This window comes from Bradyrhizobium sp. UFLA05-108, from assembly GCF_059803455.1.
On sequence record NZ_JBANAZ010000029.1, the window covers coordinates 1 to 57,671 of the forward strand.

At 63.9% G+C, this 57,671-nt stretch carries 49 protein-coding genes and 1 pseudogene (1 of these 50 running past the window's edge); 30 read left to right on the forward strand and 20 right to left on the reverse strand.

Features of this window, described 5'->3' with window-relative positions; translation table 11 throughout:
• Positions 1-72 precede the first annotated feature (72 nt).
• Together SO140_RS21590 and SO140_RS21595 are read right to left on the reverse strand one after the other, a co-directional pair.
• Positions 73-1,590 carry an acetyl-CoA acetyltransferase gene (locus SO140_RS21590; RefSeq protein WP_449379627.1) on the reverse strand — a complete coding sequence of 506 codons (1,518 nt, stop codon included), beginning with the start codon at positions 1,588-1,590 and terminating at the stop codon, positions 73-75.
• A 126-nt stretch (positions 1,591-1,716) separates the two neighbouring features.
• Positions 1,717-1,848 (reverse strand): annotated as a pseudogene (locus SO140_RS21595) (nitronate monooxygenase); the annotation flags it as partial.
• A gap of 246 nt (positions 1,849-2,094) precedes the next feature.
• Between SO140_RS21595 and yghU the strand changes: the two are divergent.
• A complete protein-coding gene (gene yghU / locus SO140_RS21600; RefSeq protein WP_449379626.1) occupies positions 2,095-2,976 on the forward strand; it encodes a glutathione-dependent disulfide-bond oxidoreductase in 882 nt (293 codons plus the stop codon).
• A gap of 128 nt (positions 2,977-3,104) precedes the next feature.
• Here yghU and SO140_RS21605 read toward each other — a convergent pair whose 3' ends face one another.
• From SO140_RS21605 to SO140_RS21615, 3 genes are all read right to left on the reverse strand, one after another.
• Positions 3,105-4,379, reverse strand: coding sequence for an acyl-CoA dehydrogenase family protein (locus SO140_RS21605; RefSeq protein WP_498543083.1), 1,275 nt, complete (start codon positions 4,377-4,379; stop codon positions 3,105-3,107).
• Between the two features lie 265 nt (positions 4,380-4,644).
• Positions 4,645-5,022, reverse strand: coding sequence for a VOC family protein (locus SO140_RS21610; RefSeq protein ID WP_449379624.1), 378 nt, complete (start codon positions 5,020-5,022; stop codon positions 4,645-4,647).
• 126 nt (positions 5,023-5,148) lie between these two features.
• The gene (locus SO140_RS21615) at positions 5,149-5,928 is read right to left on the reverse strand and encodes an SDR family NAD(P)-dependent oxidoreductase (protein ID WP_449379623.1); all 780 of its coding nucleotides are present in this window, start codon (positions 5,926-5,928) and stop codon (positions 5,149-5,151) included.
• Between the two features lie 171 nt (positions 5,929-6,099).
• Between SO140_RS21615 and SO140_RS21620 the strand changes: the two genes are divergently transcribed.
• The 3 genes from SO140_RS21620 to SO140_RS21630 are packed head-to-tail and all read left to right on the forward strand — an operon-like array spanning position 6,100 to position 8,265.
• Complete coding sequence (locus tag SO140_RS21620) at positions 6,100-6,888, forward strand: enoyl-CoA hydratase/isomerase (RefSeq protein WP_449379622.1); 789 nt, start codon at positions 6,100-6,102, stop codon at positions 6,886-6,888.
• A gap of 10 nt (positions 6,889-6,898) precedes the next feature.
• Positions 6,899-7,885 (forward strand): phosphotransferase family protein, encoded by a 987-nt coding sequence (locus SO140_RS21625; RefSeq protein ID WP_449379621.1) that lies wholly within the window; start codon positions 6,899-6,901, stop codon positions 7,883-7,885.
• A gap of 2 nt (positions 7,886-7,887) precedes the next feature.
• Positions 7,888-8,265, forward strand: coding sequence for a DUF6285 domain-containing protein (locus tag SO140_RS21630; RefSeq protein WP_449379620.1), 378 nt, complete (start codon positions 7,888-7,890; stop codon positions 8,263-8,265).
• A gap of 164 nt (positions 8,266-8,429) precedes the next feature.
• Here SO140_RS21630 and SO140_RS21635 read toward each other — a convergent pair whose 3' ends face one another.
• Positions 8,430-9,209 carry an enoyl-CoA hydratase-related protein gene (locus SO140_RS21635; RefSeq protein ID WP_449379619.1) on the reverse strand — a complete coding sequence of 260 codons (780 nt, stop codon included), beginning with the start codon at positions 9,207-9,209 and terminating at the stop codon, positions 8,430-8,432.
• 212 nt (positions 9,210-9,421) lie between these two features.
• Here SO140_RS21635 and SO140_RS21640 point away from each other — a divergent pair, with 212 nt between their 5' ends.
• Positions 9,422-10,696, forward strand: a complete 1,275-nt coding sequence (locus SO140_RS21640; RefSeq protein WP_449379618.1) for an acyl-CoA dehydrogenase family protein — start codon at positions 9,422-9,424, stop codon at positions 10,694-10,696.
• A 170-nt stretch (positions 10,697-10,866) separates the two neighbouring features.
• Here the strand turns inward: SO140_RS21640 and SO140_RS21645 are convergent, their stop codons facing one another.
• Both SO140_RS21645 and SO140_RS21650 read right to left on the reverse strand, forming a co-directional pair.
• Positions 10,867-12,447, reverse strand: coding sequence for a fatty acid--CoA ligase (locus tag SO140_RS21645; protein WP_449379617.1), 1,581 nt, complete (start codon positions 12,445-12,447; stop codon positions 10,867-10,869).
• A gap of 259 nt (positions 12,448-12,706) precedes the next feature.
• On the reverse strand, positions 12,707-13,579 hold the full coding sequence (locus SO140_RS21650) for an SDR family oxidoreductase (protein WP_449379616.1): 873 nt from the start codon (positions 13,577-13,579) through the stop codon (positions 12,707-12,709).
• Positions 13,580-13,684: 105 nt separating this feature from the next.
• On the opposite strand from SO140_RS21650, the gene SO140_RS21655 reads away from it, so the two are divergent.
• The 3 genes from SO140_RS21655 to SO140_RS21665 are packed head-to-tail and all read left to right on the forward strand — an operon-like array spanning position 13,685 to position 16,183.
• Positions 13,685-14,494: a crotonase/enoyl-CoA hydratase family protein gene (locus SO140_RS21655; protein WP_449379615.1), complete on the forward strand. Its 810-nt coding sequence runs from the start codon at positions 13,685-13,687 to the stop codon at positions 14,492-14,494.
• A gap of 13 nt (positions 14,495-14,507) precedes the next feature.
• On the forward strand, positions 14,508-14,639 hold the full coding sequence (locus tag SO140_RS21660; RefSeq protein WP_449379614.1) for a hypothetical protein: 132 nt from the start codon (positions 14,508-14,510) through the stop codon (positions 14,637-14,639).
• The gene (locus SO140_RS21665) at positions 14,636-16,183 is read left to right on the forward strand and encodes an acyl-CoA synthetase (RefSeq protein WP_449379613.1); all 1,548 of its coding nucleotides are present in this window, start codon (positions 14,636-14,638) and stop codon (positions 16,181-16,183) included. The genes SO140_RS21660 and SO140_RS21665 overlap by 4 nt, the downstream gene beginning before the upstream one ends.
• Positions 16,184-16,396: 213 nt before the next feature.
• On the opposite strand, the gene SO140_RS21670 is transcribed toward SO140_RS21665, so the two are convergent.
• Positions 16,397-17,575, reverse strand: a complete 1,179-nt coding sequence (locus SO140_RS21670; RefSeq protein ID WP_449379612.1) for an OpgC domain-containing protein — start codon at positions 17,573-17,575, stop codon at positions 16,397-16,399.
• A gap of 340 nt (positions 17,576-17,915) precedes the next feature.
• Complete coding sequence (locus tag SO140_RS21675) at positions 17,916-19,319, reverse strand: invasion associated locus B family protein (RefSeq protein WP_449379611.1); 1,404 nt, start codon at positions 19,317-19,319, stop codon at positions 17,916-17,918.
• Positions 19,320-19,778: 459 nt separating this feature from the next.
• Between SO140_RS21675 and SO140_RS21680 the strand changes: the two genes are divergently transcribed.
• Both SO140_RS21680 and ppc read left to right on the forward strand, forming a co-directional pair.
• A complete protein-coding gene (locus SO140_RS21680) occupies positions 19,779-20,183 on the forward strand; it encodes a YccF domain-containing protein (RefSeq protein WP_449379610.1) in 405 nt (134 codons plus the stop codon).
• 240 nt (positions 20,184-20,423) lie between these two features.
• Positions 20,424-23,234, forward strand: a complete 2,811-nt coding sequence (gene ppc, locus SO140_RS21685) for a phosphoenolpyruvate carboxylase (protein WP_449379609.1) — start codon at positions 20,424-20,426, stop codon at positions 23,232-23,234.
• A 132-nt stretch (positions 23,235-23,366) separates the two neighbouring features.
• Here the strand turns inward: ppc and SO140_RS21690 are convergent, their stop codons facing one another.
• The 3 genes from SO140_RS21690 to SO140_RS21700 form a co-directional block, all read right to left on the reverse strand.
• Complete coding sequence (locus SO140_RS21690; protein ID WP_449379608.1) at positions 23,367-24,281, reverse strand: SDR family NAD(P)-dependent oxidoreductase; 915 nt, start codon at positions 24,279-24,281, stop codon at positions 23,367-23,369.
• Between the two features lie 134 nt (positions 24,282-24,415).
• Positions 24,416-25,555, reverse strand: a complete 1,140-nt coding sequence (locus tag SO140_RS21695) for a thiolase C-terminal domain-containing protein (protein WP_449379607.1) — start codon at positions 25,553-25,555, stop codon at positions 24,416-24,418.
• Positions 25,556-25,558: 3 nt separating this feature from the next.
• Positions 25,559-25,972, reverse strand: coding sequence for a Zn-ribbon domain-containing OB-fold protein (locus SO140_RS21700; RefSeq protein WP_449379606.1), 414 nt, complete (start codon positions 25,970-25,972; stop codon positions 25,559-25,561).
• 201 nt (positions 25,973-26,173) lie between these two features.
• Between SO140_RS21700 and SO140_RS21705 the strand changes: the two genes are divergently transcribed.
• From SO140_RS21705 to alkB, 4 genes are all read left to right on the forward strand, one after another.
• Positions 26,174-27,526 carry an amidase gene (locus tag SO140_RS21705; RefSeq protein ID WP_449379605.1) on the forward strand — a complete coding sequence of 451 codons (1,353 nt, stop codon included), beginning with the start codon at positions 26,174-26,176 and terminating at the stop codon, positions 27,524-27,526.
• Positions 27,519-28,205, forward strand: a complete 687-nt coding sequence (locus tag SO140_RS21710) for a DUF2848 domain-containing protein (protein ID WP_449379604.1) — start codon at positions 27,519-27,521, stop codon at positions 28,203-28,205. The genes SO140_RS21705 and SO140_RS21710 overlap by 8 nt, the downstream gene beginning before the upstream one ends.
• A gap of 185 nt (positions 28,206-28,390) precedes the next feature.
• Positions 28,391-29,137 carry a 2OG-Fe(II) oxygenase gene (locus SO140_RS21715; RefSeq protein WP_449379603.1) on the forward strand — a complete coding sequence of 249 codons (747 nt, stop codon included), beginning with the start codon at positions 28,391-28,393 and terminating at the stop codon, positions 29,135-29,137.
• A gap of 9 nt (positions 29,138-29,146) precedes the next feature.
• The gene (gene alkB, locus SO140_RS21720) at positions 29,147-29,800 is read left to right on the forward strand and encodes a DNA oxidative demethylase AlkB (protein ID WP_449379602.1); all 654 of its coding nucleotides are present in this window, start codon (positions 29,147-29,149) and stop codon (positions 29,798-29,800) included.
• 9 nt (positions 29,801-29,809) lie between these two features.
• On the opposite strand, the gene SO140_RS21725 is transcribed toward alkB, so the two are convergent.
• The 6 genes from SO140_RS21725 to hpaH all read right to left on the reverse strand — a co-directional run bounded on the left by SO140_RS21725 (position 29,810) and on the right by hpaH (position 36,212).
• Positions 29,810-31,435: a thiamine pyrophosphate-dependent enzyme gene (locus SO140_RS21725; protein WP_449379601.1), complete on the reverse strand. Its 1,626-nt coding sequence runs from the start codon at positions 31,433-31,435 to the stop codon at positions 29,810-29,812.
• 21 nt (positions 31,436-31,456) lie between these two features.
• The gene (locus tag SO140_RS21730) at positions 31,457-32,326 is read right to left on the reverse strand and encodes a fumarylacetoacetate hydrolase family protein (RefSeq protein ID WP_449379600.1); all 870 of its coding nucleotides are present in this window, start codon (positions 32,324-32,326) and stop codon (positions 31,457-31,459) included.
• A gap of 3 nt (positions 32,327-32,329) precedes the next feature.
• Entirely contained in the window at positions 32,330-33,313 is a 984-nt protein-coding gene (hpaD, locus tag SO140_RS21735; protein WP_449379599.1) for a 3,4-dihydroxyphenylacetate 2,3-dioxygenase, read from the reverse strand.
• Positions 33,314-33,445: 132 nt separating this feature from the next.
• Positions 33,446-34,984 (reverse strand): 5-carboxymethyl-2-hydroxymuconate semialdehyde dehydrogenase, encoded by a 1,539-nt coding sequence (hpaE, locus tag SO140_RS21740; RefSeq protein ID WP_449379633.1) that lies wholly within the window; start codon positions 34,982-34,984, stop codon positions 33,446-33,448.
• Entirely contained in the window at positions 34,977-35,375 is a 399-nt protein-coding gene (locus SO140_RS21745) for a 5-carboxymethyl-2-hydroxymuconate Delta-isomerase (RefSeq protein ID WP_449379598.1), read from the reverse strand. Before SO140_RS21745 ends, hpaE begins: the two co-directional genes overlap by 8 nt.
• 30 nt (positions 35,376-35,405) lie before the next feature.
• Positions 35,406-36,212 carry a 2-oxo-hept-4-ene-1,7-dioate hydratase gene (hpaH, locus tag SO140_RS21750; protein WP_449379597.1) on the reverse strand — a complete coding sequence of 269 codons (807 nt, stop codon included), beginning with the start codon at positions 36,210-36,212 and terminating at the stop codon, positions 35,406-35,408.
• 116 nt (positions 36,213-36,328) lie between these two features.
• Between hpaH and hpaR the strand changes: the two genes are divergently transcribed.
• From hpaR to SO140_RS21825, 15 genes are all read left to right on the forward strand, one after another.
• On the forward strand, positions 36,329-36,847 hold the full coding sequence (hpaR, locus tag SO140_RS21755) for a homoprotocatechuate degradation operon regulator HpaR (RefSeq protein ID WP_449379596.1): 519 nt from the start codon (positions 36,329-36,331) through the stop codon (positions 36,845-36,847).
• Positions 36,848-37,017: 170 nt separating this feature from the next.
• Positions 37,018-38,103 (forward strand): malate/lactate/ureidoglycolate dehydrogenase, encoded by a 1,086-nt coding sequence (locus SO140_RS21760; RefSeq protein WP_449379595.1) that lies wholly within the window; start codon positions 37,018-37,020, stop codon positions 38,101-38,103.
• A gap of 157 nt (positions 38,104-38,260) precedes the next feature.
• The gene (locus SO140_RS21765) at positions 38,261-39,037 is read left to right on the forward strand and encodes an HpcH/HpaI aldolase family protein (RefSeq protein WP_449379594.1); all 777 of its coding nucleotides are present in this window, start codon (positions 38,261-38,263) and stop codon (positions 39,035-39,037) included.
• Positions 39,038-39,136: 99 nt separating this feature from the next.
• Positions 39,137-40,660 carry a UxaA family hydrolase gene (locus tag SO140_RS21770; protein WP_449379593.1) on the forward strand — a complete coding sequence of 508 codons (1,524 nt, stop codon included), beginning with the start codon at positions 39,137-39,139 and terminating at the stop codon, positions 40,658-40,660.
• A 151-nt stretch (positions 40,661-40,811) separates the two neighbouring features.
• Positions 40,812-44,081, forward strand: coding sequence for a transglutaminase family protein (locus SO140_RS21775; protein ID WP_449379592.1), 3,270 nt, complete (start codon positions 40,812-40,814; stop codon positions 44,079-44,081).
• A gap of 27 nt (positions 44,082-44,108) precedes the next feature.
• Positions 44,109-46,628, forward strand: coding sequence for a circularly permuted type 2 ATP-grasp protein (locus SO140_RS21780; protein ID WP_449379591.1), 2,520 nt, complete (start codon positions 44,109-44,111; stop codon positions 46,626-46,628).
• Positions 46,625-47,503 (forward strand): transglutaminase family protein, encoded by an 879-nt coding sequence (locus tag SO140_RS21785; RefSeq protein WP_449379590.1) that lies wholly within the window; start codon positions 46,625-46,627, stop codon positions 47,501-47,503. The genes SO140_RS21780 and SO140_RS21785 overlap by 4 nt, the downstream gene beginning before the upstream one ends.
• A 288-nt stretch (positions 47,504-47,791) precedes the next feature.
• Positions 47,792-48,472, forward strand: coding sequence for a formyltransferase family protein (locus SO140_RS21790; RefSeq protein ID WP_449379589.1), 681 nt, complete (start codon positions 47,792-47,794; stop codon positions 48,470-48,472).
• The gene (locus SO140_RS21795) at positions 48,469-50,103 is read left to right on the forward strand and encodes a tetratricopeptide repeat protein (protein WP_449379588.1); all 1,635 of its coding nucleotides are present in this window, start codon (positions 48,469-48,471) and stop codon (positions 50,101-50,103) included. The genes SO140_RS21790 and SO140_RS21795 overlap by 4 nt, the downstream gene beginning before the upstream one ends.
• A gap of 245 nt (positions 50,104-50,348) precedes the next feature.
• Complete coding sequence (locus SO140_RS21800; protein ID WP_449379587.1) at positions 50,349-51,176, forward strand: metal-dependent phosphohydrolase; 828 nt, start codon at positions 50,349-50,351, stop codon at positions 51,174-51,176.
• A gap of 120 nt (positions 51,177-51,296) precedes the next feature.
• On the forward strand, positions 51,297-52,190 hold the full coding sequence (locus SO140_RS21805; RefSeq protein WP_449379586.1) for an alpha/beta fold hydrolase: 894 nt from the start codon (positions 51,297-51,299) through the stop codon (positions 52,188-52,190).
• Positions 52,191-52,306: 116 nt separating this feature from the next.
• Complete coding sequence (gene folE / locus SO140_RS21810; RefSeq protein WP_449379585.1) at positions 52,307-52,933, forward strand: GTP cyclohydrolase I FolE; 627 nt, start codon at positions 52,307-52,309, stop codon at positions 52,931-52,933.
• Positions 52,934-52,958: 25 nt separating this feature from the next.
• The gene (locus SO140_RS21815) at positions 52,959-54,482 is read left to right on the forward strand and encodes an FAD-dependent oxidoreductase (RefSeq protein ID WP_449379584.1); all 1,524 of its coding nucleotides are present in this window, start codon (positions 52,959-52,961) and stop codon (positions 54,480-54,482) included.
• 130 nt (positions 54,483-54,612) lie between these two features.
• Positions 54,613-55,188, forward strand: a complete 576-nt coding sequence (locus tag SO140_RS21820) for an HdeD family acid-resistance protein (RefSeq protein ID WP_449379583.1) — start codon at positions 54,613-54,615, stop codon at positions 55,186-55,188.
• 74 nt (positions 55,189-55,262) lie between these two features.
• The gene (locus SO140_RS21825) at positions 55,263-55,487 is read left to right on the forward strand and encodes a LapA family protein (protein WP_449379582.1); all 225 of its coding nucleotides are present in this window, start codon (positions 55,263-55,265) and stop codon (positions 55,485-55,487) included.
• A gap of 9 nt (positions 55,488-55,496) precedes the next feature.
• Here the strand turns inward: SO140_RS21825 and SO140_RS21830 are convergent, their stop codons facing one another.
• Positions 55,497-57,236, reverse strand: a complete 1,740-nt coding sequence (locus tag SO140_RS21830; protein ID WP_449379581.1) for a methyl-accepting chemotaxis protein — start codon at positions 57,234-57,236, stop codon at positions 55,497-55,499.
• A gap of 304 nt (positions 57,237-57,540) precedes the next feature.
• Here SO140_RS21830 and SO140_RS21835 point away from each other — a divergent pair, with 304 nt between their 5' ends.
• On the forward strand, positions 57,541-57,671 hold the start of the coding sequence (locus SO140_RS21835) for an ethanolamine ammonia-lyase subunit EutB (RefSeq protein WP_449379632.1). It continues 1,252 nt past the right edge of the window; the window shows 131 of its 1,383 coding nt (coding positions 1-131); the start codon lies at positions 57,541-57,543; the stop codon falls past the right edge of the window.

Below are 57,671 nucleotides of genomic sequence, written 5' to 3' on the forward strand. Positions count from 1 at the left end.
GATGCCTTCACCCCCGAGGAATGCGCCAACTACCTCAAAAATTCAGGCTATCGAACTTAATGCCATCACGCTTTAGCTCACCTTCCACTCGGGCACGCCGTCTTCCGCCATCGCGATCCCGCCGAGCGATCCTACGGGCGTGCGGTCCATGTTCAGCAGATGCGCCAGTGTCGCGTTGTCGCTTGCCGGAATGCGCGCCAATGTTCGCCGGTCGTCCTCCGTGCGCAGCATGACGACGCCGTGCTCGACGTTGCCATTGCGGCCGTAGAGTACCGTAAAGCTCTCGACTTTGCCCGGGCCTGAGGCCTCGGTCACGAACTCCGGCACCGCGCGCTTGTTGCGGTCGGCATCAAGCTGCACACTCGAGGCCTGCGCCAGCGCCGCGCGCGGCGGCGTTTTCGAGAGCACGAGCCCGTGGTGCTTGGTGACGAAACCGCCCTGGCCGTAGAGCAGGCCGAGTTTCGCGCCACCGCGCAATTTGCGCACCATCGCGCAGGCCGCGTGGGTCATGTAGTTATTGAGCGGTGCGCCGAAGAAGGTAAGGCCGCCGGTCACGGTCGGCTGCACATCGGGCCCGAGCCCCAGCGTCCGCCGCGCCATCTTCGGCACGCAAGGAAAGCAGCTATACAGCTCGATTGCGTCGAACTGCGTGCCGTCACCGCCGGCGAGATCCATCACCGCCTTCAGCACCGCATTCTGCGGATGGCTCTCATAGAACTGATCGCGCGGGAGATAGTCGCGCGGCTCCTCGGCCGAGGCGCCACCGAGCGGATAGACCAGCCGGTCCTCGGCAATGCCGGCCGCGCGCGCCTTCGCAAGGCTGGTGAGCAGCAGCGCGCCGCCCATGTTGACCATTGGGTTGGCGACCATGAGTTTCGTGCAGGGCCACGCGATCAGGCGGTTGTCCGCGGTCGGCGTCGTGATCTCGGCCGGCGCAAAGCGCCGCTTCAACCAGGCGTTCGGATTTTGCGCGGCGGCCTCCGAATAGCGCGACCACAGCGTGCCTGATTCCGCCATCGCCTCGCGCGGCGTCTGCCCCCAATGCGCGGAGGATGCGGCCTCGTAGAAGGGATAGACCGTGACGGGACGAAACACGCCGAGCTTCACGGCGAGCGGCTTCTGGAACGCTGCGCCGCGCTTCGGCTCTTCGACGTCATGCGCAAACGGCGTCCATGGCAGTTTTGCTCCGGCGCGTTCCGCCTTGGTCGCGGTCGATTGCGCCTCCGCGCCGCAGACGGCGGCCACACTGCATTCGCCGCGCGCGATGCGCTGCGCCGCCTCATGCAGATAGCGGATCGGGCTCTCGCCGCCGACCGGCCCGTAGTAGCAATGCGAAGGTTGAACAGCGAGCCGCCGCGCCAGCAGCTTTTCGGGATCGCGATAGCGCCAGCTCAGGAAGTTGACGACGTCGAGCGATTGCACCTCGCCAAGCAGCCTTGCGCCAGCATCTTCTTCGGCCCGCCGGAGCGCCTGTTCGAGAAGATCGAGCGGCTCGAGGCCCGCGGTGATCTCCTTGGGACGATCGACGATCTCGCCGATGCCGACGATGACGGGAACGCGGTCTGGGGGGATGCTGGTCTTGCCTGTCATGACTTCCAATTCACGGTGTCGGTTATTTCGTCATTGCGAGCGAAGCGAAGCAATCCAGGCTGTCTCCGCGGAAAGATTCTGGACGAAGTAGCGTGCCCGCGCATTGCCCGCGGCGGCCGCGCGGGCCGGCGTGTGCACGGTGGCGCCCAGCACGCCAAAATCGCCGGCGCGGCTCACGGCGGCCACGACGTCGCGGCAATGGCTGAAGGCGAACAGGAGGAACTTGATTCCCCGCATCTCGCAGATAGGCGATTTCATCTGTCTCTCCCCGGCGGCCGCCTTCGCGTTGCTCTTGCTTTGGCGAAAACGCTGGCTTGGCCTCGCCACCATGCAAAGCCGCTTCGCCATGGGCTTCTTGCGTGTAGGCGCCGGACGGACGGAGCACCCCGGCCATGACGAAACGGGGAGGGCGCCCATCCGCCAATGCAACCCGGCGCTCTTGCCAATCTCGCCGGTATCGCTAGCTAACAGCCCACGCGCCCTTCCGCGCTGGAGCTCTTTTTCATGACCGACGCACCCGCCTATGAGCCGCCCAAAGTCTGGACCTGGAATAAGCCGAGCGGCGGGCAGTTTGCCAGCATCAACCGGCCGATCGCAGGCCCGACGCATGACAAGGAGCTGCCGGTCGGCCGGCATCCGTTCCAGCTCTATTCGCTGGCCACGCCGAATGGCGTCAAGGTGACCGTGATGCTGGAGGAGCTGCTTGCGCTCGGCCACAAGGGCGCGGAATACGACGCCTGGCTGATCAATATCGGCAAGGGCGATCAGTTCGGCAGCGGCTTCGTCGCCATCAATCCGAACTCGAAAATCCCCGCGCTGCTGGACCGCTCCGGTCCCGAGCCGATCCGCGTGTTCGAGTCCGGCTCGATCCTGGTCTACCTTGCCGAAAAGTTCGGTGCTTTCCTGCCGAAAGATATCAAGACGCGTACCGAAGCGATGTCCTGGCTGTTCTGGCAGATGGGCAGCGCACCCTATCTCGGCGGCGGCTTCGGTCATTTCTACGCCTATGCGCCGACCAAGATCGAATACGCCATCGATCGCTTCGCGATGGAAACCAAGCGCCAGCTCGACGTCCTCGACCGGCGGCTTGCGGAGAGCGAGTACCTGGCGGGCGGTGACTACACGATCGCCGACATCGCGGTCTGGCCGTGGTATGGCGCGCTCGCCAAGGGGCTCGTCTATGGCGCTGGCGAATTCCTGTCCGTGCAGGACTACAAGAACGTGCAGCGCTGGACCGATCAGATCGCCAAGCGCCCGGCGGTGAAGCGCGGCCGCATGGTCAACCGCGTCTCCGGCGACCCCGCAAGCCAATTGCACGAGCGTCACGACGCTTCCGACTTCGAGACCAAGACGCAGGACAAGCTTCAGACGGCGGCTGCGTCGTAAGCCCCTCCACGAGTTGTAGTCGTAGGGTGGGCAAAGCGAAGCGTGCCCACCGCTCATGTCAACCAATGCGGAAGGATGGTGGGCATGGCGCGCGAAGAGCGCGCCCTTGCCCACCGACAGCAACAGGCTTACGGCATGCTCAGCTCATGCCGTCCCACCACCATCCAGTGCACCTCGTCCGGGCCATCTGCAAAGCGCAGGTGGCGAACGTCCTGGTACATCTCGGCGAGCGGCGTCCATTGCGAGATGCCGGTGGCGCCGTGCATCTGGATCGCCTGGTCGATGATGGTGCAGGCGCGCTCCGGCACCATGGCCTTGACCATGGAGACCCAGACGCGCGCCTCCTTGTTGCCGAGCACGTCCATGGCCTTTGCCGCCTTCAGCACCATCAGCCGCATCGCCTCGATCTCGCAGCGCGCCCTCGCGATGATCTGAAGGTTGCCACCGAGATGGGCGATCTTCTTGCCGAAGGCCTCGCGCGTGAGGCCGCGCTGCACCATCATGTCGAGCGCCTTCTCGGCCTTGCCGATGGTGCGCATGCAGTGATGGATACGCCCGGGTCCAAGGCGGAGCTGCGAGATCTCGAAGCCGCGGCCTTCGCCGAGCAGGATGTTGTCTCTGGGCACGCGCACATTGTTGAAGCGCATATGCATGTGTCCGCGCGGCGCGTGGTCCTGGCCGAACACGTGCATCGGTCCCAGGATTTCGACGCCGGGCGTGTCCTTCGGCACCAGGATCTGCGACTGCTGCTTGCTCGGCGGCGCATCGGGATTGGTCTTGACCATCACGATCATGATCTTGCAGCGGGGATCGCCGAGACCCGAGATGTAATACTTCTCGCCGTTGATCACCCATTCGTCGCCGACCAGCTTTGCAGTGGTCGAGATGTTCTTGGCATCGGATGAAGCGACGTTCGGCTCCGTCATCGCGTAGGCCGAGCGGATCTCGCCGTTCAAAAGCGGCTTCAGCCACGTCTCCTTCTGCGCCTTGGTGCCGACGCGCTCCAGCACCTCCATGTTGCCGGTGTCGGGCGCCGAGCAGTTCATGGTTTCCGAAGCCAGCGGGCTCTTGCCGAGCTCGACGGCGATATAGGCGTAGTCGAGGTTCTTCAGGCCCTGGCCGGTGTCGTCATCGGGCAGGAAGAAGTTCCAGAGGCCTTCCTCCTTGGCCTTGTTCTTGGCCTTCTCCAGCACCTCGAGCTGACCCGGCGTAAAGCTCCAGCGGTCGTCCTTCTTCTCGCCATGCTTGATGAACTCCACCGCCATCGGCTCGACGGTCTCGCGGATGAACTTCTTCACGTGGTCATAGAGCGGCCGGACCTGGTCAGACATTCTGAGATCATTGAGCTCGTCGCCGGGATTGAGCGTGTAGTTGGTGGTGCGGGGCACATAGGCGTGTTTCATTCTTGTTCCTCCCGATTGAGTGGGCCGCGATTGCCGCGACAATAGACGCGGCGAGGTCAAAGCGCGAGCGTGGTTTTTTGAATCGATGTAGATCAAACAGCGTTTGAAACGCCATGCCCGCCGCAGTCCCCGGCGTCATCGCCCGACTTGATCGGGCGATCCAGTACTCCGTGAGATCAGTGAGTCCAACGAGAGGCCGCGGCGTACTGGATTCCCCGCCTTCGCGGGGAATGACAGCTTCGATTGGGCGGGAGCGATTGCCCGCTCACACCATCCGGTGCATCGCGCAGATCTTGTTGCCGTCGGGATCGCGCAAGTAGGCGAGGTAAGCCTTGCCCGCCGCGCCCTCACGAATGCCGGGAGGATTCTCGCAGGTCTTCCCGCCGGCCGCGATGCCGGCCGCGTGCCAGGCCTCGACCTGTTCGGGCGAATTGCAGGCAAAGCCGATGGTGCCGCCATTGGCGTGCGTCGCAGGCTCGCCATTGATCGGCTTGCTCACCGAGAACACGCCGGCCCTGGTGACGTAGAAGATGCGATGGCCGTCGACCCGCGCCGGCCGCACCTCGAGTGTCGCCAGCAGCTTGTCGTAGAACGCCTTGGCCTTGTCCAGATCGTTGGTGCCGATCATCACGTGCGAGAACATTGCTCTTTTCCCCCTGTTGTTGTGACTCAGTTTGTAGGGTGGGTTAGCGAAGCGTAACCCACCAATCTCTTTCACGCGGATAATTCCATGGTGGGTTACGCCTTCGGCTAACCCACCCTACAAATCTCAAAACGCGGTATAGCCGCCGTCGATCACGAATGTATCCGCCGTGTGATAGGATGATGCCTTGCTCATCAGGTACACCGCGATGCCGCCGAAATCGGATGGCTCGCCGAAGCGCCGCTGCGGAATCCGTGGCATCACGTTGGCGACGAATTTCTCGTTGGCCATGATCCCGGCGGTCATGTCGCTCCTGATCCAGCCCGGCAGGATCGCGTTCGCGGTGACGCCGTAGCGCGCCAGCTCGACGCCGAGCGCGCGCACCAGCGCGTTGATCGCGGCCTTGGTCGCGGCGTAATGCTCGTTACGCGCGGTGCCGAAGATCGAGGCGAGGCTCGAGGTTGCAACCAGCCGGCCGAAGGGATCGCCGGCATTGGCGCGGTCGGTCATGTGCCTGGCCGCGGCCTGGAAGGCGTGGAACACGCCGTCGAGATTGGTCGCAAACATCGAGCTCCATTCTTCCTCGGTGCGTTCGATGAAGGAGCGCCGTCCGCCGCCGCCGATGCCGGCATTGGCGAAGCAGCCGTCGACCCGGCCGAACGTGTCGAGCGTCGCCTTCATCGCCGCATTCACTGACGCAGGATCGGTGACGTCGCAGACGCGGGCATCGACCTTGCCGGGCGAGCCGGCCATGCTGGCGACGGCAGCCTTGTTCTTCTCGGCGTTGCGGCCCCAGATCGAGACGTTGCAGCCTTGTGCGGCCAGCGCCTGCGCGATGCCGAGCCCGATACCGCCATTGCCGCCGGTGATCACGGCGACGCGGCCGGTGAGATCGAAAATGGTCATGGGTGTTTCCCCGCTGTTTCTTGGCATGACGCGCATCAGCCTGTGCGCACAAGATTGTCCGCTATGTCCCGATCACCATGGACAAGCCGCCGACAAAAATCAAATATGCGCTCCGACGAAAAGCAATTCCGGTCTGCGGAACATCGCGGCCGCAACGGGGGTGAGGAAACCATGCAGTTCAAACACGTCGCGCTCGATTTCGACGGGCCGGTCGCCATTCTGAAGCTCAATCACCAGGAGGTCATGAACGCCGTGTCGGTGGACATGCTGGGCGGGCTCACGGAGGCGCTCGACGAGATCGAGGAACGGAAGAGCGAGGTCCGCTGCGTGGTGCTGACCGGCGCGGGGCGCGCGTTCTGCACCGGCGCGAACTTGCAGGGCCGCAACAATCAGTCGAAGAAGACCAAGGCCGGCCTGACACTCGAGACCGGCTTTCACCCGTTCCTGCGGCGGATCCGCAATCTGCACTGTCCAATCGTTACGGCGGTCAACGGTCCGGCTGCCGGCGCCGGCATGAGCTTTGCGCTGCTCGGCGACATGATCCTATGCGCGCGATCGGCCTATTTCCTGCAAGCCTTCCGCCGCATCGGCCTCGTGCCCGATTGCGGCTCGACCTGGTTGTTGCCGCGCCTCGTCGGCAAGGCGCGGTCGATCGAGCTGTCGCTGATGGGCGAGCGGCTGCCGGCGGAAAAGGCGCTGGAATGGGGCCTCGTCAACCGCGTCCATGACGACGGCGCGCTGATGGAGGAGGCGATGAAGCTCGCGCATGAGCTTGCCAACGGGCCGACGGTGGCGCTGTCGCTGATCCGCAAGCTCTATTGGGACAGCCCGGAAAATTCCTTCGAGGAGCAGCTCAATCTCGAATTCCAGTGCCAGCTTCGTGCGGGTGACACCGAGGATTTCCGCGAGGGCGTCGGCGCCTTCCTCGAGAAGCGTCCGGCCAAATTCAGAGGTAAATGATCAGAGGCAAATGATCGAGGCGGAGCTTTCGCGTAGCGTCGCGCGCTGGTGTCCTGGGGCAACCGGCGTCACGGGGGCTGCAAAACTGTCCGGCGGTGCCAACCAGGAAAGCTGGCGCTTCGACATTCTGCATCCCAATGGGAACGTTGGCGCGATCCTGCGTCGTGCGTCGAGGGACTATCGCGTGGCGCCGTCGCGAGCGGCAGGCTTCGTCGCCGAGGCCAGGCTGATGCAGCTTGCATACGAGGCGGGAGTGCCGTCGCCGCGCGTGCTGCATGTCCTGACGGCGGAGGACGATCTCGGCACCGGGTTCATCATGCAGCGGGTTGAGGGTGAGACGATTGCCCGCAAGATCTTGCGGGACGATGAGTTCGCCGCGGCACGCCCGCTGCTGGCGCGCCAGATCGGCGGCATCCTCGCCGGCCTGCATAAGCTGCCGCAAGCCGAGCTGCCGGAGCTTCGCCGCATGACCGCGAGAAAGGAGCTCGACGAGTTGGAGCGCGACTATCGCAACTTCAACTGGCCGAAACCGGTGTTCGAACTTGCGCTGCGCTGGCTGCGTGACCACGATCCCGGTCCGTCCGACGAGGTGACGTTGGTCCACGGCGATTTCCGCAACGGCAACCTCATCATTGGGGCGGATGGCGTGCGCGCGGTGCTGGATTGGGAGCTCGCTCATCTTGGCGATCCCATGGAGGATCTCGGCTGGATCTGCGTCAACTCCTGGCGATTCGGCGAGATCGACAAGCCGGTCGGCGGTTTCGGCCCACGCGAGGAAATGTTTGCCGGCTACGAGGCTGCTGGCCGCAGGGTCGATGCGGCGCGGGTGAAGTTCTGGGAAGTGATGGGCACGCTGCGCTGGGGATTGATGTGCGGCGCCATGATGCAGCGGTTTCGCGCTGGCCCCGATCATTCCATGGAGCGCGCCATGATCGGCCGCCGCGCCTCAGAGACCGAAATCGACCTGTTGCGCCTGCTGGCGCCGCGAGGGAGCTGAGCATGCAGGACGAGCCGAGCCCGATCGAGCTGACCCATGCGGTCGCCGATTTCCTCCGCAGTGAGATCGTGCCGCTGATCTCCGGCCACCAGGCATTCAAGCTGCGCGTCGCCATCAACGCCCTCGACCTCGTTGTGCGGCAGTTGACTCTGGAGGAGGGGAGTGATGGGCGCGAGATGACGCGGCTGCGCGTGCTGCTCGGCATGGACGGCGCGTTGACCGAGCTCAATCGCGCGCTCGCCGAGCGCATCGCGAAAGGCGAGCTGGACCTTGCGACGCCGGGGCTCGCCGAACATCTCTGGCAGACCACGATGGACAAGCTCGCCGTCGATCAGCCGAATTACGCATCGTACAAGCGGGAGTTGTCGAGGGGTGGATGATCCAGCCCCATTCGCAGCCGTCATCGCCCGGCTTGACCGGGCGATCCAGTACGCCGCGGCAGTTGTTATGAATATCGCTGCCTCTGGAATACTGGATGCCCTCGCTTTCGCGGGGCATGACACCGGTGATGTGAAAGGGCCCTCGCCATGACAGGCGCAGAGCCCTACCGTCCCAGCCACTTCGGCGGCCGCTTCTCGGAAAACGCCTTCGGCCCCTCGATGTAATCCTGCGAGGCCACCATCGCCTTCACCGCCGGGTACTCCCGCTGCTCCTCGATCGCCTGTTCCAACGACACGGCGAGCCCCTTCTGGATGGTCTGCTTCGACGCGCGGATCGACATTGGCGAGTTCTTGGTGATCATCTCCGCCCAGCGCAACGCTGACGCGAGCGCTTCGCCCTGCGGCACCACCTCGTTAACGAAACCGAGCTCAAGGCCCTCCTTGGCGCTGACGTGGCGCGCGGTGAGGATCATGCCCATGGCGCGCTTCAATCCGATCTGCCGCGGCAGACGATGCAGGCCGCCGGCAAGCGCGGCGAGGCCGACGCGTGGCTCGGGCAGCGCGAAGGTCGCATTCTCCGAGGCGATGATCAGGTCGCAGGCGAGCGCGATCTCGAAGCCGCCGCCCATCGCGACGCCATTGACGGCGGCGATGATCGGCTTGTCGCAGTCGAAGCGCGAGGTGAGGCCGGCAAAGCCGCCCTTGTCCCAGCCGCGTTTTCCTCCCGCCGCCTGCCATTTCAGGTCGTTGCCGGCGCAGAACGCCTTGTCGCCGGCTCCCGTAACGATCGCAACCCACTGCGCAGGGTCTGCCGAGAAATCGTCGAACACCTTGTTGAGCTCGAAATGCGCATCGATATGCAGCGCGTTGTAGACCTCGGGCCGCGACAGCGTGACGATGGTGAGCGGACCCTTGCGTTCCACCTTGGAAAATTTCAGCTCCATGATCGCTCCCGCATTTTCTGTTGGAAGGAATTGATCGCCATACTAACGCGCGGCCGGACCTCAGCACCATCCAATTGCGCAAGCGCGCATTGCGTAACCGGCGCCTCTCGGCTTGCTTGACTTGCCAGCGCTCTTCTCACCTTATTCGAGGCAAGCAAAAAGCGCGTAGCGCCTTAACGCAAAACAACAAGATAGCTCCGGGAGAGACTGCCGTGGATTTCTCATTGCCTGCCGATCTCGTCGCCTACCTCGGAGAGCTCGACCGTTTCATCGAACGCGAGATCAGGCCGATGGAGGAGGCCGACGACAACATCCGCTTCTTCGATCATCGCCGCGAATGGGCGCGCACCGATTTCGAGAATGGCGGCCTGCCGCGGCATGAATGGGAGGCGTTGCTGCGCAGGGCGAAGGATTGCGCGGATGCCGCCGGCCATCTGCGCTTCGCGGTGTCCCGGCAATATGGCGGCAAGGACGGTTCCAACCTCTGGATGGCCGTCATTCGCGAACATTTCGCCGCAAAGGGTCTCGGCCTGCACAACGATCTTCAGAACGAGCATTCCATCGTCGGCAATTTCCCGGTCGTGACCATGCTGGACCGCTACGGTCGCGACGACCAGAAGGCGATGATCGACGGCTCGATCAAAGGCAAGTATCGCATCACCTTCGGCCTGACCGAGCCGCATCACGGCTCGGATGCCACCCACATGGAGACGCGTGCCGTTGCTGCGACGCGCGACAACGTCAAGGGCTGGATCATCAATGGCCAGAAGATGTGGACGACCGGCATGCACGTCGCGACCCATTGCGCGCTGTTCGCGCGCACGTCAGGCAATGATGGCGATGCGCGCGGCATCACCTGCTTCCTGGTGCCGGCGACCAGCCATGGTGTGAAGGTCGAGGAGTACATGTGGACCTTCAACATGCCGACGGACCATCCCCGTGTCAGTTTTACGGACGTGTTCGTGCCCGGGGACGCGCTCTTCGGCGAGGTCGGCCGCGGCCTGTCGCTCGCGCAGTGCTTCGTGCACCAGAACCGCATCCGTCAGGCCGCAAGCTCGCTCGGCGCTGCGGTCTATTGCATCAACGAAAGTGTCAAATACGCGCGCGAGCGAAAGCCCTTCGGCAAGGCGCTCGCGGAGAACCAGGCGATCCAGTTCCCGCTGGTCGAACTCGCCACCCAAGCCGAGATGCTGCGCCTGTTGATCCGCAAGACCGCGTGGGAAATGGATGGGCTCACCGAGGAGCAGATCGAGCGAACGCTCTCCGACCGCGTCTCGATGTGCAACTACTGGGCAAACCGCCTTTGCTGCGAAGCCGCCGACCGCGCCATGCAGGTCCATGGCGGCATGGGCTATTCACGCCATAAGCCCTTCGAGCATATCTACCGGCATCACAGACGCTACCGCATCACGGAGGGGAGCGAGGAGATCCAGATGCGGAAGGTGGCGGGATTTTTGTTCGGGTATATGGGCCCGGGGAAGCATTGAGGCGCGAAGTCGTAGGGTGGGCAAAGCGACTCATCCGCCGTAGCTCGAAGGGCGAAGGCGGAAGCGTGCCCACCACTTCTGCCGAAGACGCGGTGGGATGGTGGGCACGACGCTTCGCGCCTTTGCCCACCCTACGGAATCTGCGCGCGCCCCGAGACGACGAGCGAGAATCAATTCACCCTTCGATCCTTGCCCGCCCAATACGGCTCGCGCAACTGTCGCCGCAAAATCTTGCCTGACGGATTACGCGGCAGCGCGGGGATGAACTCCACGCTCTTCGGGGTCTTGAAACCGGCGATCCGTTCGCGGGTGAAATTGATGATGTCGGTGGCGCTGGCCTCCTTACCGGGCTTCATCACCACGATCGCCTTCACCGCCTCGCCCCATTTGTCGTCGGGCACGCCGATCACGGCGGCTTCTGCCACATCGGGGTGGTCGCACAGCGCGCTCTCGACCTCGGCCGGATAGATGTTCTCGCCGCCGGAGATGATCATGTCCTTGATGCGGTCATGGATGTAGAGGTAGCCGTCCTCGTCCTGGTAGCCGGCATCACCGGTGCGCAGCCAGCCGTCGGCGCGAAGCGTCGCGGCGGTTGCCTCCGGCAAGTTCCAGTAGCCCGCCATGTTGGAGCCCGAGCGTGTCGCGATCTCGCCGACCTGGCGCGGCGGCAGCGGCTTGCCATTGGCATCAAGGATCGCGATCTCGACGCCCGGCAGCGCCTTGCCGGCGGAGCGCATCCGCTCCAGCCCCTCGACATGATCCTCCGGCGGCAGCGCGACGATCGTGCCCGTCGTCTCGGTCATGCCGTACATCTGCACGAATCCGCACTTGAAGACCTCGATGCATTCCTTCAGCAGCGCCGCCGGGATCGGTGAGGCGCCATAGAGCATGTATTTCAGGCGCGAGAAATCGACCGTTTTTGCGCGCGGCTGGCGCACCACGAACTGCATTGCCGCCGGCACCATGAAGAGTTTCGTGATGCCCGACAGCTCGAAGAAGTCGAGCACCTTTGTCGGATCGAACTCGCGCGCGATCACGCCGCGGGCGCCATGATAGAGTCCCATCACACCCCAGCCTGAGCCGCCGATGTGGAAGATCGGCATCGCGACCAGCGACACGTCGTCGGTCGACCACCTGTTCCACTCAGGCTTGTCCTGGGCATTTCCGGTCTGAACGAGATTGAGGAAGTTCGCATGCGACAGCATCGCGCCCTTCGGCTTGCCGGTGGTGCCGGACGTATAGAGCTGGATCGCAATGTCCTTCGCGTTGATCGGTACGTTCGGGTCGTTGCCTTCTTGCGCATCGCGCCAGGCGGTGAAATCGGGCCATTCCGGCGCGCCGCCTTCGGTGGTGATCACGCTGCGCACGTTCGGCAGCTTGTCCCTGATCTGGCGCGCCAGCGCGATGAACTCAGGCCCGACGAACAACACCGGCGCCTTGCAGTCCTCCACGATGAACGTAACTTCCGGCCCCGCGAGCCGCCAGTTCACCGGCGCCATCACCACGCCGGCTTTCATCGCACCCATCAAAAGCTCGAAGTAGACGTCGCTGTTCTTGCCGAGATAGGCGATGCGGTCGCCATGCCTGACGCCCATCGCGAGAAGCGCATTGGCGACCTTGTTCGTCTTGACGTCGAATTCGGTAAAGCTGGTGAGGCGTCCCTCGAACTCATAGGCGGTGGCGTTGCCGCGGCTCTTCGCGCGCTCGCGCACCATCTCGGCGAGGTTCGCCAATGGCTGTGATGTGGACATGTCTCTCCCGTGGCGTCTTGTTTTTATGCCGCGGAGTGTGGCGTCATCCGCAGGTAAAGACAATACGGGGGAGGGGAGCTTCGGTTTCGTGTCCCGGACGCGCTGCAGCGCTCTCCCGGCGAAGCGAAGCTTCGTCCGATGCGCTGCTGCGCAGAGCCGGGACCCACACTTTCGCGCACGTGCGAGCAGGCTGGGCCCCGGCTCTGCAACGCATCACGCCGCAAGCGCCCCGCGCTGCGTTGCGTCCGGGGCACGAGACCTAGCCCCTCGCAGCCCGGTCCTTCTCGTTCTGCGCCATGATGGACTCCCGCGCCGCTTTCCAGTCGTCGTCGCTCCAGTCGCGGAGCTGGTAGAAATTGCCGCCCATGGCCAGCGCCTGCCCGCCGTCCATGGCGATGGTCTCGCCGTTGATCCAGTCGCAGCCGCCGGAGATCAGGAACACGGCGAGATTCTGCAATTCCTCCATGCTGCCGACGCGGCCCATCGGGTTCATCGCTTTGGTGCGCGCGCCGGCCTCGTCGCCCGGCTTGATGCGCTTGCTCATGCCTTCGGTTGGAATTTCGCCCGGCGCAATCGTGTTCAGCCGGATGCCGTGGCGGCCCCATTCGGTCGCAAGCGACATCGTCATGGCGTGGATCGCGGACTTGCTCATCGCTGACGGCACCACGTAGGGCGAGCCGTTGCGCACCCAGGTCACGGTGATCGACACCACGTTGCCCGGCTGCTTCGCGGCGATCCAGCGCTTGCCGACGGCATGCGTCACGTAGAACGTGCCGTGCATGACGATGTTGGCGACTGCGTCGAAGCCGCGCGGCGAGAGCTCTTCCGTGCGCGAGATGAAATTTCCGGCGGCGTTGTTGATGAGGTCGGTCAGCGCGCCCTCGCGAAAGATGTTCTCGATCATCTCCTCGACCGCGAGCGCGTTGCGGATGTCGACGCCATGGCTGGTGACGCGGCCGCCGTAGAGGTCCATCAGCTCAGTCGCGGTCTCGTCGCACACGATCTTGCGCCGGCCGCAGATGTGCACCTCGGCGCCGAGCTGGAGAAAGCGCGCCGCCATCGACTTGCCGAGACCGGTGCCGCCACCGGTCACAAGGATGCGCCGGCCGGCCAGAAGATTTTCCTTGAACATGGCGTTTCCCCTCGATGGATTTTGAGTTAATTGGTCGATTGACTAAATCTGGCCGCCGCCCTCCTGTAAAGCCGCGACCGATCAAGAACAGGGGAGAATCCGTCGATGGAAGAGCGCGTGTCGATCTCGGTTTCGGAAGGCGTCGCCGACGTTCGCCTGGTGCGGGCGGACAAGATGAATGCGCTCGATCAGGCGATGTTTCAGGCATTGGTCGACGCAACCGACCGGCTTTCCAAGGAAAAAGGCGTGCGCGTCGTCGTGCTGTCCGGCGAGGGGCGGGCGTTCTGCGCCGGCCTCGACATGGGTCGTTTTGCCGCGATGAAGGAGAAGGGCGGCAATGGAATTCCGGGTGGCGAAAATCGTGATCTCACCGTGCGCACGCACGGCAAGGCGAATTTTGCGCAGCAGGCGGTGTGGGGCTGGCGTCAACTTGCGGTGCCCGTGATCGCCGCCGTGCACGGCGTCGCCTTCGGTGGCGGCTTCCAGCTCGCGCTCGGCGCCGACATGCGCTTCGTCGCACCCGATGCGCGGATGTCGATCATGGAGATCAAATGGGGCCTCGTGCCCGACATGGCGGGCACGCCGATCCTGGCAAGCCTCGTGCGCGACGACATCCTGCGCGAGCTCACCTATACGGGCCGCATCTTCTCGGCGCAGGAGGCGATGTCCTACGGCCTCGCGACGCGTATCTGCGATGACCCACGTGCTGTCGCGCTCGAGGTGGCGCGCGAGATCGCCGGCAAGAGCCCCGATGCGATCCGCGCCGCAAAGCGCATGCTGAACAATCTCTCGGTCGATCCGGCTCCCGCGCTGCTTGCCGAATCCGTCGAGCAGCAAAAGCTGATCGGTAGTGCGAACCAGACCGAAGCCGTTCGCGCCAACATGGAAAAGCGCGCGCCGAAGTTCGCGGATTGATGAACTCTTCGTCATGGCCGGGCTTGTCCCGGCCATCCACGTTGTTGGTCGAAGGCGACGAAGCAAGGTCGTGGATCACCGGGACAAGCCCGGTGATGACGAAATAACCGACCTGTCGCCGGTCAACGAAGAAAAGCAAAAATGAGCGAAACGTCCCAACTCTTCCTCGGCCTCGCCTCCGGCGAACGCCACCGCAGCCATGCGGAAGTCGCCGACCGTGCCGATCGCATCGCAAGCGGGCTCGCCGGGATCGGCGTCAGACAAGGCGATTGCGTCTGCATGCTCATGCGCAACGACATCGCCTTCCTGGAAGCTGCCTACGCCGCGATGCGGCTAGGTGCCTACGGCGTGCCGATCAACTGGCACTTCAAGCCGGACGAGATCAACTACATCCTGCAAGACTCCGGCACGCGCGTTTTGATCGCGCATGCCGACATGCTGCACGCCTTGCACGATGCTATTCCTGAAGGCATCACCGTGCTCAGCGTGCCGACGCCGCCGGAAATCCTGAAGACCTACAAGATCGATCCCGGTCATCTGGCAATACCGGACTCCGCCATCGATTTCGATTTGTGGCTCGCACAATTTCAGCCCTATGACGGCCCCGTCGTGCCGCAGCCGATGAACATGATCTACACCTCGGGCACGACGGGCCATCCCAAGGGCGTGCGGCGCAGTGCGCCTACACCGGAACAGATGGCTGCGGGCGATCGCATGCGCGCGATGATCTATGGCCTGAAACCCGGTTCGCGCGCGCTTTTGCCGGGACCGCTCTATCATTCCGCGCCGAACTCGTTCGGCATCCGCGCAGGAAGGCTCGGCGGTGCTCTTGTGCTGATGCCGCGCTTCGAGCCGCAAGAGTTTCTGGCACTGATCGAACGTTATCGCATCGACACCATCTTCATGGTGCCGACCATGTTCATCCGCCTGATGAAGCTGCCGGTCGAGGTACGCCAAAAGTACGACATCTCCTCGCTGCGCCACGTGATCCACGCCGCCGCGCCCTGTCCGCCCGACGTCAAACGCGCGATGATCGAGTGGTGGGGGCCGGTGATCTACGAATTCTACGGCTCGACCGAATCCGGCGCCGTGACCTTCGCGACGTCAGATGACGCGCTGAGGAAACCCGGCACGGTCGGCAAAATCTCGCCTGGCGCCGAGCTGCGCTTCCTGGGCGAAGACGGCCGCGTGCTTGATGTGGGCGAGATCGGAGAAATCTATTCGCGCATGCGCGAGACGGCGGATTTCACCTATCACAACAAGCCCGAGAAGCGCACGGAGATCGATCGCGACGGCTTCATCACCTCGGGTGACGTCGGCTATATCGACGCGGACGGCTACGTCTTCATCTGCGACCGCAAGCGCGACATGGTGATCTCGGGCGGCGTCAACATCTATCCGGCCGAGATCGAGTCCGTGCTGCACGCTGTTCCCGGCGTGCACGATTGCGCCGTGTTTGGCATCCCCGACGCCGAATTCGGTGAGGCGCTGATGGCGGTGGTCGAGCCGCAAGCCGGCATCACGCTCGATGAGGGCTCTATCCGCACCCGGCTCAAGGCCCAGCTCGCCGACTACAAGGTGCCGAAGCACATCGAGATCCGCACGGAGCTGCCGCGCGAAGATTCCGGAAAGATCTTCAAGCGCCGTCTGCGCGATCCCTATTGGGACGAGGCGGGACGGAGGATCTGAGGTCGTGCAGTAGCCCGGATGGAGCGAAGCGCAATCCGGGATCGGCTCCGCGTATCCACGCGCATCCGCGATGATCTCCGGGCGGCCGCGTTCGAGGTTGCGCGTGAGATCGCTGGCAGACTGAGCAATCTATCACGATTTTGCTCCCGATGTCCGCTTGAGAAGTTGCTTCAGGCTCGGTGTGCACACGCGGCATAGAACCGACGGTTACGTTCAAACCACCATTCTCGCACCCGACTTGGCCGCGATGGGTGCTTCCTTGCGTGGCCGCTTGATGATCTTGTCGACCTTTTTCGACCAGTCGCCGTAGTACGCCAGGGCGCATAGAATTCCGATCCCAACGACGCTTATCAGAATTTGAGCAAGTAACGTTCCTGAGCTAGTCGTCAGCACGAAAAAGCCGAGGAACGAGAGAAATATGCCGACGCAGAACACCCGCAGGGACTGTTGGCCGCATTTGATGAGCGGATCGCAAATGGGGCTCTTCAGCCCCTTCCAATCCATTGGCATGAAGCGGATCACGAGCAATGCGATCACAACGAAATGCACGGCTCGGTAAGGCGCAAGATTTGTCTTGTCGTTCGGATTGAAGGCATCAAACATCCAGTCTGGAACGATCTGCCTGATGCTTTCGACGGAAGCCGCCAGCGTTAGGATGAGGGCAAAAACCAGATAGCCGATGCCCAAACTCACGACCCACCGTGAAATGAGGAAAGGTCGGATTTCTGTGCCTCCACCGAGTGCAGTCCACGCGCCCAGACAGAACAGGAACTGCCAGCAGAGGGGATTGAAGAACCAATGGCCTTCGGGATAGGCGGCAAGGTTCCAGCCGAAATGACGGGCCGCGAGATAGAGCAAGAACGACGCTAGTAGCGTGAGACCAGGGCGTCGCAGCATGATCCATAGCACCAACGGAAACAGCGCCATCAATACGATGTAGAGAGGTAGGACGTCGAGGTTGACCGGCTTGAACCGCAACAGGAGGCCTTGTATCAGCATCGCGAAAGGTCTGTCGCCCAGTCTTGCCACATTGAATTGATGGACAAGGGTGTCAAATTGAAAGCGATAAGCGACATATCCGACCGTCGCGACGTAGAGCACAAACACCATGACATGCGCGACGTAGAGTTGCCAAACCCGCCTCCATAGCCGCGTCGCACCGACGACAAACCCATGGTCTCGCATCATGCGGCCAAAGACTAGCGCTGCCGTGTATCCTGATATGAACACGAATAGATCGGCCCCATCGCTGAAGCCGTAGTTGCGCGTGGTGATCCAGTTGACCACGTTATTCGGCATGTGATTGAGAAAAATCGCCCAATTTGCCACTCCTCGCAGCAAATCAAGACGCAGGTCGCGGCCCTGAGAAGGAAAGACGGCTGTAATCTTCATCTTGGCTCGCGAGCCTCAATCGGACGCAACACCGGGCGTTCGACTGCAAATCATACCTTCCGTCTCTTTTGGAAGATTGATTCAGGTCAACCGTCTGCGCGAGCCCGCCACTAACAATGCTCGTATCTGACTGGAGCCGATCCGATGCCGAACCGTGCTTTTAATAGGCCCCACGAGGGACGGGGTACATCAAGAACCAAGGTAACCGTATCCCGTCGCATGGCTTGCTTGGAACGTCATCGCGGTTGCGCTGTTGCCCGCCTATGTCGCGGGCTGACGCGAACCGACGACACTGCGCATGGCGGGCTCTAACGCTTTCTTTGAAACACCGGAAAACGGCTCATTCCTGATCCATGCCGAAGTCAAATGTCTCCGCGGGTGCTCCCTTCCGAACGGTGCCAAATTGATCAAGCGATAGCGTCAACGCGATGGATGAGGAGTTCAGGTCCGCAAGTTCGAGCTTCAGTTGCTTTCCGGAGTCGAGCTTCGCGATGAGATTAGAGTTAACGGGGGCGGCTGCAATGCAGATGTTAGTCAGGCACCAATTGAAAGGAAACTGAGTCGGGGGTCCCTGATCCACGCTGACTTTGACGCCCTTTTGCAGGTTCGCCCCTTGTGGAACGAAAAGTTGCATGCGAGCAGCGCCGTCAGCGCGCCGGATCAGATCGACTCTGGCCACGACCTGACCAAGATCGTCGGTGCCGGTCGATGTCGTACGGCAGATCGCAGTCCCATCACTGGAATTGAAACAGAGCTTTCTCCAAGCCAAGTATTGAATCGTTTGAGGTAGGCGCACCCTGGGAGCTTTTGCTTGTAACTCCGCACCAGAACGGGAGCCGCCCATTTGTTGCTGCGCGCTGCTGGTTGCTGAATGCTTCTCAAGAAATTGGCTTACCAGCGGAGACCAGATGGGTACTGCGTCGGGGGAATCGATCATGAAGTGGCCGTCGCCTCCGAATGCTGGCAGCACATGATATTCGGCGTTTCCTCCCGCCGCTACGAAAGCATCATGCATCCGCTTCGTCAGCTCTGGCCCGAAATAGGTGTCGTTCTCCGTGTATATCCATAGCATCGGTACTCGCGCCGACTGACCGAACTCGCTCGTCGTTGCGACGAGTTCGTCGGGAGCACAGTTGTTGTTCGGTTTGCCATCTACTCTGCCTCCGCGTCCTGCCGCAAAGGTAATGACAGCTTGAACTGACGATGGGTTGAGGCTCGCGAGAGCCATCGACCCCCATCCACCGCCAGACTGACCCACGACGACAACCTTGCCGGGCTGAATGAATTTCTTCTTGCTCATGTAGTCGATGACCCACTCATTCATGGTGGCGATGGCAAGTCCCGGGCCTTTGAAGTTAGGGTTGTTGCAGGTGCCAACGTGCGCAAAGACCGCTCCATAGAGCCCCTGATCTTTGTCATCCAGGCTACTGGCTCCGTATCTCACCGGTGATATGACAAAATAGCCGCGGCTCGCGAACCACCGCGCAGCCGCGCGGTACTCGATAGTCGGGAACATAGTCCGTTCCTGAAGGCCGAGCGCAATTCCGTGATTCATGATCACAAGAGGAAATGGGCCATCGCCGATCGGCCTTACCACGAAGGCAAGCATAGGAAGTGGGAAGGGGAGCGCCCAGATTTCCTCTTGGATTGTTGGCGATGCTGCAACGTCTTCCGCTACCGCCTGGGAATGAAGAGCCGGTGGAGATGCTAGCAAGGCCAGAGCAATCAGAAGGCGCTTCAGCATCTTCTTACTCCGTTCTTGGGAAAAATGCTTCAGATACTATTGGAAGGCTAAGTGGCCGAGACTCGAGCCCTTTGACGTAGATCAAGCCCCGAAGTCTGAAAAATCCTCTGACCTGCGGCCACTCGTGTTGGACTGCCGCCGTGCTCGGGAATCTTGCGCATCCGCTTGTTCCGAATTCTGCCCTCTTCGTCCTGAACAACGAAACGTGTCCTAGGTTGCGCCTTGATAGGTGGGGCGGAAGTTCGGAGGTCTATCGCTGTTTCATAAATCGGATAAGCGAAGCGACATCCGGGACTTTGACGGTACCGACCCGCATTCCGCTTCGCTTCATGCGGGCTACAAGCTCTTAACCAACGCGAAGGCCAATTCCCGGCATTGCCTGGAGCGAATTTCGGAGCTGTCTTCGCAGCAACAGCTTTCGAGCTTATACAAGCGGGGTCATTGACGGCGGATTATCTCATGGCTCCGGTTTCGATCCTGCTCAACTTGCTCTGGATTCTCATCGGCGGTGCCTGGATGGCGTTCGGCTGGCTGGTGGCTTCCATCATCATGGCCATCACCATCATCGGCCTGCCCTGGGCGAGGGCGGCGTTCAACATCGCCGTCTACACGCTCCTGCCGTTCGGCTCAAAAGCGGTGCGGCGCGACGAGGTCACCGGAGAGAGCGATATCGGCACTGGCCCGCTCGGCGTGCTCGGTAATATCGTCTGGTTCCTGCTCGCCGGCTGGTGGCTGGCGCTCGGCCACGTCATTACCGCCGTGATCCTGGCGATCACCATCATCGGCATTCCCTTCGCCTGGGCTCACCTGAAGCTCGCGGGCATCGCGCTCTGGCCGATCGGCAAGGTGATCGTGCCGGCCTAGCCCCAACCATCCCATCTACAACATCTTGTGTTTCTGGTTCGATGCGTCGGGCAAGCCCTACTTTGCATGGGGTTGATTTCGAGGAAAATGACATCGCGCGCGCCGTTAGGGCAAGTCGTCTGAACGACGTTGCCCTTCGCCCTCCAGTGTGCGCCGCCCCCAAGTTTATCTTGCACCGCGGCAAAAAACTTGCACACTCGCCGAGCCGGGCAGCCAAGGGACTTCGAAGGGAATTTAGCCATGTCCCTCCAGACCGTACCATCTGACACAGCGATCGATCGTTCCAACCGCGCCGAGGAGGCCCAGGCGCTGGAGGCCGATGTCCGGCTGCGGGACGATATTCGCCTGCTCGGGCGCATCCTGGGCGACACGGTGCGTGACCAGGAGGGCGCCGACGTGTTCGACCTGGTCGAGCGGATCCGCCAGACCTCGATCCGGTTCCACCGCGACGAGGACCGGCTCGCTCGCCGCGAGCTCGAGCAGATCCTCGACAGCATGTCGATCCCCGATACTTTGCGCATCGTCCGCGCCTTCAGCTATTTCTCCCACCTCGCCAACATCGCCGAGGACCAGAACAACATCCGCCAGATGCGCGCCCGGAGCGCCGCCAAGGAAACCGGATCACGCGGCGGATCGGGCGTGCTGGCGGAGACGCTGGCGCATGCGAAGAGCGCGGGCGTGAGCGCCGACGCGTTGCGCGGCTTCTTCAAGGAGGCCCTCGTCAGTCCGGTGCTGACGGCGCATCCGACCGAGGTCCGCCGCAAGAGCACCATGGACCGCGAGATGGAGATCGCGGCGCTGCTGGACAGCCGCGAGCGCCTTGCCATGACGGCGGACGAGGCCGCGGCCAGCGACGAGCAGTTGCGGCGCGAGGTGCTGACGCTGTGGCAGACCAATCTGCTCCGCCGGACCAAGCTCACCGTGCTCGACGAGGTCGCCAACGGCCTGTCGTTCTACGATTACACCTTCCTTCGCGAGGTTCCGCGCCTCATCAACGCGCTGGAGGATCGGCTGGAAGAGGGCGGCGAGCAGGCGGCAGCCGAGCTCGCCTCGTTCCTGCGCATGGGAAGCTGGATTGGCGGCGATCGTGACGGCAATCCCTTTGTCACCGCCGACGTCATGCGGGGCACGCTACGGCTGCAATCGAGCCGGGTGATGCAGTTCTATCTCAACGAGCTGCACGTGCTCGGCTCGGAATTGTCGATCGCGGCGCATCTTGCCGATATCTCCGAGGAGCTGCGCGCGCTCGCCGAGCGCTCGCCCGACACCTCGCCGCACCGGAGCGGCGAACCCTATCGCCTCGCGGTCTCTGGCATCTATGCCCGTCTGACCGCGACGGCCGAAAAGCTCCAGGTCGAGATCACGCGCCGCCCGGTCGGCAAGGGCGCGCCGTACGAGAGCGTCAGGGAACTGCAGGCCGATCTCGACGTGCTGCATCGCTCGCTGATCTCCAACAACGCCCGCGTCATCGCCCGCGGCCGGCTCCGGCTATTGCGCCGCGCCGTGGACTGCTTCGGCTTCCATCTGGCGCGACTCGACATCCGCCAGAACTCGGCGGTGCATGAGCGCACCATCGCCGAGCTGATCGATGCGGCAAATCCCGGCATGTCCTATCTCGCGCTCGGCGAGGAGGCGCGCATTGCGCTGCTCACCAACGAATTGCGCAGCACGCGCTCGCTGGTCTCGCAATTCATCAAGTACAGTGACGAGACGATGGGCGAGCTCAACGTATTCCATGCTGCCGCGGAGGCGCATGCGAAGTTCGGCTCGGACGCCATTCCCCAATGCATCATCTCGATGTGCAAGGGCATGTCGGACATGCTCGAAGTGGCCGTGCTGCTCAAGGAGGTCGGTCTCGTCAATCCGTCGGGGCGCAGCGCCATCAACGTCGTGCCCCTGTTCGAGACCATCGAGGACCTGCAGGCCTCATCCGGCATCATGGACCGCATGCTGGCGCTGCACGATTACCGCAGGCTCGTCGACAGCCGGGGCAGCGTGCAGGAGGTGATGCTCGGCTATTCCGACAGCAACAAGGACGGCGGCTTCGTCACCTCGGGCTGGGAGCTCTACAAGGCGGAGATCAATCTCGTCGAAGTGTTCGAGCGCCACGGCGTGCGCCTGCGCCTGTTCCACGGCCGTGGCGGCTCGGTCGGCCGTGGTGGCGGGCCGAGCTATGACGCGATCATCGCTCAGCCGGGCGGCGCGGTGAACGGCCAGATCCGCATCACCGAGCAGGGCGAGATCATCTCGTCGAAATATTCCAACGCCGAAGTCGGTCGCAACAATCTGGAGATCCTCGCCGCCGCGACGCTGGAGGCGAGTCTCTTGCATCCGCGCCAGAGCGCGCCGCGGCGCGAATATCTGACCGCGATGGACGAACTCTCGAGCCTCGCCTTCAAGGCCTATCGCGGCCTCGTCTACGAGACCGATGGGTTCGTCGACTATTTCTGGTCGTCGACCGTGATCAACGAGATCGCGACGCTCAACATCGGCAGCCGCCCGGCTTCGCGCAAGAAGACCCGCGCGATCGAGGATCTGCGGGCGATCCCCTGGGTGTTCTCCTGGGCGCAGTGCCGCCTGATGCTGCCCGGCTGGTACGGTTTTGGCAGCGCGGTCGAGACCTGGATCGCGGAGCATCCCGACAAGGGCATGCCGTTCCTCAAAGAACTCTACAAGGAATGGCCGTTCTTCCGCATGCTGCTGTCGAACATGGACATGGTGCTTGCAAAAAGCTCGATCGCGATCGCCTCGCGCTATGCGGAGCTCGTGCCGGACGAAGCCTTGCGCGAGAAAATTTTTGGCCGCATCCGCCGCGAATGGCATTCATGCATTGAGACGCTGCTCGATATCATGGGGCAGGACCGGCTGCTGCAAGGCAACCCGCTGCTGGAGCGTTCGGTGCGTCACCGCTTCCCTTATCTCGACCCGCTCAACCACGTGCAGGTCGAGCTATTGAAAGAGCACCGCGCGCAGAATCCGGACGAGCAGGTCCTGCGCGGCATTCAGCTCACCATCAACGGCATCTCGGCGGGCTTGCGGAATACGGGTTAGCGCAACACATTCAGTCGTCATGCCCGGGCTTGACCCGGGCATCCACGTCTCTGCGCAGTCGTGTCTGCACGTGGATGGCCGGGGCAAGCCCGGCCATGACGTGTGGAGGCGATGGGCGCTAAGCGGTGACCGTCACACCGGATCCCAGGTGAAGATGTCGGCCGAGCGATCGAGCTTGTAGAACGAACCCTTCAGCGCCGGCATCGCGTGCTCGGCGATCGACTGCGGTGTCCAGCCATCGCTGCTCTGCACGGAGCGGATCGGGCGTGACTGGCTCATCAGGAATATCTCGTTCATGCGGACGGCAAAGATCTGACCGGTGACGTCCTTGGCGGCGTCGCTGAGGAGATAGGCGACGACCGGCGCGATCAGTTCCGGGCCCATCTTCTGGATCTTCGCCACGCGCGCCTTCTCAGCGTCGGTCTCGGTCGGGATGGTGCCGATCATGCGGCTCCAGGCGAACGGCGAGACGCAGTTCGAGCGCACGTTGAAACGGTTCATGTCGAGCGCGATCGACTTCGACAGGCCGACGATGCCGAGCTTGGCCGCTGCGTAGTTAGCCTGGCCGAAATTGCCGATCAGGCCGGAGGTCGAGGTGAAGTGCACGAAGGAGCCGCTCTCCTGCTCGCGGAACAGCCGTGCGGCGGCGTGGCTGACATAGAACGAGCCCATCAGGTGCACCTTGATGACGGCCTCGAAGGCTTCCACGCTCATGCGGTGGAAGATCATGTCGCGCAGAATTCCGGCGTTGTTGACGACGCCGTCGAGCCGGCCGAAACGATCGGTCGCGCTCTTGACGATCTTGCTGGCGGGAATGGCTTCGGCGACGCTCTCGAAATTGGCCACCGCCGTGCCGCCACGCTTCTTGATCTCCTCCACGACCTCTTCCGCCGGTGCTGCGCTGGAGCCCGAGCCATCCGACGCTCCGCCGGGATCGTTGACGACGACTTTGGCGCCCTCGGCTGCGCACAGCAGCGCGATCTCTCGTCCGATGCCGCGGCCCGCGCCGGTGACGACGACGACCTTGTCCTGCAGTGAATTTGTCATGTGAGTTCTCCGCTATCTGTTCCAATCTCCGCCGTCATTCCGGGGCGCGAAGCGCGAACTATGGTGCGTAATTGCGCACCTGAGAATCTCGAGATTCCGGGTTCATGCCACGCATGCCCCGGAATGACGGGCTGTCACCTCTCGTTCGTGAACACGATCGTGCCGCTCGCGGCGAACATGCCGCCGACGCCGTGGCACACCGAAATCTTCGCGCTCGGTACCTGCGCCGGCGCGATGCCGCGCATCTGGCGCACGCTCTCTTGGAGCGCGTACATGCCGTACATGCCCGAATGCATGTAGGAGAGGCCGCCACCATTGGTATTGAGCGGCAGCTTGCCGCCGGGCCGCGTGTTGCCGTCGGCAATCAAACTGCCTGTCTCCTCATAGGGCATGAAGCCGAGATCGCCGAGACCGAACAGCGGCAGATGCGCGAACGCGTCATAGATCATGAGATGATCGACGTCCTTGTGCGCGATGCCGGCTTCCTTGAAGGCGAGCGGACCCGCGACCTTGAAGGCACGCGAGGAGTTGAACGTCTCCATCTGACTGACCATCGGCGTCTCCACGCTCTCGCCGGTGCCCATGATGTAGACCGGCTTGTGCGGAAAATCCCTGGCGCGGTCGGCCGAGGTCAGGATCAGCGCGCCGCCGCCGTCGGTGACGAGACAGCACTGCAGCAGCCGGAACGGGTAGGCGATCATGCGCGAGTTGAGCACGTCGGCGACCGTGATCGGCTCCTTCATCATCGCGCGCGGGTTCTTCGCCGCCCATTCCCGCTGCACCACCGCCACCATCGCAAGCTGCTCATGGGTGATGCCGTAGGTCTTCATGAAGCGCAGCACGGGAATCGGGAACATGCTGGGCGGGCCGTAGACGCCGAAGGGTGCCTCGAACTGGCCGTTGAGGCTGTCCGGCGCGGTAAAGCGCGGCTGCTTGCCGATCATCGACTTGCCGCTCTCGGCATGGGTGATCAGCACGGTCTTGCACAGGCCGGCTTCGATGGCTGCGGCGGCATGGCGAACGTGGAGCATGAACGAGCATCCGCCGACCGACGTACCGTCGACCCAGGTCGGCTTGATGCCGAGATAATGGCAGACCTGCTGCGGCGTCTCGACGGCGGTGGCAAAGCCGTCGATGTCGGACAGCTCCAGTCCGGCGTCCGCGATGGCATTGAGCGCCGCATCCGCATGAAGTTGGAGCTGCGACATGGTTGGGATGACGCCGAGCTCGGTGGTCTCGGCTGCGCCCACGACGGCAACCTGGTTCCTGCGCATGGCCTATCCCTTCGCCGGACGGAACACGGGGAGGGTGATGGCATCATCGAGCTTCTGAAAGACGACCTCGAGCTTCATGTCGAGCGCGAGTGCTTCCGGCGTCTGCGGACAGTCGATGATGTTGCTCATCATCCGAGGCCCCTCCGCAAGCTCGACCACAGCGATCGCGTACGGTGGAGTGAAGCCCGGCGCGGCGGGGCGGTGGTTGATCACATAGCTGTAGAGAAAACCCTTGCCGCTCGCCTTGAAGATGCTGACCTTGCGGGAAGCGCAGGACGGGCAGAACGGACGCGGAGGGAAATAGACATGCGCGCAGGCGACGCAGCGTTGCAGGCGCAGCTCGCCCGCTTTCGTGCCGTCCCAGAAATGCTGCGTTTCCGGCGTCGGCTTCGGTCGCGCGCGCTGCGGTTCGGCCATTGCGGCAGGTCCTCCCAAGTATGTCCTCCCAAGACGCAGGCGTCACGCCCGCCCGTTTCGATCTTGATGCGACAATTGACTATTGGCAGTCAACGGTCCAGCGACGTGCGCGCATGGTAACTATACCGTCTCGCGCGCAATGCTTGTGTCGAACTGAGCCAGCGCGATAGATTGCGCGTGCCAATATTCCGTGAGACAGACATGCCCAACTTTTTTCCGACACTGGCGAAGCTTGCCGAAGACCTCGAGAGTGGCCGCACAACCTCCCGAAAGCTGGTTGAGGAATGCCTCGCCAGGATCGCCGATCCGGCCGGCGAAGGCCAACGCACCTTCATCCATGTCGACAAGGTTGCGGCGCTCGCCTCGGCTGATGCGATGGATGGATTGCGCAAGGCCAACGCGGCGCCGTCGCGCTATGCTGGTATCCCGATCTCGATCAAGGACCTCTTCGACATCAAGGGGCAGACGACGCGCGCGGGCTCGCGGGCGCTCGACGATTCCGATCCGGCGGAGCACGACGCGGCGGCGGTGGCGCGGCTGCGCCGTGCCGGCTTCGTGGTGATGGGGCGGACCAACATGACCGAGTTCGCCTATTCCGGCATCGGCATCAATCCGCATTTTGGCACGCCGAAGGGCGCCTGGAACCGGGCCGAGGGCCACGTGCCTGGCGGCTCGTCCTCCGGCGCGGCGGTGTCCGTGCTGGACGGTATGGCGCATGCTGCGCTCGGTACCGACACCGGTGGCTCCTGCCGCATTCCGGCGGCCTATAACGGCATCGTCGGCTACAAGCCGACGCAACGTCGCGTGCCGCTCGATGGCTCAGTGCCACTGTCATTCTCGCTCGACAGCATCGGCCCACTGGCGCGAACGGTCAGTTGCTGTGCGGTACTCGACGCCGTGCTGGCGGACGAGCCGATCGTTCCGCTGAAGCCGCGCCCGGTGAAGGGCATGCGGCTTGCGGTGCCGACCACCATTGCACTCGACGACCTCGATACGGCCGTGGCGCAGACCTTCGAGCGGGCGCTGGAAGCGCTCGCCAGTCACGGCGCCGCCATCGAGCGCATCGAGATGTCGGAATTCCACGACATCGGCCCGATGAACGCCAAGGGCGGCTTTGCGGCCGCCGAAAGCTTCGCATGGCATCGCTACCTCATCACGGCCAAGGGTGACGTCTATGATCCCCGCGTCGCGGTTCGGATCATGCGCGGCGAGGCGCAGACTGCGGCCGACTACATCGATCTTCTCAACGAGCGCCGCTCGCTGATCGCGCGGGTCAATGCACGGATCGCGCCCTATGACGCGCTGGTGCTGCCGACCACCGCCAACACGCCGCCGAAGATCGCCGATCTTGCCGACGACAAGGCGTTCACCACGGCTAACCTGCGTGCCTTGCGCAACTGCACGCTCATCAACATGATCGATGGCTGCGCTATCTCGCTGCCGGCCCATCGCGAGGGCGAGGTTCCCGTCGGCCTGATGCTGGCAGGCGCTGGTGGATCGGACCATCGCATTTTCGAGCTTGCTGCCGGCATGGAGGCCGTGATCCGTGTTTGACCTGACCTTCACCGTCGACGCCCAGGACACGACAACGCCGCTGACGCTTGCGATCGACCAGGCCGTCATCGCCGGCTGGACCGGCCGCGATCCCGTCGCGCGCGACAAGCACATTGCCGAGCTTGAGGCCGTCGGCATCGCGCGGCCGGCATCGACGCCGATCTACTACCGCGTCTCGGCGCGGCGGCTGACGATGGAAGACTGCATCGAATGTTGCGGCGGCGAGTCCTCTGGCGAGGTCGAATTCGTGTTGATCGGCTGGCAGGGCCGCATCTTCGTCGGCTGCGGCTCTGATCATACCGACCGCAAGGTCGAGGCCTACAGTGTGACCGTCTCGAAGCAGATGTGCGACAAGGTCGTCGCGCCCGTGCTGTGGGAACTCGAGGATGTGATCGACCACTGGGACAAGATGATCCTGCGCTCCTACGCCTGGATCGAGGGCGAGCGCGTGCTCTATCAGGAAGGCACGCTGGAGGCGATGCTGCCGGTCGATGAGCTGATCGCGCGCGGGTTCGACGATAAGAAGCTGCCCGATGGTTGCGCGATGTTCGGCGGCACCTTCGCGGCCAAGGGCGGCATCCGCCCCGCCGACCGCTTCGAGTTCGAGCTGGAGGATCCGGTGCTGAAGCGGACGATCAAGCACGCCTATGATGTGATTACGCTGCCGGTGCTGGGCTGATGCGTCTCCACCGTCATTGCGAGGAGCTCGCGACAAAATTGCGAAGCAATTTTGCGCTGAGGCGACGAAGCAATCCAGGCGGTTCCGCGGGAAGATTCTGGATTGCTTCGCTTCGCTCGCAATGACGGGGAGGCGGTCGGAAATCGGGTGGCGGCGTGGGCGCCGGGGGTGCGAGGATGAATGCCATGACAGCGATCGCACGAAAACCAGCCCAATTCTCCTCCGCAGCTCGTGCCGCCAGGGTCGACGAACTCGACTGGGCGCACATCGAGGGCGAGCTCGACGCGCAGGGTTGCGCAGTTCTGAAGAGCCTGCTCACGCCCGACGAATGCCGCAGCGTAGCCGCGCTCTATCCCGACGACGCACACTTCCGCAGCCGCATCGTCATGGGCCGTCATGGCTTTGGCCGGGGCGAGTACAAGTATTTCTCCTATCCGCTCCCCGATCTGATCGCGCAATTGCGCCCGGCGCTCTACGCACATCTGCATGGCGTGGCCAATCGTTGGAACGAGGCGATGGGGATCGACATCCGTTATCCCGCGGCGCATGCGGCGTTCCTGAAGCGTTGCCACGAGGCGGGGCAGAGCAGGCCGACGCCGCTGCTGCTGCAATACGAGGCCGGCGACTTCAACTGCCTGCACCAGGATCTCTATGGCGAGCACGTCTTCCCGATCCAGGTCGCGATCCTGCTTTCGGAGCCCGGGCGCGATTTCACTGGCGGCGAGTTCGTGCTGACCGAGCAGCGCCCGCGCATGCAGTCGCGCGCCGAGGTCGTGCCTCTCGCACAGGGCGATGCGGTGGCTTTCGCCGTGCATCATCGCCCGGTGCATGGGACACGCGGCACCTATCGGGTTAATCTGCGCCACGGCGTCAGCCGGATCCGGTCCGGACAACGCCATACGCTGGGGGTGATCTTTCATGATGCGAAGTGAGCGCAGCCGTTGACGGCGGATTTGTTTGACAGCCTCGCCGAGGCGCAGCCACCGCGCGAAGACATCGCGGACGGAGCCGTGCTGCTGCGTGGATTTGCGAAGCCGATCGAGCACGCGCTGATTACCGCCGTCCGCGCGATCACGGCGCAGTCGTCGTTTCGGCAGATGACGACGCCCGGCGGCTATCAGATGTCGGTAGCGATGACGAATTGCGGCGAGCGCGGCTGGATCACCGATCACACCGGCTATCGCTATGACCCGATCGATCCGCTGTCCGAAAAGCCGTGGCCGGCTATGCCGCCGATATTCCGAGACCTGGCGAAACGCGCGGCCGAGGAGAGAGGTTTTCCCGACTTCGCGCCCGATGCGTGCCTCGTCAATCTCTACGAGCCCGGCACGCGACTGTCGCTGCATCAGGACAAGGACGAGCTGGATCTCTCAGCACCGATCGTGTCGGTCTCGCTCGGCCTTCCCGCGATCTTCCTGTTCGGCGGCATGGCGCGCAGCGACAAGCCGCGCCGCTTTCGGCTGGTGCACGGCGACGTCGTGGTGTGGGGCGGGCCCTCGCGGCTCGCTTATCATGGCGTCGCGCCGCTCGCCGATGGCGAGCATGCGCTGCTCGGCCGCCAACGGATCAACCTGACCTTCCGCAAGACGCGATGAAGCCGCGGCTCAAGGCTTCGGCGGATGAATGAACGCCCAGGGGCTGACTTCCGAGTCGCGCGGCACTTCGATCGACAGGAGATACGGCCCGCCATGGGCGAGCGCCTTCTCCAGTGCGGCCTTGAAATGATCCGGTGAGGTCACGCGCGCAGCCGCGACACCAAAGGACTCCGCGAGCTTGACGAAATCCGGATTGACGAGATCGGAAGCCACCACACGGCCGTCAAATCGCTCGCGCTGGTCGCGGCGCACGTTGCCATAGGCGTTGTTGTTGAACACCAAAGTCACCACGGCGATGTTGAACTGTACGGCGGTGGCAAGCTCCTGGACACCGAACATGAAGCCGCCGTCGCCGGTGATCGCCACGACCGGTTTGTCGGGATTGGCGACCTTGGCCCCCAACGCAGTGGGGAAGCCGGAGCCGAGCGTGCCCTGATAGCCCGAGGTGATGAAAGTGCGCGGCTCGTAGATCGGAAAGCCGTACCAGGAGGCGAAGCCGACCTGCGATAATTCGTCGGTGACAACAGCGTTTGCCGGCAACACGTCGCGCAGGATGTTGAGATACGCCATCTGCGGCTGGATGCGCTGGATCTCCGCTTGGGCGGACGCGGTCGCCTCGCGGATCGCCGCGCGCCGGCCACTGGTCTTGCTGTAGCCCGCCTTGCGGACGGCGGCTGCAAGATCGGCGGTCGCGGCCTTGGCATCGGCAACAACCGGCGCGTCCGCGGAAAAGCGTCGCATCTCAACCGGGTCGATATCGATCCGGATGCACTTCAATCCGTCCGGACGATACGGCCAGCGCGACATGGTGGGCAGCTCGAGCCGCGTGCCGATGCCGATCATGAGATCAGTGTTCGGCCACAGCTTGTAGGCGGCCGCCATGGTGAGCCCAAGCTCGTGAGCATTGGAGACGATGCCGCGACCGCTGCGAAAGGCGACGACGGGGGCGTCGATCATCTCGGCGAGTTCGAGGATCTCTTCGCGCGCGTCGATCGCGCCGCTGCCGACGAAGATCATCGGTGCCTTCGCGGCCTTGATCAGGCTAGCGGCCTGTTTCACGGCGTCTGGATCGGGCTGCGGTGGAGGCAAGAGCGCCAACACCTGCGCAGCCGCCGTGTGGGCGCGCTGCGTGAAGACGTCCCAAGGCATCTCGACCGAGGCGGGGCCGCGACGTCCCGACAGCATCTCCTGAAATGCACGCGCGACCACCGTCGGCGCGTTGGCCGCCGCTTCGATCCTGTCAGCCCATTTCACATAGCTGCGCAGGGTCGCGAGCTGATCCGGCATTTCATGCAGGTGCCCGCGGCCCTTGCCGAGAAAGGCTGTCGGCACCTGGCCGGTGACGCAGAGCACCGGCTCGTTGCAGCCAAAGGCGGTCAGAAGCGCGGCGCTCGCATTGAGCACGCCGGGGCCGGGCACCACGCTGAACACGCCGGGCTTGCCGCTCGCGCGCGCGTAGCCGAACGCCATGTAACCGCAGGCCTGCTCGTGCCGCGCGCCGATCACCTTGAGCTGCGCCTGGTGGAAGGCGTCGAACAGTCCGTAGACCTGCGCGCCGGGCAGGCCGAACACGGTGTCGACGCCATGGGCGACGAGGCCGCTTACGATCGCTTCGCCGCCGGTGAGGGTAGCCATGGTTGTCTTCCAATCCAGATGTCAGGCTTCGTCGACGACGCCGTTGCGCAACAGGCCGATGCCGTCGGCTTCGACTTCGATGACATCACCGGGCTTGAGATAGCGCGGCGGATCGAAGCGTGCTCCGGCGCCGGTCGGCGTGCCCGTGACGATGATGTCGCCGGGAACGAGCGTTGCGAAGGTCGAGATGTAGTTGATGAGATAGCGGAACGGGAAGATCAGCCGGCTGGTAGAGTCGTCCTGCCGGAGCTCACCGTTGACGCGTGTGGTCAACCGTACATCCGCAAGCTGTGATTCCTGCTTGTAGGGCACCAGCCACGGGCCGAGGCTACCGCTGGAATCGAAATTCTTGCCCTGCGTGACGTTGAATTTTGCGTGCCGCAGCCAGTCGCGTACTGAGCCCTCGTTGCAGAGAGTGATGGCCGCAATGTGGTCGAGTGCGGTGCTTTCCGGAATGTGCCGGCCGGCCTTGCCGATCACGAGCACGATCTCGCCTTCATAGTCGAGCTGCGCGGACGCGCGCGGGCGCACCAACGGCGTCTCGTGGCCGACGAAGGAGCGCGGCGAGCGCATGAACATGCTCGGATATTTCGGCGCGTCCTGGCCATCCCTGTACTCGGCGTTGCGGTCGGGATAGTTGACGCCGATGCAGATGATCTTTTCCGGCGCAGGCACCGGCGGCAGCCATGTGATGTCGGCGAGCGCGTGATCCGGCGTAAGGGCGGCAGCGTCTTCTGCAAAGCTTACCAGCTTGCCGACTGCGATCACCTCGCGCAGTGTCGGATAGTCCTTGGCGTGGCGCGTGGAGAGATCAACGATGCCGCCGTCGACGACGACACCGTATTTGGTCGCACCCTTGACGGAGTAAGTGGCGAGGCGAGGGGCTGTCATCACTCAATCCGCCACCAGCACGTCGGCCACGAATTTCGGCTCGCGTACGGCCTGGCCCGTGAACGGCGAGCCCTGCTCGAACCATGAGCGCGGGGCGGGCGCGCCCCACAGCGTCTGCCGGCGCGGATCGCGCAGCGACCAGCGCAGCGGCTCGTGGTCGTGATCGCCGGTGAAATAATCGCTGGTGTAAAGCTCGAGACGATGACCGTCGGGATCGCGGACATAGAGGAAGAACGCGTTCGAGATACCGTGGCGTCCGGGACCGCGCTCGATGTTCTTCACAAAGCCCTGCGAGGCCATCACGTCGCAGAGATGGATGATGTTCATCGCCGTCGGCGTCCAGTAGGCGAAATGATGCAGGCGCGGGCCCTTGCCGTTGGTGATGGCGAAGTCGTGGACGTTGCCCTTGCGATGCATCCAGGCGGCGGCGATGCGGCCGTTCGGCCCATCCTCCTCGGCATATTCGGTGAGACGGAAGCCGAGCCGCGCGTAGAAGTCGACCGTGTCCTGCACTTCGGCGGCGAAGACGTTGAAGTGATCGAGCCGCTGCGGGTGGCATCCCCGGTAGAGATCGTAGCGGCGCAAGAGATGAGGCCGCTTCTCCATCGAGGCGTAGAGCTCGATCTGGAAGCCGAAAGGATCGGTGAATTGCAGCGTGCGAGCCTGGAAGGGCTGGTCGACGAATGCGTGCTTGAGACCGTTCTCGGTGAGGAACGCAGCCGCCTTGTCCAGATCCTTTTCGTTGCCGACCTTGAAGCCGAGGCGGTTGCAGGCCGGCACGGCGGCCTTGCGTAGCACCAGCGAATGGTGCTGATGCTCCTCGGCGCCGCGCAGGTACACGACGCTGTCGTCGGCATCCTCGACATGCAGCCCGACGGTGGTCTCGTAAAATTCGCGGCTAAGCTTCAGATCGGTCACGTCGAGCACGGCGTGGCTCGAACGGATGATGTTGAAGGGCGGCTCGAAGACGTGTTGCGGTGCCGGCATTGCGTTTCCCCTCTCTAGGCCCGTCATTCCGGGGCGGTCCGTCAGGACCGAACCCGGAATCTCGAGGTTCCCCGATGCGCAATTGCGCATCTGTGGTTCGACGCTTCGCGTCGTCCCGGGACGACTGCTTCCCTAAATTCCCAGTTTCTGAATCTTGTGCGTGCCCCGCGCGAGCGAGACGTGCTTGGTTTCCATGTAGAAGTCGAACGAATAGTCGCCGCCGTCGCGGCCGATCCCCGACGCCTTCATGCCGCCGAACGGCGTCGGCAGATGGCGGACATTCTCCGAGTTCAGCCAGATCATGCCGGCTTCGAGCGCATCGGCGACACGCAGCGCGCGGCCCATGTCGTTGGTCCAGACGTAGCCGGTGAGGCCATAGCGGATGTCGTTGGCGATCTCGATCGCGTCGGTCTCGTCGCTGAAGGGCAGCACGGTGAGGAACGGGCCAAACACTTCCTCCTGCGCGACACGCATCTTGCTGTGCGCGCCGGTCACCAGCGTCGGCTGCACGTAGTGCCCTCCGCCGGGGCCGTCATGGACCTTGCCGCCAGCGGCAATGACCGCGCCGTCCTCGCGGGCGACGTCGAAATAGGAGCAGACCTTTGCAAGATGCCGCTCGTGGATCAGCGGTCCGATCTCGGTCGCGGGATCGAGAGGGTGGCCAACCCTGATCGCCTTCACGCGCGCGGTGAGCTTCTCGACGAATTTTTCGGCAATGCTCGCCTGGATCAAAAGCCGGCTGGAGGAGGTGCAGCGCTCGCCGTTGAGCGAGTAGATCATGAACACGACCGCATCGAGCGCGCGGTCGAGGTCGGCGTCGTCGAACACGATCACCGGGTTCTTGCCGCCGAGCTCGAAATGCACGCGCTTCAGCGTTGGCGCGCCCTGCTTCATGATCGCCGAGCCGGTCGCGCTCTCACCGACGAAGCCGATCGCCTTGATCGCGGGATGCTCCGTCAGCGCCTTGCCGGCCTCTTCGCCAAATCCGTGCACGGTGTTGAGCACGCCATCGGGGATGCCGGCCTGCTTGGCGAGCTTGGCGAGGAGATCGGCGGTGACGGGCGACCATTCCGCCGGCTTGTGCACCACCGTGCAGCCGGCCGCGAGCGCTGGGGCGATCTTCCAGGTCGAGAGCATGAACGGCGTGTTCCACGGCGTGATCACGCCCACAGGGCCGATCGGCACACGCGTGGAGACGTTCCAGTGCTCCTCGCTCGGCGTATTCAGGCCGTCGCGCGCCTCAGCGCATTTGTCGGCGAAGAAACGAAAATTCTCGGCGGCGCGGATCGCGGCTTTCGCCATGAAGCGATAGGCCTGGCCGGTGTCGATGCATTCGAGCACGGCGATGTCGTCGGCGTTGTCCTCGATCGCGTCGGCCACCCGATGCAGCAGCTTGCGTCGCATCGCAGGTCCCATGTCGCGCCAGGACTTGAAGGCAGTCGCGGCGGCGGTCGCGGCACGGTCGATATCCTCGGCATTGCCGCGCGCGACGCTTGCGAGCGTCGCGCCGTCGACCGGAGACTTCGTCTCGAAGGTCTCGCCGGAGATCGAGGCGACGGTCTTGCCGTCGATCATGTGGCCGATGCCGTCGGCACGCAATCTCTTCAGCAGCGGCGCGACGCGCTCGCGGTTGGCCTGGAAGACGTCGGCTTTCGGCGTGGGCTTATCCAGGGGTGGCCTCCGCTTTCAGGGCATCGTGGATGTTGTTGCGCTTCCAGCTCGTCTCCTTGTCGTTGATCTGCATGTCGAACGACAGGGCGAACTTCGAGCTTGCGAAGACGGGATCGAGATGCCTGGAGAGGGCCTGGAAGACGTGCTCGCCGGCTTTCTTGCGGGTGGCGAGATCGCGGCCTTCGCCGATGCGCAGCACCATGTCGAGAAAGGCAAGGTCCTTGCCTCCGTCAGCGATCGCGTAGTGCTCGCATTTGATCGCGCGGACGCGGATGCCGCCGAGCGGGAAGATGCCGGTCTCGACCGCCGCCTTGCGCACGACCTCGCACAGCGCGCTCACGTCGACGCGGTCATCGAGATTGGCCGAATATTCGATGGTGAAATGCGGCATGGCGGTTTCGCTCCCTGTGCTTCTTGTTTGTCAGGCGAAGTAGCAGCTCACCGAGCCGTAGGCACCATAGTCGGCTTGAATTGTGTCGCCCTTGCGGGTCTCGATCGGGCGGATGAAAGAGCCGGCGAGCACGACCTGTCCCGGCTCGAGCGCAAGACCGAGCGGCGCGATCTTGTTGGCGAGCCAGGCGACCGCGGTTGCGGGATGATTGAGCACGCCGGCGGCAAGGCCGGTCTCCTCGAGCTGGCCGTTCTTGAAGCACAGCGCGCCGATCCAGCGCAGGTCGGCCTCCAAGGGGCGGATCGGGCGGCCGCCGAGTACGATGCCGGCGTTGGCCGCATTGTCGGCGATAGTATCGAAGATTTTTCGTGTCGCCTTGGTCTTGGGATCGACGCGTTCGATCCGCGTGTCCAGAATCTCGAGCGCGGGCACCACGAAGTCGGTGGCGTTGAGCACGTCGAACATCGTGCAGTCTGGACCTGAAAGCCGCTTGCTCATGATGAAGGCGAGTTCGGCCTCGATGCGCGTCGCGATGAAGCGGTCGGTCGGCACCAGTCCGCCATCGGCGAAGAACATGTCGTCGAGAAGCACGCCGGAATCCGGCTCGTCGATGTTGAGCGCGCTCTGCATCGCCTTCGAGGTGAGGCCGATCTTGTGGCCTTTGACGAGGCGGCCCTCGCCGAGCTTGATGTCGACCCAGGCTTTCTGAATCGCGTAAGCATCGGTGATGGTGATGGCGGGATAGTCCTGCGAGAGCTGCCTGACCTGCGTGCGCGTCTTCTCCGCCTGGTGCAGACGCCTCGCGCCGCTCAGAATATCGTCGTTGGAAAGCGCCATTTGTGATCTTACAAATCGTGGTGCCGAGAGATACTTAACATGTTAAATGAATTCGTCAAACCGTATTCTGGTTTGCTGCAGTGCAAACGTTTTGAGATTGAGGGCGGAGCATCATCGTGAAGAAGAAACCGGCTGATCCAGCGAACGGAGGCGCGCCTGCCGCCCGGCATGTACCGATGCGCGAGTTTTCGCGTTCGCTGCCGATGTCGCTGCTGAGGGCGCGCGAGGCGGTGATGCGGCAGTTCCGCCCTTCGCTGCGCCAGCATGGTCTCACCGAGCAACAATGGCGCATCCTGCGCGCGCTTGCGGCCATCGACGCGGTCGAGGTCACGGAACTCGCGCGCACGGCGTTTCTTCTCGGGCCCAGCCTGTCGCGCATCCTGCGCGATCTCGAAGGCCGCCATCTGATCGAGCGAAAGACGGCGAAAGAGGATCAGCGCCGCAGCATGGTGTCGATCTCCGAGAAGGGTGTGAAGTTGATGGCGGTCGTGGCGCCGACGTCGGAAGCGATTTATGCCGAGATCACGCGACGCTTTGGCGCCCGCAAGCTCGCTGAGCTTCAGGAGATGCTGGGCGAACTCGAGCAGAGCCTTGCAGGACTTGGAAGTGCCGACGAGGCAATAGCCGAGGAGTGAAACCAGATATGCGCGCGGCAGCGGCAAGAACGATGGACATGGCCGGTTTTTTTCGCTCAAAGTGCCGCCCAAGCCGATCCGCCCAAAATCGGCGCCGGGACCGGATGATGCCGCATCTGCAACCAGCTCATCCGGCAGGGAACAAGAAGGTAGAGGCAAATAGACTCGTTATGGTCACCATTCAGGTTGAGAAGCTGATCGACTTCGTCACGGAGGTGTTTTCGCACGCGGAGTCCTCGCCGGAAGAAGCCAGACGCATCGCGACGTATCTGACCACCGCCAATCTCACCGGCCATGACAGCCACGGCGTGATCCGCGTGCCCGTCTATATCCGCTGGAAGAAGACGGGGAACGTAATCCCGAACCAGAATGCGGAAGTGGTGCTCGATACGCCCTCGCTTGCGGTGGTCGACGGCAAGTTCGGCTACGGCCAGACGGTTGCACCGCAGGCGGTGAGGATCGGCATCGAGAAGTGCAGGAAGGCGGGCCTCGCCGCGGTCGCCCTGCGCAATGCCGGCCATATCGGCCGCGTCGGCGATTGGGCCGAGATGGCTGCGGCCAAGGGACTGGTCTCGGTCTATTTCGTCAACGCCGCCGGCTCGCTGCTGGTCGCGCCGTTCGGCGGCGTTCAGAAGCGGCTGTCGACCGCGCCCTACTGCGTCGGCATTCCGCGCGAGGGCCAGGATCCGATCGTGCTGGACTTTGCAACGTCGATCGTTGCCGAAGGCAAGGTGCTGGTCGCAAGCCGTGGCGGCAAGAATCTGCCAAAGGGCGCGCTGGTGGATTCCGACGGCGCGCTGAGCGAGGACCCTGTTGTGCTCTATGGGCCATACACGCCCGACGGGCCACGCGACCACACTCAGGGAACGGGCGCGATTCGCGCCTTTGGCGAGCACAAGGGCTCGGGCCTTGCGTTCATTTGCGAACTGCTCGGCGGCGCGCTGACCGGAACCGGCGCTACCTCGGGCGGCCGCCGCTTCGCCAATGGCATGCTGGCGTTCTTCGTCGATCCCAAAGTGGTCGACACGTCAGATGTTTTCGACGCCGAAGTGTCGCGCTACGTCGACTTCATCCGGGCCACCAAGCCGATGACCGGCGTCGAGCAGGTGCTGATCCCCGGCGACCCCGAAAGAAAAACCCGGGCCGAGCGCACCCGGAACGGCGTGCCCTTGCCGGATGACACCTGGGCAGCGATAGTGAATACCGCCCGCGATGTCGGTGTCAGCGAGACCAGTATTCAGAGGGCGACGAGCTAATTCACTTTCGTCATTGCGAGGAGCCCGCGACAAGATTGCGTAGCTATTTTGCGCTGGAGCGACGAAGCAATCCAGAGTGTTGCCGCGGAGAGATTCTGGATTGCTTCGCTTCGCTCGCAATGACGGCGAGGAAGAGCCAACAGGGAAGGAAGGAAACGTGGCGAATAAAGTCAAGGAAATCTGGAAGTCGGGCAGGGCCGTCGTCAATGCGTGGCTTGCGATCCCCTCCGGCTTCTCGGCCGAAGTGATCGCGCAATGCGGCTTCGACAGCGTCACCGTCGACATGCAGCATGGGGTGCAGGACTATCTGTCGATGGTTCAGTGCTTCCAGGCGATGGACAAGCATCCCGTGACGCCGATGGTGCGTGTGCCCTGGAACGAGCCCGGCATCATCGGCAAGGTACTTGATGGCGGCGCCTATGGCGTCATCTGCCCGATGGTCAACACGCCGCAGGAGGCCAGGAACCTCGTTTCCTATGCAAAGTATCCGCCGAAGGGCGTACGCTCCAACGGGCCGATCCGTGCCGGCATGTACGGCACTGCTGGCACGTACCAGAAGACGGCGAACGACGAGACCGTATTGCTGCCGATGATGGAGACCAGGACCGCGGTCGAGAACATGGAGGCGATCCTCGATGTCGAGGGCATCGACGGCGTCTATATCGGCCCGTCCGACCTCGGCTTCTCCTACGGGCTCGAACCGAAGCTGGACCGCAGCGAGCCGGAGATTCTTGCGATCTACGAAAAGATCATCAAGGAATGCGGCAAGCGTGGCCTCAACGCAGGCATCCATTGCAGCGGCGCGGAAGGTGCCGCACGCGCGATCAACATGGGCTTCAAGCTGGTGACGTTGTCGAACGAGGTCGGTCTGATGTCGACCTATGCCAGGATGCAGGTGAACCAGACCCGGAAGGATTCCGGCGGCAAGGCTTAAATGCTTGGCGAATGGCGAATGGGGAGTAGCGAATAGCGCTGCTTCCTTTCGCTACTCGCCATTCCCTATTCGCTACACGCCTCCGAAGGAGAAACGATCATGACCCCAGCCCCCGTCATCCGCCTGCATCCTGATGATGGCGTGGTGATCGCGCGTGCGAGCCTGCCGCCTGGAACGGTGGTGGCTGACGGTGTGACGGCGGTCGACCGCATCCCGTCGGGGCACAAGGTCGCGATCAAGCCGATTGCTGTGGGCGAGCCGGTCAGGCGCTACGGCCAGATCATCGGCTTTGCCACCGCGCCGATCGCGCCCGGCCAGCACGTGCACACGCAGAATTGCGGCATGGGCGATTTTGCCAAGGACTATGCCTATTGCGCCGACGTCAAGCCGACGCCGAATTTCGATCTGCCGGCGACCTTCGAGGGCATCCGCCGCCCCGACGGCCGCGTCGCTACGCGCAACTATATCGGCATCCTGACCTCGGTGAATTGCAGCGCGCATGTCGCTGGCCTCGTCGCCGACGTCTTCAAGAAAAATCCTTTCACCGGCGAAAATCCGCTGGCCGAATTCCCCAACGTCGACGGCGTCGTCGCGCTGACGCACAAGACCGGCTGCGGCATGACGCAGAACGAGCCGCTGGCGCTGCTCCGCCGCACGCTCGGCGGCTACGCGCGGCACGTCAATTTCTCCCACGTGATCGTGCTCGGCCTTGGCTGTGAGGTGAACCAGATCGGCGGCCTGATGGAGGAGCAGAAGCTCGCCGGCCGCCTGCGCGCGATGGACATCCAGGAGGTCGGCGGCACCCGCAAGACGGTCGAGGCCGGCGTTGCCTTCGTGCGCGAGGCGCTCGCGGACGCCAACAACGTAAAACGCGAAGCGGTGCCGGCGAGCGAACTGACCGTGGCGCTGCAATGTGGCGGCTCGGACGGCTATTCCGGCGTGTCAGCCAATCCCGCGCTCGGCGCGGCCAGCGATCTCATCGTGCGTCACGGTGGCACCGTGATCCTGTCGGAGACGCCGGAGACCTACGGCGCCGAACATCTGCTCACGCGCCGCGCGGTCAGCCGCGAGGTCGGCGAAAAGCTCGTCGATCTCATGCGCTGGTGGGAAGAGTATACCGAGCGCGAAGGCGCCGAGATGAACGCCAATCCGAGCCCCGGCAACAAGGCCGGCGGCCTCACCACGATTCTCGAGAAGTCACTCGGCGCGATGGCCAAGGCCGGCACCACCAATCTCGTCGACGTGCTGCGCTATGCCGAGCCGGTGACGAAGAAGGGCTTTGTGTTCATGGATACGCCCGGCTACGACCCGGTTGCGGCAACGGGTCAGGTCGCAGGCGGCGCCAATCTCGTTTGCTTCACGACCGGCCGTGGCAGCGTGTTCGGCTGCAAGCCCGCGCCGTCGATCAAGCTTGCGACCAACACGCCCATGTACAAGCGCATGGAAGAGGACATGGACGTCAATTGCGGGACCGTCCTCGAAGGCTCCGAGACGGTCGAAGAGTGCGGCCAGCGCATCTTCGATCTCATCTTGAAGACGGCCTCGGGCCAGCCGACCAAGAGCGAGAGCTTTGATTTCGGCGGCGCCGAGTTCGCGCCGTGGGTGATTGGCGCCACGATGTAACGTCACCGGGTAGCCCGGATTTCGCTTCGGTCCATCCGGGCAACGGGGGGACTATGGCGGATACTTCCTAGGCACGCGCTGCCCGTTGTTAGTGCTTGATCGCGATGACATCAGGTGTTCTGCTCAAAAAAGCTGCTGGAGCACCGCATCCGTGTCGATCTACGTCGCATTACACCACGTCACGCACTACAAATACGACCGTCCGATCGATCTCGGCCCGCAGACCATCCGCTTGCGGCCGGCGCCACACACGCGAACGCCGATCCTGAGCTATTCGCTCAAGGTCACCCCGCCCAATCACTTCGTGAACTGGCAGCAGGACCCGCAAGGCAACTGGCTGGCGCGCTACGTCTTTCCGGAGAAGACGACGGAGCTCAAGATCGAGGTCGATTTCACGGCGCAGATGACCGTGGTCAACCCGTTCGACTTCTTCGTCGAACCCTATGCCGACAGCTTTCCGTTTCAGTACCCCCAGGATCTCAGGACCGAGCTTGCGCCTTATCTCGAGACCAACACGCCGGGTCCGCTGTTTGCCGAATATCTTGCGTCGATCCCGCGCGAGGCCAGCAACACCGTCAACTTCCTGGTCGAGCTCAATCGCAAGCTCCAGGAGCGGGTGCGCTACATCATCCGCATGGAGCCGGGGGTGCAGACGCCCGAGGAAACGCTCAGCTCCGGTGCCGGCTCGTGCCGTGACTCCGCCTGGCTCCTGATCCAGTCGCTGCGCCATCTTGGCCTCGCCGCGCGCTTCGTCTCCGGCTATCTGATCCAGATCCGTCCCGACATCGATCCGATCGAGGGGCCGCCCGAGGTGGAGAATGACTTTACGGACCTGCACGCCTGGGCGGAGGTTTATCTTCCGGGTGCGGGCTGGATCGGCTTTGACGCAACGTCCGGCATGCTGGCGGGCGAGGGGCACATTCCCGTAGCCGCAACGCCGCATTACCGTTCGGCCGCGCCGATCTCCGGCAGCGCCGGCTTCGCCGAGGTCGAGTTCGCCTTCGAGATGAGCGTGAGGCGAATCCGCGAAGCGCCTCGCATCACAAAGCCTTTTTCCGATGAAGCCTGGTCGCGGCTCAATGAGCTCGGCGAACAGGTCGACGGCGATCTCGCCGCGCAGGACGTGCGGCTCACCATGGGCGGCGAGCCGACCTTCGTGTCGGTCGACGATCTCGAAGCGCCGGAGTGGAACACCGAGGCCGTCGGCCCGACCAAGCGTGCCCTCGCTGACGATCTGATCCGTCGCCTGCGCACGCGCTTCGCGCCGGGCGGCCTTTTGCATTACGGCCAGGGCAAATGGTATCCGGGCGAAAGCCTGCCGCGCTGGGCCTTTGGCCTTTACTGGCGCAAGGACGGTGTGCCGATCTGGAAGAACGCAGACCTGATCGCCAGGATCGATAATCCCCGCCGCGCCGAGGTGAGGGACGCCGAAGCCTTCATGGAGGGTACGGCGGCGCGGCTCGGGCTCGATCCCGGCTACATCATGCCGGCCTATGAGGATCCCGCCTACTGGCTCCAGAAGGAGGCCGACCTTCCCGTCAATGTCGATCCTTCCGACTCCAAGCTGTCCGATCCCGAGGCGCGGGCGCGGATGGCGCGGGTGTTCGATCAGGGCCTCGGCACGCCGCGCGGCTTCGTGCTGCCGGTGCAGCGCTGGAATGCGCCGCCACGCTGGCGCAGCGAACGCTGGGGTCTGCGGCGGAGCCATCTGTTCCTGACTCCGGGGGACTCGCCCTTGGGCTTGCGGCTGCCGATGGGCTCGCTCGGCTACGTCCCGCCCAATCAATACCCGTACATCATCGAGCAGGACCCGATGGAGGTGCGCAAGCAGCTGCCGGTGTTCAGCCGTATGCCGCGGCCGCCATCGCCGCCGCGGGTCGCGCCCGACTATCTCAATACGACGGTCCCGGTGCGCACCGCTATGGCGCTCGAAATCCGAGATGGCGTGCTCTGCGCCTTCATGCCGCCGGTCGAGCGGATCGAGGATTACCTCGAGCTGATCGCGGCGCTCGAAGCCACCGCCGAGGAGATGCAGCTTCCAGTCCATGTCGAGGGCTATCCGCCGCCATTCGATTCGCGCATCGACGTCATCAAGGTGACGCCCGACCCTGGCGTGATCGAGATCAACATCCAGCCGGCGAAGAGCTGGCGCGAGGCGGTCGACATCACCTCCGGCCTTTATGAGGACGCCGCGAAGGTGCGGCTCGGTGCCAACCGCTTCCTTGTCGATGGTCGCCACACCGGCACCGGCGGCGGCAATCACGTTGTGGTCGGCGGCTCGAGCCCGCAGGACTCGCCGTTCCTGCGCCGTCCCGACCTGTTGAAGAGCCTGGTGCTTTACTGGCAGCGCCATCCGTCGCTGTCTTACTTCTTCTCCGGTCTGTTCATCGGCCCGACCAGCCAGGCGCCGCGCATCGACGAGGCGCGCCATGACAGTATCTACGAGCTCGAGATCGCGCTCTCGCACGTGCCGCCGCCGGGCTATCAGACGCCGCTGTGGCTAGTGGACCGGCTGTTCCGGCATCTGCTCGTCGACATCACCGGCAACACCCATCGCGCCGAGATCTGCATCGACAAGCTCTATTCACCGGAGGGGCCGACGGGGCGGCTTGGCCTGGTCGAATTCCGCGCGCTCGAAATGCCCCCCGATCCGCGGATGTCGCTGGCCCAGCAGCTCCTGGTGCGCGCGCTGATCGCAAAACTGTGGCGCGAGCCGCAGGCCGGCAGGTTCGTGCGTTGGGGCACGGCGCTGCATGACCGCTTCATGCTGCCTCACTTCATCTGGGAGGATTTCGTTGACGTGCTTTCTGAGTTGAAGCAATCGGGCTATCCCTTTGAGCCGGAATGGTATCTGGCCCAACTCGAATTCCGCTTCCCCGCCTTTGGCCGGGTCCATCATGGCGGCGTGACGCTGGAATTGCGGCAGGCGCTGGAGCCCTGGCATGTGCTCGGTGAAGAGGGCTCGGCTGGTGGCACCGTGCGCTATGTTGATAGTTCGGTTGAGCGGCTTCAGGTGAAGGCGGAAGGCTTCATCGAGGGCCGCCATGTCGTGACCTGCAACGGCCGCCGCCTGCCGATGACCCCAACCGGCCGCTCCGCGGAAGCCGTCGCCGGCGTCCGCTTCAAGGCATGGCAGCCGGCCTCCGGCCTGCACCCGACCATCCCGGTCCATGCGCCACTGACCTTCGACCTCATCGACACCTGGAACGGCCGCTCGCTCGGCGGCTGCGTCTATCACGTTGCCCATCCCGGAGGGCGCAGCTACGACACCAAGCCGGTCAACACCTACGAGGCCGAGGCGCGGCGGCTGGCGCGCTTCCAGGACCACGGTCATACGCCGGGTCCCAGCCAGCCGCCGCCGGAGGAACGCACAATTGAGTTTCCGCTGACCCTCGACTTGCGCACGCCGCTCCTGCATTGAGTATGGTGATGGGGCAGGGAGTGGTGCATGGGCGAAGGCGCGACCGACGGAGAAGGCCAGGCGGGCAGGCGCCTCAGCCGGCGCCGCGTCGCGCAATGGGTCCGCGACTATAGCCGGCTGCCCGGCATCCCCGACGAATTCCTCGGCCCCGACGGCGCCCCGCGCGCCGTCTGGAGCCGTTTCTTCGATGCCTTCGGTGCGCTGGCGCCCGACGAGATCGAGCGGCGCTTTGCCATGGCCGACCGCCATTTGCGCGAGGCCGGTGTCACCTATCGCGCGCCCGGCGACAGCGCCGACCGGCCGTGGTCGCTCAGCCATCTGCCGCTTCTGATCGACGAGGCCGATTGGCAGCAGCTCTCGGCCGGTATCAGGCAGCGCGCCCAGCTCCTCGAGCTCGTGCTGCGGGACATCTATGGCGAGGGACGGCTGGTCGCCGAGGGCGCGCTGCCTGCCGCTGCGATCGCAGGCAGCACCGAATATCTCCGGCCCGTCTGCGGCGTGGCGCCGCCCGGCGGGCGGTACCTGTCGATCTATGCCGCCGACGTCGGCCGTGGACCCGACGGGCGCTGGTGGGTGCTCGGCGACCGCACGCAGGCGCCGTCGGGGGCGGGCTATGCGCTGGAAAACCGCCTCGTGCTGTCGCGGGCCTTTGCCGATCTCTACAAGTCGATGAACGTGCCGCGCGTCGCGCCGTTCTTCGAGGCGTTTCGCGACTCGCTTCGCGCCAGCGCCGATCGCGACGAGCCGCGCATCGGTGTACTCACGCCCGGCAGCTTCAGCGAGACCTACTTCGAGCACGCGACGCTGGCGCGCTATCTCGGTTTCCTGTTGGTCGAGGGTGACGATCTCGCAGTCAGCGACAACCGCATCCACATCCGCACCGTCGCAGGCCTCAAGCGGCTCGACGTGCTCCTGCGGCGGGTCGATTCCAATTCGCTCGATCCGCTCGAGCTCGACGCATCCTCGCGGTTAGGCGTGCCCGGGCTGATCGACGTGTTGCGCAAGGATGGCGTCGTCGTCGCCAACATGCCTGGCTCCGGCGTGCTGGAGGCGAGGGCGCTGCTTGGCTTCCTGCCGGCATTGAGCCGTCGCCTGCTCGGCGAGGACTTGAAGATGCCGCATATCGCCACCTGGTGGTGCGGCCAGCGCTCGGCGCGTGAGGAGGTTTTGGCACGGCTCGACGAGGTCGCGATCGAGGGCGCCTATCGCCGCGGCGTTCCCGGCTTCCACGGCACGGGTCCGGTGCTTGCAAGTGAACTCGACGCCTCCGAGCGCCAGCGCCTGATCGACGCGATCGGCGGGCGCGGCATGGATTATGTCGGCCAGGAGGTGGTGCGGCTGTCGACGATGCCCGTGTGGGAGCAGGGCCAGCTCACCCCGCGCCCCTTCGTGCTGCGTGTTTTCGCCGCCGCCACGCCCGACGGCTGGACCATCATGCCCGGCGGCTTCTGCCGCATTGCCGAGCAGGCGGACGCCCGCGCCGTGTCGATGGGCGATGGGGCGCGCGCCGCCGACGTCTGGGTCGTCTCGGAGAAGCAGGTCTCCACCGCGACGCTGCTGCCCCCGACCGACAAGGTGCGGATCCGCCGCATCGCCGGCGTGCTGCCGAGCCGTGCCGCTGACAATTTGTTCTGGCTCGGCCGCTATCTCGAACGCGCCGAGGCCACGCTGCGGCTGGTGCGCGCACTCGGCTCGCCGATGCGCGGGCCCAACAACAAGGGCGCATCGACCGCGATGCAGTCGGCCGAGCGCATCCAGCGCATCCTCGTCGCCTGGGGCGCAATCTCGCAAGCTTCGCGCACGGCGCCCGGACGAATTGCGGCCGAAGCACTGCAAAGCCCCGACCGTTTCGGCTCGGCGCTGTCGCTGGTGCGCGCGGCGCAACTCACGGCAACCGGTCTGCGTGAGCGGTTGTCGCCCGACGCCTGGCAGGTCATCACCGAGATGACCGACCGGCTCGCCTACGAGGTCGAGGACGACGACAGCGTGCTCAGCGCCGCTGAGCTCACCCTGCAGGAACTCGCGAGCTTCGCCGGCCTTGCGCAGGAAAACATGAATCGCGCTGCCGGCTGGCGCTTCCTCGACATGGGCCGCCGCGCCGAGCGTGCCATCAATACCACGCGCTTTGCGCGGCAGTTCGCCTATGACGAGGCCGGCGACGAGGACCTCGACGTGCTGCTGACGCTGGTCGATTGTCAGATCACCTATCGCTCGCGCTATCTGCTGGCGCCGCTGCTCGCGCCGGTACGCGATCTCGCGGTGCTGGACGCCTACAATCCGCGCTCGGTTGCCTTCCAGGTCGCAAGCCTGAACGAGCACATCGCAGCGCTGCCGAGCCTGAAGGAATACGGCCTGATCGAGAAGCCGCAACGACTTGCAGTCGCCGTGCAGGCGATGCTCGCCACGGCCGAGGCCGAGAAGCTTGAGGTCAAGACGCTGTTCTCGCTTGAGCAGGACCTGCTCAACCTCGCGGAAGCGATCGGGTTGCATTACTTCCCGCATGGCCCCAACGCCAGCCGGCCGGAAAAGCTGACGGGGCTTGCGTGATCTACGACATACGTCACGTCACGACCTATTCCTACGAGAGTCCGGTCAGCTTCGCCCGCTGCACGCTGCGGCTGGAGCCGAAGAGCGGCGATGGGCAGGAGCTGATCTCGCACCACGTCGAGATCCGGCCGCGGCCTGCGGACCGCCATGCCCGGCGCGATTTCTTCGGCACGTTGACCGAGAGCGTTGTGATCGAAGTTTCGCATCGCAATCTGCGCATCGATTCACGCTCCCGCGTATCGGTATCGCGAACGCCACCGGCGCGTGATGCCTTGAGCCCGCCCTGGGAAGGCATCCGCGATCTTGCCTTCGAGGCGACGAGCCTCGGGCCGTCGTCGCCGGTCGGCTACGTCTTCGCGAGCCCCCTGGTGCCGGTGCTGCGTCCCGTCAGCGCCTATGCTGCGATGAGCTTTGCGCCTGGCGCCGGCATCCTCGCTGGCGCCGTCGATCTGATGCATCGCATCCGCAGCGAATTTCGCTACGATCCGAAGGCGACGGTCATCTCGACGCCGCTCAACGAGGTCTTCGACAAACGCCACGGCGTCTGCCAGGACTTTGCCCATGTGATGATCGCAGGCCTTCGCGGGCTCGGGCTGCCGGCGGCCTATGTCAGCGGTTATTTGCGCACCATCCCGCCGCCCGGTCAGCCACGCTTGCAAGGCGCCGATGCTACGCACGCCTGGGTGTCGCTGTGGTGCGGGCCTGAGCTCGGCTGGGTCGATTTCGATCCGACCAACGATCTCCTGGTCGCGAACGATCACATCGTGCTCGCAATGGGGCGCGACTTCTCCGACGTCTCGCCGGTCGACGGCATCATTGTCGGCTCGCCGAAGCAGAAGCTCGGCGTCGCCGTGGACGTGCTTTTGGTCGAGTAGGCGAGCTCTGTGGATAGGTATTCCCTTGTCATTCCCCGCGAAGCGGGGAATCCAGTAGCGGCTTCTCCGTATTCGTGACGGCCTCTGGGATACTGGATCGCCAGCCTTCGCGGGCGATGACACCGAGCAAATGGCGAGCGGCTTCCACGCCCAAAAGGTCCAATTCCGTTTCCAACAATTTTGTTTCTCGATGTTTCTCGGGCGTGTCCGGCCGCTCATCATTAATGCGCTGGTAACAGGCAGCTGCGACATTTTGGCTCACCACCATCGTTAACGAAGCGGTAACCGATGTTCGAGGCCGTTGTGTTGCTGACGGAAGCTGCCGAGGAGGTGGCTTTGTCGCGGATATTGAGGAGCCACCGGCAAGACCTGACGATTAGGCCGGTGACCGGGATCAACGAGCTCAGGAGTCTGGAGCCATCGCTTCTTCAGCAAGCCCGGCTGATCGCCTTTGCGTCCAACACCATCGTGCCCGCCGACCTGCTCGCAAGTCTCGGCTATGGCGCCTACAATTTCCATCCGGGGCCGCCGACCTATCCCGGCTGGGCGCCGACGCATTTCGCGCTCTATGACCGCGCGACCGAGTTCGGCGTGACCTTTCACGCCATGGCCGAGCGCGTCGATACCGGCATGATCCTCGACGTCACCTCGTTTCCCATTCCGGAAAACACTGGCGTCAGCGGTCTCTGCGAGCTGACTTACGTGCAGCTCTTGAAGCTGTTCGCGGAATGGGCCGATCGATTGGCCCGCCAGCCTTTGCTTCCGACGCCGCACCCGGCGATCCAATGGAGCGGTCGAAGAAACTCGCGGCGTAGTTACAAGGCCATCTGCGACATTCCGCTGGATATCAGCAGGGACGAGCTGTGGCGCCGGATGCGCATCTTCGGTGCCAATCACGACGGCATCGCGCCGACCGTCAATTTGCACGGCGTGACCTTCACGGCGACGTTTCCGGCTGAAAGCGTATGAGCGCCGCGACTTCTCTCTTGCCGCAGGTTCCGACCGGACCGAGCGCCGCAGACCTGCTGCGTGCGGGACGCGAGCATTACAAGCGCGGTGAGCTGAAGGACGCGATCGCGATCTTCAGGGGCGGTCTTGCGCTGGCGGCCATGATGTCGATCGGTACGGCCACCGACGTTGCGGCTGACCTTCACGCCGCGCTGGCCAACGCCTTCATGCTCTGCGACGATCTCGATTCCGCGGCCGAGAATTACAGGGCGGCCTTACGGCTTGCGCCGCATCTCGTCGCCTGCTGGTGCAACCTCGGCAACGTGTATCTGAGGATCGGCATGGCGCAGCAGGCCATTGCGCTCTATCTCGAAGCGCTGCGGCTGAGCCCGGCGCATCGTCCGTCGCGGACCAATTTGGTGCAGGCGCTCGTCGCGACCAGGCAATACTTGCTTGCGCAAGTCCTGCTAGGCGAACTCATCCAGGAAACGCCTGACGACGCGGACCTTCACGCCGAGCTTGGCAAGGTCTGCTTCGAGCTGAAGCAGGTCGAGGCCGCGATCGCGCATTTCGAGCAGGCCGCCGCGCTCGCATCGGAGCGGGCCGACAATCTCTACTGGATCGGCGCCATCCAGCAGGCGATCGGCGAGAGCGAGGCTGCGGAGATCGCCTATGAGCGAGCCGTCCGGCTTCACCCGGTGCTGCGCAGACCCGCGACGCGGTCGCCGGCCAGCTTCCGCGTGCTCGCTCTGTTCGCGCCCTTCGTCGGCAACACGCCGGTCGCGTATCTGTTTCGGGATTGCGCCTACCAGGCCGACATTCTCTCGCTGTCGCCCTCGACCCGGCCGGATCTCGCGACGCTCGCGCGTGAGGTCGACGTCGTCGTCAACCTCGTATGCGACGCTGATCAGGGCAAGGCCGTCCTTCCGCTCGCCGATGAGATTGCCGGGCGCCTCGGTAAGCCGGTCGTCAACGAACCCGAAAAGGTCTTGCGGACGACACGCGATACGACCTCGGTTGCGCTTGCCGGTATTCCCTGCTGTCGCGTGCCGCGCACGCTGCGCATCGCAGCCGGTCACGTGCATCCGCCCGCTGGAAATGAGCTGACGTTTCCGTTGCTGGCAAGGCCGGCGGGGACCCATGGCGGGGACTTCTTCGCAAGATTCGAGGATCCCGATACTCTGACGGCGTTCCTCGCCGAACGCGTGAGTGAGGATCGCTATCTGATCGAGCCTATCGACTACCGGTCCGCCGACGGCTTCTTCCGCAAATACCGGTTCATTTTCGTGGGCGAGGAGATCCTGCCCTATCATCTGGCGATCGGAGACGACTGGAAGCTTCATCGCGATAGCACGGATATGGCCAGCCAGGACTGGATGCAGCGCGAGGAGGAGCAATTCCTGCGCGACCCAAAATCGGTCTTTTCCGCCTGCCATTACGACGTGTTGCGAACGATCAGGGGCCGCATCGGTCTCGACTATTTTGGCATCGACTGCGCGCTCGACGACCAGGGCAATCTCGTCGTCTTCGAGGTCAACGCCTCTATGCTGGTGCACGACGAGAATTCGGATTTTCCGTACAAGGCTCCGTTCGTTCGCAGGATCAAGACTGCGTTCGACGCCATGCTGGCCCGGCTCGCGCGGAGCGATTGACCCGGGGACACATGCCGGCCGCGACGACCGACAGGTGCGGAACGAGTTGGCCTGACAGGTAGTCCTCGCCATCCTCGATAGGACGACAAAGCTGTTGCGGTGCATGGCGCAACACAAATCTTTTCGGTTGCGCTGCCATTGGAGATTTGGTCAGCGGGGCCGAGATAGGCTATGCTGCCCCCGGCGAGGAGAAACGAGGCGTCAGGAGTTGGCGTGGGGACACCACCGACGACGGGGCTGCATCCATGATCACGTTACCGAGACTGGCTGCCGAATCTCTGGAAAAGCTGCTCGGCTCGTTCATGCGCCGCCGGTTCGACGAGTCCCATGCGAGAGTCATGGAGATCGCGACGCGTACGGCGATGGAGTGCATCGGCAATAGTGATGCGCTCTACCACAATATCGAGCATACGATGCTGGTGACGCTGGCCGGCCAAGCTATCCTCAGTGGCCGCAATCTCCATGCGCACCTGTCGGCGGAAGATTACATCCATGTTCTGATCGCCTGCCTTGCCCACGACATCGGCTATGTACGTGGCCTGTTCGAGGAGGATGACAACGACGGTTTTGTGATCGATGAGGTCGGCACGAAGGTGTCCCTGCCACGCGGCGCATCCGATGCGAGCCTGATGTCCTATCACGTCGACCGCTCGAAGCTTTATGTGATGCGGCGGCTGGCGCCGATCTCCGGTCTCGACCGCGAGCGCATCGCGCGCGCCATCGAGGGCACGCGGTTTCCGGCCCGGAACGGCCAGGAGTACGACGCCGACGCCTCGATCCTGCGCGCCGCCGATTTCATCGGCCAACTCGGTGATCCCAATTACCTGCGCAAGGCCAACGCGCTCTACTACGAATTCGAGGAGGTCGGCATCAACCGCCAACTCGGCTATGATTCGCCTGCTGACATCGTGCATCGCTATCCGCAATTCTATTGGGATAGCGTCGCGCCGCATATCCAGACCGAGATCGGCTATCTCAACCAGACCGACATCGGCCGACAGTGGATCGCCAACCTCTATGCCAACGTATTCCGCGCCGAGCGCGACATCTCGCTGTCGGGGCCGCAGAAGTAGGCCGCACCTTGTAGCCCGCATGGAGCGAAGCGGAATGCTGGGACGCCGGCGCTCGCGAGTCCCGGACTACGCTGCGCTTCATCCAGACTACGGCTAGATTGCAAGAGGATTGTCGCAAGAATGCAGCCAAAAACAGTAACCACCGGCGTCCTCGAGATCGCCTATCTCGAATTTGGCGCGCCGGATGGCTGGCCCTGCATCATGGGCCACGGCTTTCCCTACGACGTCCACGCGTATGCGGAGAGCGCGCCCCTGATCGCACGATCCGGCGCGCGGGTGCTGGTGCCGTGGCTGCGCGGCTACGGCGGGACGCGATTTCTGTCCGACCAGACGTTGCGCTCGGGCGAGCAGGCGGCGCTCGGCGCTGACCTCCTGGCCTTCATGGATGCCCTGAAGATCGAACGTGCGGTGGTCGGCGGTTATGACTGGGGCGGGCGCGCGGCCTGCGTGGTCTCGGCGCTCCATCCGGAGCGCGTGGTCGGGCTCGTCTCCGGCAATTCGTACAACATCCAGAACATCGCGCGGTCGATGGAGCCGGCGTCGCCGCCGGAAGAAGCCGCGCTCTGGTATCAATATCTCTTTCACAACGAGCGCGGGCGCCGCGCGCTCGAGCGCAACCGGCGCGGCTTTACCCGCCAGCTCTGGTCGATGTGGTCGCCGACCTGGGCGTTCGATGATGCGACGTTCGACAGAAGTGCAGCCGCCTTCGACAATCCGGACTTCGTCGACGTCGTGATCCACTCCTACCGGCATCGCTATGCGCTGGTGGAAGGCGATCCCGCCTATGCGGCAATCGAGGCACAGCTTGCCGCGCAGCCGCCGATCCGCGTGCCGACGATCGCGATCGACGGTGATCACGACGGCGTCATTCGTGGCACCGCGCATCACGCGCGCAAGTTCGAGGGCTTTTTCGAGCGGCGCGTGTTCAACGGGGCAGGTCACAATCTGCCGCAGGAGCGGCCCGCCGAATGGACGCAGGCCGTCCTCGACCTCTGCAGGGCCGCAGACGGTTAAGTCTGGTTCCGAGCCGTTCTGATTTTTCCTCGTCCCGGGAACCTTTTTCCGTTGGCGCCGTCCAAGCCTTGGTACCGCGACGCGATTGTTGCGGCTGGTCAGGGGGAGGAGTTCACATGGAACGACAGGCGCGACGGCTGGAACGCGTTGCACTCGCGCAGGCGCCGGCGGGCATGCCAAGCCAGGCGGAGGTCGAGGATGCGGTTCGCACCATGATCCGCTGGGCGGGCGATGATCCCGCACGCGACGGTTTGCGCGAGACGCCGGACCGGGTGGCGCGCGCGTTCCGGGAGTATTTTACTGGCTACACGCAGGACCCGACCGAAATCCTGCAAAAGACTTTTGAGGAGATCGAGGGCTATGACGAGATGATCGTGCTGCGCGGCGTTCGCTTCGAGAGCCATTGCGAGCACCACATGGCGCCGATCGTCGGACGTGCCTGGGTCGCCTATATCCCGCAGGGTCGTGTCGTCGGCATCTCCAAGCTCGCGCGGGTCGTCGACATCTACGCCAGGCGTCTCCAGATCCAGGAGAAGATGACGGCGCAGATCGCCAACTCGATCAATGACGTGCTCAGGCCGCAAGGCGTCGGTGTGATCATCAAGGCGACGCACCATTGCATGACCACGCGCGGTGCGCACAAGCCGGGCACCGATCTCGTCACCAGCCGCATGCTCGGCGTGTTTCGCGACAACGCGTTGACGCGGCAGGAACTGCTTGGCCTCGCCAACTCGGACGATTGAGACGCAAAGCCACGGGAGACGGCGCATGAACGACGAGAAGAAGCCGAGCGGACCCGATCTGAGCAAGGGCGTGAACCTCGCCGATTTCAACGACGGCAAGCTGCTCGGTCATGTCGGTGACGAAGATGTTCTCCTCGTCCAGCTCGGCGCCGAGGTCGTGGCGATCGAGCCCGCTTGCACGCACTATCACGGTCCGCTCGCCGAAGGGCTCGTGGTCGACGACACCATCCGCTGTCCCTGGCACCACGCCTGCTTCTCGCTGCGCACCGGCGAGGCGGTCGCGGCGCCGGCGCTGAATGCGCTGGCGGTCTGGGAGGTCGAACGCGAGAAGGACAGGATCGTCGTGCGCCGCAAGCGAGAGGCGCCACCACAAGCCGTGCCGCACCGCACCGCGCCGACGCCGGACCGGTTCGTCATCGTCGGTGGCGGCGCGGCAGGATTTGCCGCGGCCGAAATGCTCCGCCGTGAAGGATTTGCCGGCGGCATCACCATGCTGAGCAACGACAGTGCGTTGCCGGTCGACCGGCCGAACCTGTCCAAGGACTATCTGGCCGGCAATGCGCCGGAGGATTGGCTGCCGCTCCGGCCGGAGGATTACTATGCAGACGCAGGCATCGATCTCAGGCTCGACACGTCAGTCGCCGCGCTCGATACGAAGCAACGTCATGTGACATTGAGCAACGGCGACAAGATGCCGTTCGACCGGCTGCTGCTGGCGACCGGCGCCGAGCCCGTTAAGTTGAAAATTCCGGGCAGCGACCAGCCGCATGTCCACACCCTGCGATCGGTCGCCGACAGTCGTGCCATCATCACGGCAGCCGGCAGCACGAAACGCGCGCTGGTGATCGGGGCGAGCTTCATTGGCCTCGAAGTCGCGGCCTCCCTGCGGGCGCGCAAGCTCGAGGTTCATGTCGTCGCGCCGGAGGAGCTGCCGATGGAGCGCATCCTGGGGCGTGAGATGGGCGATTTCGTTCGCGCGCTTCATGAAGAGAACGGCGTCCATTTCCACCTCAAGGACGGCGTGGAGAAGCTCGACGGCCGCCGCGCCCACCTAAAAAGTGGCAGCGTGATCGAGGCGGACCTCGTGGTGGTCGGCATCGGCGTCAAGCCGCGCCTAGAACTGGCCGAGGGGGCCGGGCTTGCGATCGATCGTGGTGTGAAGGTCGATGCTTACCTCGAAACCAGTGCGCCCGGCATCTTTGCGGCCGGCGACATCGCGCGCTGGCCGGATCCGCATTCGCAAGCCAGCATCCGCGTCGAACATTGGGTGGTTGCCGAGCGGCAGGGCCAGACCGCGGCGCGCAACATGCTCGGCGCGCGCGAGCGCCACGACGCCGTGCCGTTCTTCTGGAGCCAGCACTATGACGTGCCGATCAACTATGTCGGCCACGCCGAAGGTTGGGATGACATCAAGATCGACGGTAGCATCACGGGCAGGGACTGCCTGCTCCGGTATCGGAAAGGGGGGCGCGTGCTGGCGGTCGCTTCAATTTATCGCGACCTCGATAGTTTGAAGGCCGAGCTTGAAATGGAGCGGCCGCGCGCGTGAAGCGTGCCCTGGCGGCCTTGACCTGCATCAACGGCGGCGCCGGGGGCGGCTGCTCTTCTGGCTGTCGTCCCCGCCTGGCCCATGCTATCCTGACGTGTGCCGTGGGGGTTCGCTTGTAGGAGTAACCGTCATGACAACTGCTTCGGATATGTCTCACAGCCTAGGCTTGGGCTCCGGCATCGCGGCGCTGCGCCCGAAATGGGGCTGGATCGTCGCGCTCGGCGTCGTCTACCTCATTGCCGGCTTCATTGCGCTCGGCAGCGTGGTGATGGCGACGGTCGCAAGCGTCCTCGTGGTCGGCGTGATGATGATCGTGGCCGGCGTGACCGAGGTCATCGGCGCGTTCCAGATGAAGAGCTGGGGCAAGTTTCTGATCTGGGCGCTGCTCGGCGTGCTCTACGTCATCGCGGGCTTTTTGACCTTCGAGAACCCGCTGTTCGCCGCGGTCCTGCTGACCCTGTTCCTGGGCGCCTCGCTGATCGCTTCCGGCGTCGTCAGGCTGTTTCTCGCCTTCAGCATGAAGCGGGAGAGCCCCTGGATCTGGGTCGCGATCTCGGCCGTCATCACCCTGTTGCTCGGCCTGTTGATCCTGGCGCGCTGGCCGGTCAACAGCGTCTATATCCTCGGCCTGTTCCTCGGCATCGACCTGATCTTTGCCGGCGCGGGCTGGCTGAGCCTCGGCTTCAGCCTGCGGCGCAGCACTTAAGGCGCGCGAGAACGGGTCGATTTTAGGTCGCGGTTGACCGCGCGATTCTCCGCGCGGTCAAAGGGGAGCGTTTCATGCGCTGGGTCTATCTCGCCATCATCATCCTGTTCGCGGTCGCGATCGTGGTGTTCGCCGCGCAGAATTTCGAGACCGTGACCGTCTCGTTCTTCAGGCTGAACCTCAGCCTGCCGCTCGCGCTGCTCTCCGTCGTCGTCTACCTGCTTGGAGCTGCGACCGGTGGCAGCCTGTTCGCGCTGCTGCGACGCTCCTACAAGGGCTCGTGGCGCAGCGTCGGCTGATGCGAAGAGCTAGCTCGCCTTGGCGATGTGGCGCTCAGCGGGTCCCGAGCGCAAATTCTGGAAGAACTTCTCCACCTCGCGCGACAACGTTTCAGCCGTTGCGGTCAGGCCGCTGGCCGCGGTCAGGACGGAGGTTGCTGCGGCGTCCGTCTCGCCGATGGCGTCGCGGAGCGAGGTGATGTTGGCGACCAGCGTCTCGTTGCCTTGCGCAGCGGACTGCGCGTTGGCGGAGATTTCGCGGGTCGCGGCATCCTGCTGGCCGACCGCACCGGCAATCGCCGAGGTCACGTCGTTGATCTCGCGTACCGCGCCGCCAATCTCACGCACGGCCTCGACCGCGTTTCGGGTCGAGGATTGGATCATGCCGACGTTCTCGCTGATCTCGGCGGTCGCCTTCGCGGTCTGCCCGGCGAGCGCCTTGACTTCATGGGCGACAACGGCAAAGCCGCGGCCGGCGTCGCCGGCGCGCGCCGCTTCGATGGTAGCGTTGAGCGCGAGGAGGTTGGTCTGCTCGGCGATCGCCTGGATCAAATTGAGCACGCCGTCGATGCGCTGTGTGGCGGCAGCCAGGCTCTCGATCTCGGAGATCGATTTCTCGGTGCGCTGGCCGGTCTGCTCGACGGCGCTCGCCGATTGCCGCACCTGACGGCCGATCTCCTCGACCGAGGCCGACAGCTCTTCTGCCGCACCCGCCACCGCCGTGACGTTGTGCGAGGCCTGCTCGGTGGCGCTCGCCGCCGTGCCGGCGCGTGTGCTCGCATCTGCCGTGACGCGGGTGATGGTCTGCGCGGTCTCGCGCATGGCGGACGCGTTGTCGGCGAGGCCCCGCATGACCGCGCCGATCGCTTCGCGGAAGGTCTCGACCGAGGTCTCGATATGGCGGGCGCGCTCGTCGCGTGCCGCGGAGTCCTGGGAGACCTGAGAGGCGAGGTTGCGATTGCTGTCCATTGCCTCCTGGAAGATCCGGATCGCGCGCGCCAGCGCGCCGATTTCGTCCGCACGCTCGGTATGCGGCACCACGACGTTCTCTTCGCCGTCGGCGACCTGCTTGATGGTCGCGGTGATCGTCGAGAGCGGTCGCGCGATCGAGCGCGCGATGATGACGATGCCGATCACGACGAGCGCCAGCGCGACGCCGCCAAGGCACGTCAGCACGAAGGAGAGCATGCGAGTGGTCTCGGTCTCCTGCGCAATCTGCTTGGCGCGCTGGGCATAGACTTTGGACAGCGCCTCGAGATCCTTGTTCAACGCCGACCGCACGCTGCGATTTGCGTCGTTGTCACCCCATTCGCGACCAGCAGCCGGACCGATCTCATAGGCGCGGCGAACCAGTTCTTTCCGGAAATCGATGAATTGCTCGATGCGCTTCTTGAACGTTGCGAACTGTTCGGCATCGTCGGTCCTGACGATGGCTTCCCAGCCCTTCACCACGCCGAGGATCTCGTCGTTGAACTTGAGCAGGCCGTCCCCGAACTTCTTCACGGCCTTTGGATCCGTCGACATGTAGACGCCGCGGGATTCCATCACCACGGCGTATACTAGTGAGTTGACGCGCTCGACGTTCAGCGCCGCCGCATTCGCGGTCTCAATCGCGGCGGTGAGCTCGGCGCCGCGGCGGCTGTTGTAATCTGACAGCAGAGCGATTGCGGCGGTGAGCAGCGCGAACAGCGCGAAGATCGAATAGAGCCTAGTGGCGAGCGTGAAACGGCCTGCCAGGCCGGCAGCATTCCCAGTTCGGTCGATTATCATGGCTTCCAGAGACCCGAATGGCCTACGTGCGATCAGTAAGCACGAACGGTAAAATTGATACAAAACTATGCAGAATGAAGGTGGACGCAGCGTTAACGCGCAAGGGTTGCACCTCAGACCTTGGTCGTAGAAAATATAAGGAATATCAGTCTCTTGCCGGAGTCGTCGATTTTCGGCAAGGCGCCTTCCGGGATTGGCATGCCATGCTGCAAAGATCGGCATGCACCAATGCCGCCGGGCTCGTACACCTTGGGGCAAGATGGATCCTGCGTCGGCCATTGGCCGACTGACGCCGGAGGAGCTTTTGGTCTACCGCCACACCATCGATGCGACGAGCTATGTCTTCGCTGATCTGCGTGACCTGCTGGCCAAGGCGACCCCGCCGCGCTCCGGTGACCGGCTGGCCGGGATCGCGGCTGCCAGCGCCGAAGAGAT

Coding starts and splice junctions, on each gene's coding strand:
- SO140_RS21590 (WP_449379627.1), bottom strand. CDS start 1,590: ATGACAGGCAAGACCAGCATCCCCCCAGACCGCGTTCCCGTCATCGTC.
- yghU (WP_449379626.1), top strand. CDS start 2,095: ATGACCGACGCACCCGCCTATGAGCCGCCCAAAGTCTGGACCTGGAAT.
- SO140_RS21605 (WP_498543083.1), bottom strand. CDS start 4,379: ATGAAACACGCCTATGTGCCCCGCACCACCAACTACACGCTCAATCCC.
- SO140_RS21610 (WP_449379624.1), bottom strand. CDS start 5,022: ATGTTCTCGCACGTGATGATCGGCACCAACGATCTGGACAAGGCCAAG.
- SO140_RS21615 (WP_449379623.1), bottom strand. CDS start 5,928: ATGACCATTTTCGATCTCACCGGCCGCGTCGCCGTGATCACCGGCGGC.
- SO140_RS21620 (WP_449379622.1), top strand. CDS start 6,100: ATGCAGTTCAAACACGTCGCGCTCGATTTCGACGGGCCGGTCGCCATT.
- SO140_RS21625 (WP_449379621.1), top strand. CDS start 6,899: ATGATCGAGGCGGAGCTTTCGCGTAGCGTCGCGCGCTGGTGTCCTGGG.
- SO140_RS21630 (WP_449379620.1), top strand. CDS start 7,888: ATGCAGGACGAGCCGAGCCCGATCGAGCTGACCCATGCGGTCGCCGAT.
- SO140_RS21635 (WP_449379619.1), bottom strand. CDS start 9,209: ATGGAGCTGAAATTTTCCAAGGTGGAACGCAAGGGTCCGCTCACCATC.
- SO140_RS21645 (WP_449379617.1), bottom strand. CDS start 12,447: ATGTCCACATCACAGCCATTGGCGAACCTCGCCGAGATGGTGCGCGAG.
- SO140_RS21650 (WP_449379616.1), bottom strand. CDS start 13,579: ATGTTCAAGGAAAATCTTCTGGCCGGCCGGCGCATCCTTGTGACCGGT.
- SO140_RS21655 (WP_449379615.1), top strand. CDS start 13,685: ATGGAAGAGCGCGTGTCGATCTCGGTTTCGGAAGGCGTCGCCGACGTT.
- SO140_RS21660 (WP_449379614.1), top strand. CDS start 14,508: ATGGCCGGGCTTGTCCCGGCCATCCACGTTGTTGGTCGAAGGCGACGA.
- SO140_RS21665 (WP_449379613.1), top strand. CDS start 14,636: ATGAGCGAAACGTCCCAACTCTTCCTCGGCCTCGCCTCCGGCGAACGC.
- SO140_RS21670 (WP_449379612.1), bottom strand. CDS start 17,575: ATGAAGATTACAGCCGTCTTTCCTTCTCAGGGCCGCGACCTGCGTCTT.
- SO140_RS21675 (WP_449379611.1), bottom strand. CDS start 19,319: ATGCTGAAGCGCCTTCTGATTGCTCTGGCCTTGCTAGCATCTCCACCG.
- SO140_RS21680 (WP_449379610.1), top strand. CDS start 19,779: ATGGCTCCGGTTTCGATCCTGCTCAACTTGCTCTGGATTCTCATCGGC.
- ppc (WP_449379609.1), top strand. CDS start 20,424: ATGTCCCTCCAGACCGTACCATCTGACACAGCGATCGATCGTTCCAAC.
- SO140_RS21690 (WP_449379608.1), bottom strand. CDS start 24,281: ATGACAAATTCACTGCAGGACAAGGTCGTCGTCGTCACCGGCGCGGGC.
- SO140_RS21695 (WP_449379607.1), bottom strand. CDS start 25,555: ATGCGCAGGAACCAGGTTGCCGTCGTGGGCGCAGCCGAGACCACCGAG.
- SO140_RS21700 (WP_449379606.1), bottom strand. CDS start 25,972: ATGGCCGAACCGCAGCGCGCGCGACCGAAGCCGACGCCGGAAACGCAG.
- SO140_RS21705 (WP_449379605.1), top strand. CDS start 26,174: ATGCCCAACTTTTTTCCGACACTGGCGAAGCTTGCCGAAGACCTCGAG.
- SO140_RS21715 (WP_449379603.1), top strand. CDS start 28,391: ATGACAGCGATCGCACGAAAACCAGCCCAATTCTCCTCCGCAGCTCGT.
- SO140_RS21725 (WP_449379601.1), bottom strand. CDS start 31,435: ATGGCTACCCTCACCGGCGGCGAAGCGATCGTAAGCGGCCTCGTCGCC.
- SO140_RS21730 (WP_449379600.1), bottom strand. CDS start 32,326: ATGACAGCCCCTCGCCTCGCCACTTACTCCGTCAAGGGTGCGACCAAA.
- hpaD (WP_449379599.1), bottom strand. CDS start 33,313: ATGCCGGCACCGCAACACGTCTTCGAGCCGCCCTTCAACATCATCCGT.
- SO140_RS21745 (WP_449379598.1), bottom strand. CDS start 35,375: ATGCCGCATTTCACCATCGAATATTCGGCCAATCTCGATGACCGCGTC.
- hpaH (WP_449379597.1), bottom strand. CDS start 36,212: ATGGCGCTTTCCAACGACGATATTCTGAGCGGCGCGAGGCGTCTGCAC.
- SO140_RS21760 (WP_449379595.1), top strand. CDS start 37,018: ATGGTCACCATTCAGGTTGAGAAGCTGATCGACTTCGTCACGGAGGTG.
- SO140_RS21770 (WP_449379593.1), top strand. CDS start 39,137: ATGACCCCAGCCCCCGTCATCCGCCTGCATCCTGATGATGGCGTGGTG.
- SO140_RS21780 (WP_449379591.1), top strand. CDS start 44,109: ATGGGCGAAGGCGCGACCGACGGAGAAGGCCAGGCGGGCAGGCGCCTC.
- SO140_RS21790 (WP_449379589.1), top strand. CDS start 47,792: ATGTTCGAGGCCGTTGTGTTGCTGACGGAAGCTGCCGAGGAGGTGGCT.
- SO140_RS21795 (WP_449379588.1), top strand. CDS start 48,469: ATGAGCGCCGCGACTTCTCTCTTGCCGCAGGTTCCGACCGGACCGAGC.
- SO140_RS21800 (WP_449379587.1), top strand. CDS start 50,349: ATGATCACGTTACCGAGACTGGCTGCCGAATCTCTGGAAAAGCTGCTC.
- SO140_RS21805 (WP_449379586.1), top strand. CDS start 51,297: ATGCAGCCAAAAACAGTAACCACCGGCGTCCTCGAGATCGCCTATCTC.
- folE (WP_449379585.1), top strand. CDS start 52,307: ATGGAACGACAGGCGCGACGGCTGGAACGCGTTGCACTCGCGCAGGCG.
- SO140_RS21815 (WP_449379584.1), top strand. CDS start 52,959: ATGAACGACGAGAAGAAGCCGAGCGGACCCGATCTGAGCAAGGGCGTG.
- SO140_RS21820 (WP_449379583.1), top strand. CDS start 54,613: ATGACAACTGCTTCGGATATGTCTCACAGCCTAGGCTTGGGCTCCGGC.
- SO140_RS21825 (WP_449379582.1), top strand. CDS start 55,263: ATGCGCTGGGTCTATCTCGCCATCATCATCCTGTTCGCGGTCGCGATC.
- SO140_RS21830 (WP_449379581.1), bottom strand. CDS start 57,236: ATGATAATCGACCGAACTGGGAATGCTGCCGGCCTGGCAGGCCGTTTC.